The following is a 55,492-nucleotide window of genomic DNA, read 5'->3' as shown; positions in this document are numbered from 1 at the left end:
GCCGGCAAGTCCGTCGCCGATCCGGCCGTGGCCGCGCGGATCGATGCGCTGGAGAAATCGGCGAGCGCGCTACGCAGCGACATCGCCAATCTGCGCGCGCAGTCCGACAAGACCGCGAGCGCGCTGAACGATACCAAATCCGCGCCCCGCACCGCTGCGCCCGATATTGCCGCGCTCACCGACCGCATCACGCAGCTCGAGCGCGCCAGCAAGACCGAACGCGCCGAGCTCGCGCAGCAGGGCGAGAAGATCGCCGATGCAAAAGCGATGGATGACAAGCCGCTGCGCTTTGTGGTGGCGGCGGCCCTGCTCGACGTCGCCGTTCGCCACGGCGATCCCTATCAGTCGCAGCTGTCCGCGGCGCGTTCGCTCGCCGCCAAGCCCGACATGCTGAAGCCGCTCGATGCGTTTGCATCGTCGGGCATCCCGACGCCGGTCGCGCTGAGCCGCGAGCTGCTCAACATCGTGCCGAAATTGTCGCCGCCGGCGGAAGCCCCGGCCGCGGGTGCCGGCATCGTCGAGCGTCTTCAGGCCGGAGCATCGAAACTCGTGCGCATCGAGCGCACCGACGGCGTCGGCAACGATCGCGGCGCCATCGTCGCGCGGGTGACGGCGGCGGCGCTGCGCAACGATTTCGTCGAGGCGCGGCGGGAGCTGAAGACGCTGCCCGAGGCCGATCGGGCGCCGGCGCAGGCCTGGCTCGACAAGGCCGATGCCCGCGATGCCGCGCTCGCCGCGTCCCGCAAATTCGCCGACGATGCCATGGCGGATCTCGCCAAATCTGCTCAATAAGATTCGCGCAACAATCGGCGCGTAATAGGGATCGCCATGCTTCGCATCGTCCTTTTCCTTGTCCTGATTGCCCTGGCGGGGGCCGGCGCGGCCTGGGTTGCCGACCAGCCCGGCGATGTCGTGATGAACTGGGGCGGTCTTCGGGCCTCGCCAAGCATTCCGGTGTTTGTGCTCTTGCTTGGGCTTTTTGCGGCCGCAGTCGTGCTCCTCTGGAGCATCCTGACGATGCTCTGGCGTATGCCGGGCCGCATGCGCCGCCGCCGTCACGAGAAGCGCCATGCGCGCGGCCGCCACGCCATTACCCACGGCCTGCTCGCGATCGGCCATGGCGACACCGCGCTCGCGCGCCGCCACGCCGAAGCGGCGCGGCGTCACGCGCCGAACGATCCGCTCGCGCTGCTTCTGCATGCGCAATCCGCGCAGCTCGAGGGCAACCGCGATGAGGCCCAGCGCGTCTTCCGCGCCATGGCCGAGCGCGAGGATACGCGCCTGCTCGGCCTGCGCGGCCTGTTCATCGAGGCGCAACGCGCCGATGACGCCGTCGGTGCCGTGATGATCGCGGAGGAGGCGATCAAGCTGTCGCCGTCCTCGACCTGGGCTTCGCATGCGGTGCTCGGCTTCCGCTGCGCCCGCGGCGACTGGAGCGGCGCGCTCGCGATCCTCGATTCGAACCTGTCTGCGGGCCTGATCGACAAGCCGGCCTATCGCCGCCAGCGTGGCGTGCTGCTCACGGCGCGCGCGCTGGAACTGGAAAAGATGGACCGCGACGTCGCGCGCGAGAGCGTGATGGAGGCGATCAAGCTCGCGCCGACTTTGGTGCCGGCCGCGGTGCTCGCCGCAAAATTCGAGAGCGAGGCGCATCAGGTGCGCCGAGCCATGAAGCTGGTCGAGGTTGCCTGGCTCTCCAATCCGCATCCTGATCTTGCCGACGCCTATGCGCATGTGAAGCTCGGCGATTCCGCGCGGCAGCGCCTGCAGCGGGTCGAGACGCTGGCGGCCAAGACGTCAGCCGACAAGCCCGGCCATGTCGAGGGCCAGCTCGCGATCGCGCGCGCCGCGATCGACGCCTCCGAGTTCGCCCGCGCACGCCAGGTGCTGGCGCCTTACGTCAACGATCCGACCCAGCGCGTAGCGCTGGTGATGGCCGAGATCGAGCGCACCGAGCACGGCGACGGCGGCCGCGCCCGCGCCTGGACCCTGCGCGCGGTACGCGCCCGCCACGATCCGGCCTGGACCGCGGACGGCTATGTCAGCGACCGCTGGCGCCCGGTCTCGCCGGTCACCGGCCGGCTCGACGCCTTCCAGTGGCAGACGCCGGTCGCGAGCTTGCCTTCCGACAAGGGCACCACGATCGAATCCTCGGCCTTCGAGGAAGCCATGCTGGCGGCCCCCCCGCCCAAGCGGGTGACGGCAAGCCCGAGCGAGAGCCAGGTGGAACCGGTCGTGGCCGCACCAGACCCGGTGCCGGCCGCTCAGGACAATTCTCCCCCTGAGGCCAAGGAAACGGCCCAGGAGGCCGTCAAGGAGGCCGTCAAGGAAACGGTCAAGGATGAGCCGGCGGCACCTGTCGAGCCGGTCAATCCGGCCCCCGAACCCGCCGAATCATCGCCGGTCGCGGCAACCCCCGTGTTCCGGAACCGCGCTGACCTCGGCAAGCCGGCCCCTGCCCCGATCCCCGCCGTCATCCCGATCGTCCGCGCGCCGGATGATCCCGGGATCGATGACGAGGGGCCGAGCGATGAATTTACGGAACAAATCGGCACGCCCAAGGCCCATGCAAAGGCCCAGGCCGGCGGCTGGCGCGGATTCTGGTCCCGGTGGGGCGCGTAAGGCGCATTTCGCGCCCCGCTTGTCCTTGCCAATTCGGGCCATGCCCGATATCAGGGGCGCGCGTATCGGGGCCGGCCTCGCTTTGGCCCCTGCAAGGCTGCCGCAATAGCTCAGTCGGTAGAGCACGTCATTCGTAATGACGGGGTCGGGGGTTCGAATCCCTCTTGCGGCACCAGCCTTCTCATTGAACTGAATGGAACATCTTTGCGTGGCTTGAGCGCCGGCGAAAGGAACCGCCGGGTAGCCGCGCAGATGCTTTGGTCGGCCCTAGCCTGTGTGCTCACCGTAAACGCCAAGCTTATGTTCAGTCTATCGGCGATAGGCGGCATCCACCCGAACCGATATTCGCGAATCTCGATCTTCCCTCAGGATTATTCATCACGTCCGAAACATCAGCGGTGATTCTTGGTTTGTGCTCACCGGCCGCGGACCGCATCTGCGGAAATATCTGACTTTACAGGACCAAAGAGGATTGGCGTAGACGCCAACGCCATTGTTTGAACCAGCTCCGCTAGTTGATGATGGCATTCGCGACATGTTTATGCAGGACATTCCCAAGGTAGCCAAAGTCGCGAAAGGGCTCGCGCTTTATGCGTCCGCGAACGACAAAGCATTGCAGCTCTCTAAGCGAGTTGCCGGAAACATCCCGCGTGCAGGAGACGTGCCTCCCTCCGGTCCGATCATTATCGCATCGGTTTCGACCATCGATGTAAGCGCGATTGGCGACGAACTGTTCGGGCTAAATCATAACGCGTTCGCTACAACGCGAAACGTGTTGAACGACCTTAAGATACTTATCGAAACAGGGGCCAAACCTCCGAGGTTGGCCGAGATTCGGGGTTATCCGGAGCCTCCGCAGAAGCCTATCTACTTCCGTTATAGCCCCTAGATCTCGATCACCGCGCCTGTTGGGGCCGCCCCACTCCTGCCGTGACCACAACAACGACGACCTCAGCGCCGCGCGCCGACCGCGAAGCCAACCTGGACCGAAAGGCGCATCATCAGCGAGCTGCATCGCCACGGCATCTACTGGTAGGCGCCTCCTCCCCATCAAAAAGCAAATGGCCGGGCGAGAGCCCGGCCATGACGTTTTGAGGAAGTGTTTCGATCGGCTTACTGCGAGACCGTCTGCACCACGCTTCCGATCGGACGCGTGTTCGTGCCCGCGGTCGGCACCTTCATGTCCTTCATCAGCGCCTCGTCATATTCCGGCAGCGTCTGGAATGTGGTCTTGGCCTTCATCTGCACGATCTTGTAGCCGCCGGCCTTGAGCCGCGCGAGCAGCGCCGGCATGGCTTCACCGGTGTGCTTCTGGAAGTCGTGCATCAGGATGATGCCCTTGCCGAGCTTGTCGAGCCTGGTCATCACGGTTTCGACGATCTTCTCCGGCGTCGCGCCCTTCCTGAAGTCGAAGGAGTCGATGTCGGTCGAGAACATCGCGACGTTGCGGGTGCCGAAATAGGTCACCATCGCCGGATTGTGCTGAAGCTGCGGGAAGCGGAAGAACGGTGCCGGGTTGGTGCCGAGCGCGAACCGCACTGCGCTAAAACCCTTCTCGACCTCGTCCTTGACTTGGCTCTCCGTCATCTTCTTGCTGTTCAGATTGACATGCGACCAGGTGTGCGTGCCGACCGTGTGGCCCTGGGCCAGCACCTGGCGCAGGATTTCCGGATGGTAGGTCGCGTGCTTGCCGACCGAGAAGAACAGGCCCTTGGTGCATTCATCCGCGAGCGCCTTCAGCACCGCGGGCGTGTTGACCGGCCACGGACCGTCGTCGAAAGTCAGCACGACCTCCTTGTCGGTCAGGAAGTCGAACTGCTTGAAGTGCTCGAAGCCGAAGCCCGGACCACCTGTCGTGTCGATCTCGACCACGCGGGACACACCCAGCGCGTTCGGATTGGCGCAGGCCTGCTTCGGCGGCACCGGCATGGCCGGGGCGGGCGCAGGCGCGGGTGCCTGGGCAACGGCCGTCGGCTTCGCCGCGATCGTCGCGGTGGTCGCGACGTCGTCCTTGGCGGCGATTTTCGCCTGTGCCGGCAACGGGTCGGCGGCACGGGCGGCAACTGTCTTGGGGGCGCCCTGATCGGCGCTCGCGGAATAATAAAACCAACCGCCGGCGGCGATCACGACCGCCGCAACTACACTGGCCAGCATCAGGCCCAACGCATTACGCATCGCTACTCTTTCCAATTACGCAACCAAACCGGCGGAATTTCCCGCGGGAAGAGCCATTAATGCGAAGGAACAGTTAACGTGACACCAACACGACAGCGGATGCGGAGGAATTTCAGCGAGGTGCGCCAAAGTGACCGAGGTCACAGAGGGCGGGCCGCTCGTGACCGTCATCACAGTGGAAACGGTTTTGCTGGAGCATCGTAGTTCCCATTAACAACGGGCCCGCTGCGGCGGCGCCAATGGGAGCTTCAAATGATCACGTCGTTCACTGCCAAATCCCTGAGTAGCAAGATCCGCGACACCGGCCTGGCGCTGGGTTTTGCCGCCATCGTCTCGATCGTCTCGACGACCTCGAGCTTCGCCTTCACGGCCGAAGCGCAGCAGATGTGCACCGGCGATGCCTTCCGCCTGTGCTCGTCGGAGATCCCCAACATCCCCAAGATCACCGCGTGCATGATCAAGCATCGCTCCGATCTGAGCGCCGGCTGCCGCGCGGTGATGGACAAGGACCTCGCCAAGGGCGCCTCACGCAAGGTCGCTGACGCGCAGGACAAACAGTAACGCGCAGCGTCGCAAGAGTTGCGATTTAAGAGCTCCCCTCGCGATGCGCTCCGGCGTCAAGCCGGGGCTACGCGGCGGTGTCATGCAGCCTGCCAATAAAGCCGTTGCGGCTCAGGGATCGTCGCACTAGCTTCGCCCGCACATTCTTCCGGGTAAGAGGCATTACGCGATGACCAGATTTCTTTTTGTTGTTTCCTTGCTCCTGTGCGCATCCGCCGCGTCCGCGCAACAGCAGCCCGGACATGACGCCTGCGCGCGCGATGTCAGCCGCTTCTGCCGCGCCGTGATGAATAATGGCGATGGCGCCGTGCTGGCGTGCCTGAAGCAGAACCGCACGCGCCTCAGCAAGCCCTGCGACAAGGTGCTGACGGATCACGGGCAGTGATTGTCATTCCGGGCGCGCGGATCTCTCCCCAGCGTCGTCCCGGCCTAGTGCGCAATTGCGCACGGGGGCCGGGACCCATACCGCGTGATGTATCGATTGAGCGCGGCTAGCTGTACCGCGCGCTAACACCGCAACTCCGAGTCTTCGCCAAATTTCTGCCTGTGGTTATGGGTCCCGGCCTTCGCCGGGACGACGGTGGAGGCTGACGAGAGGACTAAGTGCTGCTCCCCGCCGCAGTCGCGACCACCGGCAGCACCTCTCCGCCCGCGCGGTCCGGCGTCTCGTCCTTCCAGCGTACCGAGCCGAACGGGCGCTCCAGCATGCGGCGGACGCGCACCGGCTCGGGGCCGATGTGGAAATCGATCGCCTGCTGATGCAGCGCGCGTTCGGACAGGGTCGAGCGGTTGCGCTGGCGCAAGTAATCGAACCAGGTCGGGCAGTGATAGCGCTCGGTCCACAATTCGGGGTCGGCGATGTCGCGCGCGATCGACCAGCCATAGGCGCCGTTGCGCTGCCGTGAGAGCTGTACGTCCTGCATCACATTGTGGAAGGCGCGCGCGTTCTCCTGGGCGACGCGATACTCGATCTCGACCACCAGCGGCCCGCTGCGGCCGGTGAGCGACAGCCGGACCTCGGGATCGGCCAGCACCTCGGCATCCTCGTTGCGGGCGCCGACGCGCGGCATCGTGAGCCAGATTCCGAGCAGCGGCGAGAGCAGCATCAGGCCTGCGGCAACGAGCAGCGCGACCTCGACGCCGGCATAGTCGGTAAGATGGCCCCAGCCCCAGGCGCCGATCGCGATGCCGCCGGAGATCGACGCCTGGAACGCCGCCAGCGAGCGGCCCGCGACCCAGCGCGGCGCCGAGAGCTGCACGCCGATATTGAACAGCGCGACCGCCGCCATCCAGACCGCGCCGGCGAGCACCAGCGCGGTGGCGGTCAGCACCGGCTCCGTGCTCACCGCGAGGGCGGCCATCGCGAACGCCATCGAGATGGTGCAGGCGCGGATCGCGGCCTCGCCGCTCATGCGCTTGCGGAGTTCGTGGATGTTGAGCGCGCCGACCACCGCGCCCATGCCGAAGGCGCCGAGCATGATGCCGTAGGTCTGCGCGCCGCCATGCAGGAGGTCGCGCGCGACCAGCGGCATCAGCGCCATGATGGCGCCGCCGATCAGGCCCATCACCAGCGTGCGCAGCAGCACGATCTTGATCGGCGGCGAATTGGTGATGTAGCGGAAGCCCGAGACCATGGCGCGGTTGAGCTTTTCCCGCGGCAGGCGCGACGGCTCCACCGAGCGGCGCCAGAGCAACAGCACCACCAGCAGCGGCAGATAGAGGATCGCATTGCAGGCGAAGGCGGCGACTGCGCCTAGCGCGGCGACGATGACGCCGCCGACTGCCGGGCCGAAGCTGCGCGCGATGTTGTAGCTGATGCCGTTCAGCGCGACCGCGGACGGCAGGGCTTCCGGCGGCACCTGCTCGCTGACCGAGGATTGCCAGGCCGGCCCAAACAGCGCGTTGCCGCTGCCGACGACGAAGCAGAAGGCAAGCAGCATTTCCGGCGTGATGAGCTTGAGGCCGGCGAGGATCGTCAGCGCGCTCGCGCCGGTCAGCGCGATCGCGAGCGAAACCAGGGTGACGACGCGGCGGTCATACATGTCGGCAATGGCGCCGGCCGGCATCGAGATCAGCATGATCGGCAGCATCAGGGCGGTCTGCACCAGCGCCACCTTGTCCGCCGAAGCCGCCATCTGCGTCATCGCCCAGGCCGCGCCCACGCCCTGGATCAAGAGGCCGAGATTGGAGAGCAGGCTGGCGAGCCAGATGCGCCGGAATACGGTGAACCGCAGGGGGGCGGCGATGCCCTCGCCGGCGAATTTCTGACGGTTCGGCTGCTCGGTCATATCCCCTTCCATATGGGCTGGCAGAAGTGGTCTTTGGGTGATTCCGGCAAGGTCAGTGATGCCCGCGAAAGTCCTTCGCTGTCCAGTGGTTAGGCCGGTATAAGCGGTGCAAAGATGGTTTTGCCGGGGAGGAACAGATGAGGCTGTCGCGACGGACGATCCTGCTGGGGGCGGGCAGCTTGCCTTTCGCGGCTGCGAGCTTGCGGACAGGCGCGCTGGCCCAGACGGCGCCCGCACCGCAAAACGCGGAGGTGCCGCCGATCCTCTTCGTCCACGGCAATGGCGAATACGACGCTCTCTGGATGACGACCTTGTGGCGGATGGAATCCAACGGCATCGCGCGCGATCGCATGATGGCGATCAATTTTACCGATCCGCTGGCGCGCAGCGACGACAAGGTCGAGCAGCCGAACCGCTCCTCGACCGAGGGCCAGCGCCGCGAGCTCACTGCGGCCATCACTGAACTGAAGCGCCGGACCGGTGCGGCGCGCGTGGCGCTGGTCGGCAGCTCGCGCGGCGGCAATGCGATCCGCAACGTCATCAAGAACGGCGGTGCCGGCGATGTCAGCCATGCCGTGCTGTGCGGCACGCCCAATCACGGCTTGTTCGCGACCGACGACCAGCCGAACTACGAATTCAACGGCCGCGGCGCGTTCCTGCGCAGCCTGAACGAGGGCGAGAGCGAGGTGACGCCGGGTGTCGCCTTCCTCACGCTGCGCAGCGACGGCATGGACAAATATGCGCAAGCCGACGGCCGTTTCATCGGCAAGCCGGGAACGCCGACCAATGTCACTGCCGAGGGACCGGAGCTGAAGGGCGCTACAAATCTCGTGCTCGGCGCGCTCGACCATCGCGAGGTGGCGTTTCACCCGCGTGCCTTCCGCGAGATCTACAAGTTCATCGCCGGACGCGAGCCCCAGCGAATTGCGGTCGTGCCGGAGCAGAGTGTCCGCCTCAGCGGCCTCGTCACCGGCACGCCGGGCGGTGTGCAGACCAATCGCCCGGTCACGGGTGCAACCGTCGAGATCTTCCGCGTCGATCCCGATACCGGTGAGCGCAAGGGCGGCGCCGTGCACAGCGCCAAGACCGGCGCCGACGGCCGCTGGGGGCCGGCGCAGGTCGAGCCGTCCTGGTCGCTCGAATTCGTCCTGGCGGCGCCGGATGCGCCGACCACGCACATCTATCGTTCGCCCTTCCCGCGCTCGTCCGACGTCGTGCACCTCCGGCCCGCGCGCCCGCTCGGGCCGGCGGACAAGGACGCCGGTGCGATCGTGATCATGTCGCGTCCGCGCGGCTATTTCGGCCTGCCGCGGGACGTGGTGCTGTTCGACGGCAAGGAGCCGGCCGACGTCAAGCCGGGCGTGCCCACCGATGCGGCAGCAACATTGCGGCTTCCAGCCGCCGAGATCGGGCGTAACATCGTGGCCCAGTTCGGCGAAGAACGGATTGTGGCACGCCTCTGGCAGGCCTCCGAGAACAGGATTGCGATTGCCGAGATGACTTACTAGCTATTGATCTGCGCCAGATCTGCGGGAGCGAGCCATGAATATCGCCAGCGTGCGTCGGCCCATCGTCCCCCCGGCTCCGCCGCGTGCGCCGGACGACATGTCGTTCCTTGGTAAGCTCGCGGTGATCCGGCAGAACATGATCGCGACCTGGGCGCAGCGCGCCTATGAGGAAGACGTCATCAAGGGCCGCTTCTTATTCCGCAACAGTTTCATCCTGAACCAGCCCGATGCGATCCGGCATGTCCTGCTCACCAATTACGAGAATTACACGCGCACGCCGGCCGCCATCCGCATGCTGCGTCCGGTGCTCGGCGAAGGTCTTCTGATCGCAGAGGGTCATTCCTGGACGTTTCAGCGCCGCACGCTCGCGCCGGCCTTCACGCCGCGCGCGACCGCGAACCTCGTCCCGCACATGACCGCGGTGCTCGACGAGACCATCGCCAAGCTCGACGCGCGCACGAGCGAGCCGGTCGATCTGCGCGAGATCATGCAGCGCATGACGCTCGAGATCGCCGGGCGCACGATGTTCTCGTTCGGCATGGACCGGCACGGCGCAACCTTGCGCAATTTCGTGATGGAGTACGGCGAGCGGCTCGGGCGTCCCTACTTCCTCGACATGCTGCTGCCGGTCTCCTGGCCGACCCCGATGGATCGTGCCCGTGCCCGTTTCCGCAAGCGCTGGACCGAATTCGTGTCGATGCTGATCGCCGAACGGCGCCAAATGGGCAAGAAGGACGGCGCGCCGCCGCGCGATTTGTTCGATCTCATGGACGAAGCGCGCGACCCTGAAACCGGCAAAGGCTTTTCCGACGCGCAGCTCATCGACGAGGTCGCGACCATGATTCTCGCCGGTCACGAGACCACGGCGACGACGCTGTTCTGGGCGCTCTATCTGCTCGCGCTCGATCCGGAGACGCAGGAGGAAGTCGCCTCCGAGACGCGTGGCGAGCATCTCGACAGCATCGCCGACATCGATCGCCAGAAATTCACCCGCGCTGTGATCGAGGAGACGATGCGGCTCTACCCGCCCGCGTTCCTGGTCGCGCGTGCCGCGCGCGAGAAGGACAATGCCGCCGGCGTCGAGATCGGCAAGGGCGACGTCATCATGATCGCGCCGTGGCTGCTGCACCGGCACGAGAAGCTGTGGGATCAGCCGAACGCGTTCATTCCCAAACGTTTCATGTCGAAAGAGCCGCCCGACCGCTTCGCTTATTTGCCGTTCGGCGCCGGTCCGCGCGTCTGCATCGGCGCGCCGTTTGCGCAGGCTGAATCCGTGCTGGCGCTGGCCCGGCTGATCGGTGCCTTCCGCGTCGAGTTGGCCGATACGACGAATCCCGTGATCCCGCATGGCGTCGTCACCACCCAGCCGGACCACTCACCCTTGTTCCGCATCACGCGTCGATGACAGGCGCTTGTCCGACCGATGGCGTGATTCAACAGAGATAGAGCCCCGCCATGAGCGACATCCAGGCCCAGTTTTCCGTTCTGAAGCAGACCGCCGATGCGAAGGTGGTCGATGCGATTGCGGATCTCATCGAGCAAGGCGAGGATCACGAGCTCAACCGCGTCAACGTGCTCGATTTCTCCACCCAGCGCGGTCTTGACGAAGAGCGCGTGATCTCCGCCTTCCTGCATTCGGCGCGGCTCGGGCTGTTCGATCTCGGCTGGAACGTGCTGTGTCCGGGCTGCGGCGGCGTGCTCGGGGCGCACTCGACCCTAAAGGCGCTCAAGCCCGATGATTATCACTGCGCACTCTGCGCCTGCGGCTACAAGGCCTCCGTCGACGACCAGGTCGAGGTCTCCTTCACCGTGAACCCGCGCGTGCGGCGCATCGCGGCACACGATCCCGACACGCTTCCAGTGTGGGAATATTTCAAGCAGGTGTTCTGGAGCTCCGGCGTCGACTTCAACAAGGAATCGTTTGCGACTCTGGCCAACGAGGTGACGCTGGACACCATGGAGCTGCCGGGCGGCGAGAAGGCGACCATGTCGCTGCAATTGCCGAGCGACTTCGTCATCATCTTCGAGCCGGTGACGCACGCCGCCCATTTCATCGACGTCCAGGGCGAGCCGACCAAGGACCGCCAGCAACTCGCCATCATGTACAACAAGGTGCAGGCGCCGACGGGGACCACGGTGATGCGGCCGGGCCCGCTCAGGCTGTCGCTGGAGAACCAGGCCGGCGTGCGCGTGCTGCCGTCGGTGTTCATCGCGGCCGAGGCGCTTCACCACTTGATAGGCAAGCGCAAGCCGTTCCTCACCGCCAAGCGGATGCTGTCGAACCAGACGTTTCGCGATGTGTTCAAGGCCGACAATCTCAGTCTCGACCAGCGGCTGCAAATCACGTCGCTGACTTTCCTGTTCACCGACCTGAAGGGCTCGACCGCGCTCTATGAACGCGTCGGCGATCTCGCCGCCTTCGATCTCGTGCGGGCGCATTTCCACGCGCTGCTCGAGATCATCTCCTCCGAGAAGGGCGCGGTGGTGAAGACCATCGGCGATGCCGTGATGGCGACCTTCATCCGTCCCGAGCACGCGATCGTCGCGGGTTTGCGGATGCGCGCGGCCATGGACGAGCTCAACAAGCAGCGCGGCACCACCGATCTCATCGTCAAGATCGGCATCCACGAGGGCCCGTGCCTCGCCGTGATGCTCAACGAGCGGCAGGATTATTTCGGCCAGACCGTCAACATCGCCGCGCGCGTGCAGAGCCTGTCGACCGCGCAGGAGATCCACATCACCGGACCGGTGGCGGATGCGCCGGCGGTCGCCGAACTGCTCCAGCAGCGCGAGATCAAGCCGATCCAGAAACAGGCCGCGCTGCGCGGCATCGCCGACAAGATGGTGGTGTACGAGATACCGTGAGGGACGGGTGATGCAGCCGCATTCTCCGTTATCGTGAACGGAGCGCCATGCGCTCTCCAGCGTCGTCCTGGCGAAAGCCAGGACCCATTACCCCAGGGGGGAGTTTGGCGAAGACTCCTCGTTCGGTACTTCCACCGCGCACACTCTATAGATTCCGCGGTATGGGTCCTGGCTTTCGCCAGGACGACGTCAGTGGAGCCCAGATTGCCGAAACGTAATGCGCGCGCGAAACTGACGCACGTTGCGCCGGTTGAGTTTCCTGCTCATATAATGCCTGTAGCCGCCGCACCCCGCGGCGGCATCGATTTTGGTAGGACCTTATGCTCGACGGCCTGCGCCAATTCATCGCCGACATTGTTGCCCCCCATGCGCAGGACCGCGCATTCGGCGACAACGATTATCGGCTCGCGGCAACTGCGTTGCTGGTCCACGTGGTCTCGCTGGACGGCCAGCCGAGCGCGGCCGAGCAGCGCAAGCTGCACAGCCTGATCGAAAGCCATTTCGGGCTCGATCGCGGCACGGCCGATCGCCTGATCGCCGATGCGACTGATGTCGAGGGCGAGGCCGTCGATCTCTATCATTTCACCAGCGTCATCATGCGCTCGCTCGACGAAGCGGGCCGCAAGCGCATCGTGCAGATGATGTGGGAGCTGGTCTATGCCGACGGCCAGGTCTCTGAGTTCGAGGACAACGTCGTCTGGCGCGCCTCCGACCTGCTCGGGATCTCGCAGCGCGACCGGATCGAGCTCAAGCATGCCGTTGCGGAGCGTGCCGGTGGGCAGGTGCAGGACAGCGCCGTCGGCGGTTGATCCGCGCAAACCGGCCGACGGCCGGTTGTGCTGATCACATGACGAAACTTTAATGTGGGCGATCACCACGCGGATTCGCCCGTAAATTCCCGGGTTTTCTGCTTTCCCCTGATGTCCGCTCAAGCGGCCATGCGGCCGGCGGCGCTTGCCTGCCGCGCACGGCCTATGCTCTCGTTCCGCCATTGCGGGACCAAAAACTTCAATTCAAGAGACATCGATCGTGACTGAGCGGGTAACGTTGATCACCGGCGCCTCGGCGGGCATAGGCACGGAGCTGGCGCGTGTGTTCGCCGCCAACGGACACCGCCTCGCGCTGACGGCGCGGCGGGCAGACCGGCTGGAGGCGCTCGCGAGCGAGCTCGCCGCCAAGGGTGGCAAGAAGCCGATCGTGATTGCCTGCGATCTTCAGGATGCTGGCGCCGGCGATCAGATCGCCGCAGCGCTCAAAGCCGAAGGCGTCGAGGTTGATCATCTCGTCAACAATGCCGGCTTCGGCGTGTTCGGCGATGCCATCGAGTGCGACCGCGCCGAGCAGGTCGGCATCGTCGATGTCAACGTGCGGGCGCTGACGGATCTGTCGCTGCGCTTTGCCGATCAGCTGATCAGGAACAAGGGCGGACTTCTGAATGTCGGATCGGTCGCCGGCTTTCTGCCCGGCCCCGGCATGGCCGTCTACTACGCCTCCAAGGCCTATGTGATTTCCCTCACCGAGGCGCTGCGGGCAGAGCTCGCGCCGCGCGGCGTTCGCGTCACCGTCCTTTGCCCGGGTCCGGTGCCCACCGAATTCCAGGCGCGTGCCGGTGTCGGGTCCGGGCACAATACGGCGCTTCTCAACGTTTCGGCTTCCGACGTTGCCCGGCAGGCCTATCACGGCCTGATGGCCAACAAACGGGCAGTGCTGCCGGGTCTCGGCATCAAGATTGTGCCGTTCGCGCTGCGGTTCTTCCCGCGCGGCTTCATCCTGTCCGCAACCAGCCGGTTCCAGCGGCAGAGGCACTGACAACAGCTTGAAGCGCCCGTAGTGGCCCGGAGCTTGCTTCAATCGTACGGCGTGTGTGCGCAAACTCACACGATTTTAACCATCGCTTAGCTATGCTGGCGGTCTGAACTGATAGCACTCGCAGAGGCCATGTCGTTCCGGACGGACAGGTTTGGTGGCGCAGAGGTGGTGCCCTTCCGAAAGAGGGCGCCGAGCGCCGCCGCCTCCGAAAATCGGTTGCCGGTTCTGATCGTTCTGCACCAGGAATCCTCGACACCCGGCCGCGTCGGCAATGCGCTGCGCGCGCTCGGCCATCGCCTCGACATCCGCCGTCCCCGCTTCGGCGATCCTCTGCCCGAAACTCTCGACCGGCATGCCGGCGCCGTGTTCTTCGGCGGCCCGATGAGCGCCAACGATCCCGACGACTATATTCGTCGCGAGATCGACTGGATCGAAATTCCGCTCCGCGAGCAGCGGCCCTTCCTCGGCATCTGCCTGGGCGCGCAGATGCTGGCGATGCAGTTAGGAGCCCGCGTCGCGCCGCATGCGGAGGCGTTGACCCAGATTGGTTATTACCCGATCCGCCCGACGGCGGCAGGGCACGCGCTCTGCCCGCACTGGCCGGCGCAGGTCTATCACTGGCACCGCGAGGGGTTCACGTTGCCCGTCGGTGCTGAGCTGCTTGCGGAAGGCGATGACTTTCCGATCCAGGCCTATCGCGCCGGCAATGCCTACGGCGTGCAGTTTCACCCTGATGTGACCTACGCGATGATGCATTGCTGGACCACGCGCGGCTATGACGGCCTGAGCGCACCCGGCGCGCGCGAGCGGCATCATCACTTTGCGGACCGCGCCGTGTATGACGCGGCGGAGCGCGCCTGGCTCGATCATTTCATCGACGGCTGGCTGGCGCGGCGGCCGGTGCTGGCACAAGCCGCCGAGTAAGCTGCGCCTTCGCGCAGGCTCTTCGCATAAGGCCTTGGCGCAAGTCCTTGCCTCATCCCTGGATATGCTAGGCTCGTTCCTAACGAGCGCGCGCGAACGCGTGCCGGCAGACAAAGGGAGAGCGTCATGGGCTACGAACACATTCTCTATGAGGTGAGCGACAAGATCGCGACCATCACGCTCAATCGCCCCGATCGCATGAATGCATGGACGCCGATCATGGAGCGCGACGTGCGTCACGCGATGGAAGCGTCAAGCGCCGACGACAATGTCCGCGTCATCGTGCTCACCGGCGCGGGCCGCGCCTTCTGCGCCGGCGCCGACATGGATGCGCTGAAGGGGCTCGATCCCGATGACGTCAGGCGCGCCTCGAACCTGCCGCCATTCGACATGAACCGCCGGCCCGACTGGCAGACGCGCTACGGCTTCTATCCGTCGATCAGAAAGCCCGTCATTGCCATGCTCAACGGCGCGACCGCCGGTATCGGCCTCGTTCATGCGCTTTTTTGCGATCTGCGCTTTGCCGCCGACAACACCGTATTCACGACGGCCTTCGCGCGGCGCGGCCTGATCGCCGAGCACGGCATCAGCTGGATGCTGCCGCGCATCGTCGGCCACGCCAATGCGATGGATTTGTTGCTCTCGGCGCGCCGTGTTTCGAGCGACGAGGCGCTGCGCATCGGACTGGTGAACCGGCTCTGCTCGCCCGAGAAGCTGCGCGAGGAGACCTACGCCTATGCGCGCGATCTCGCCGATTTCGTCTCGCCGAGCGCGATGGCCGTGATCAAGCGCCAGCTCTACGAGGTCCCGTTCCAGACGCTGGCGGAGGCGACGATCGAGGCCAACAGGGAGATGATGGTGGCGCTGGCTGGCAGCGATTTCCGCGAGGGTGTGGCGAGTTTTATGGAGAAGCGGCCGCCGAGGTTTACGGGGAGGTAGGGGGAGTATTCCTCAACCAGTCCGTCTTCGCCCTGCGGGCTTCGCCGGACACCACGCTTCCCCGTTCGGGCTCTTGCGTGGCTGCGCCACGCGTAGCCCGAAGTGGTCTTGGCCAAATGCTGTTTCGATTTGCTGAACCAGTCCGTCTTCGCCCTTTGGGCTTCGCCGGACACCACGCTTCACCCTTCGAGCTCCGCGCGGCTGCGCCACGCGTAGCCCGAAGGGCGAAGCGTGGTGGAGCCAGGCGGGATCGAACCGCCGACCTCGTCATTGCGAACGACGCGCTCTCCCAGCTGAGCTATGGCCCCTTTGCTGGCCGCTCTGGTAAACGCGGCCGACAACCGGGCGCCATTTAAGTCCCTGCCAAGGTCAAGTCAAGGACGGGCGTAACCCGGTTTTAGCCATTTCGGTGCCCGAACTTCCCTTGTTTGGGCCGGGGGGAACCGATATCTAGCAAAAGGCGTCACTCCCGACCGAAGCCAGAATTTTCATAAGCCAGAGGCCTCATAAGCCATGCGTGCCGTTCTCGACATCGTCATCATCGTGCTCGACCTCTACGTCTGGCTGCTGATCGCCTCCGCGATCCTGTCCTGGCTGATCGCCTTCAACGTCGTGAACACGCGCAACCAGTTCGTGTCGGCGGTGGCGGAGTTCCTTTACCGGATCACCGAGCCGCTGCTGGCGCCGATTCGCAATTTCCTGCCGAGCCTCGGTGGTCTCGACATCTCGCCGATCATCCTGATCCTGATCATCATGTTCACCGAGCGGGTGATCCTGTACTACATCTACCCCAACGTGATCTGAGCAGGCTGGAGCGCCTTGGTTGCGAAACAAGCATCTAGGGAACCCTGGCGCTATTCGGCCGCTGGAATCAGCATCGCGCTGCGGGTGACGCCGCGCGGCGGCCGCGACGACATCGACGGGATCGAGCAATTGGCCGACGGCCGCAGCGTGCTCAAGGTGCGCGTGCGCGCCATTGCCGATGGCGGCGAGGCCAACAAAGCCGTTCTGGTGCTGCTGGCGAAGTCGCTCGGCGTGCCCAAGGCCAGCGTCAAGCTCCTGTCGGGGGCGACGTCGCGGCTGAAGCAGATCGCGGTCGACGGCGATCCGGCGCGGCTGGGCGAAGCCCTGCGCCAGCTCGTCCAAGCCAAAGCGGCAGACGCCAAATCGACAGACTGAGGAACTGACATGACCGCCAAGATCATCGATGGAAAAGTCATCGCCGCGGAACTCCGCGCCCGCGTCGCCGACGAGGTCGCCCGGGTCAAGCGCGAGCACAATCTGGTGCCGGGCCTGGCGGTGGTGCTGGTCGGCAACGACCCCGCCAGCGAGGTCTATGTCCGCTCCAAGCACACCCAGACCCAGGCCGCCGGCATGGCCTCGTTCGAGCACAAGCTGCCGGCGGACGTCTCGCAGGCAGATCTTCTGGCGCTCGTCGCAAAGCTCAACCGCGATCCGGCCGTGCACGGCATTTTGGTGCAACTGCCGCTGCCGAAGGGCCTCAACACCGAGGCGGTCATCAACGCCATCGACCCCGCCAAGGATGTCGACGGCCTGCATCCGAACAATGCCGGCCGTCTTGCCGGCGGCTTCGAGGCGCTGTCGCCCTGCACGCCGCTCGGTTGCATCATTTTGACCAAAAGCGTGCATGCCTCACTCGAAGGCATGAACGCCATCGTCATCGGCCGCTCCAACCTGGTGGGTCGCCCGCTGGTGCAATTGCTGCTGAACGAGAACGCCACGGTGACGATCGCGCATTCGCGCTCGCGCGATCTGCCGAGCCTCGTGAAGCGCGCCGACCTCGTCTACGCCGCGGTCGGCAAGCCCGAGATGGTGCGCGGCGACTGGCTGAAGCCGGGCGCGACCGTGATCGATGTCGGCATCAACCGCATCCCGAAGGAGGATGGCAAGACGCGCCTTGTCGGCGACGTCGCCTATCAGGAAGCGCTCGGCGTTGCCGGTGCAATCACGCCGGTGCCGGGCGGCGTCGGCCAGATGACAGTTGCGTGTCTCTTGGTGAATACGCTCCGCGCAGCCTGCGCGATCGCCGGGCTGCCGAAGCCGGCGGTGTAGCCGGTCGTCATTCCGGGGCGATGCGCAGCATCGAACCCGGAATCTCGAGGTTCTCAGGTGCGCAATTGCGCACCATAGTTCGCCTCTTCGAGGCGCCCCGGAACGACGGAAGGGCTCAGCCCTTCTTCTTCTTCTCGCGCTCGATGCCTTCGAGGATCAGCTTGTGCGCATCCTCCGGGCCGCCCCAGCGCAGGATCTTCACCCACTTGCCCTTCTCGAGATCCTTGTAGTGCTCGAAGAAGTGCTGGATCTGCTGCAGCGTGATGTCAGGCAGGTCGGAATACGACTTCACCTTGTCGTAGCGCTGCGTCAGCTTCGACGACGGCACCGCCAGAATCTTCTCGTCGCCGCCGGCTTCGTCTTCCATGAACAGCACGCCGACCGGGCGCACGCTCATGACGGCGCCGGGGATGATGGCGCGGGTGTTGATGATCAACACGTCGCAGGGGTCGCCGTCGTCGGACAGCGTGTGCGGGATGAAGCCGTAGTTACCGGGGTAACGCATCGGCGTGTACAGGAAGCGGTCGACCACCAGCGTGCCGGCCTCCTTGTCCATCTCGTACTTGATCGGTTCGCCGCCCACGGGGACTTCGATGATGACGTTGACGTCGTGGGGGACGTTTTTTCCGATCGAGACCGCATCGATACGCATTCAAGGCTCCGTTGTTGCCGAGGTTAAATCGCGCCCGGCAGCGATTTTGGCGCTGTCATACGCGGGCTTGGCCCGCCAATCCATCGCGTTTTTGTGAAATAATGAATCCAGCGATCACCGGCGCAACAGGCGGGCGGTATCGAAGGAAGGAAAGCGCTGCCGACCGGACTTCAGCAGCTCAATTGGTCCAAGCGAAGGCAACCTTGTCGAGTGACTTCGGCCCAAAGCGCTCCGAGGAGCGCGCCACCATGCGGCCGCCCAGGGCACGGTAGAATTCGGTCGCCGGATCGTTGTCCGAGAGCGCCCACACCACCATGCTCTTCAGGCCGCTCTGCATCAGGTCGCGGCGGGCGGCGGCGAACAGGCGCCGGCCGAAGCCGAGGCCCTGGAATTCCGGACGCAGATAGAGCTCGTAGATCTCGCCGTCGAAGTGCAGGCTGCGCGCGCGGTTGCGGCCGTAATTGGCATAGCCCGCGATCTTGTCGCCGAACACCAACACGCTGACGCGGCTGCCCTTGCGAATCGCGCTGTCCCACCACTGCGGACCGCGGCGATTGATCAGCTTTTCCAGCTCGGCGCCGGGAATGATGCCCTGATAGGCCGAACGCCAAGCTTCGTCATGCGTCGACGCCACCGCAGTTGCATCTGCAGCTTTGGCCGGCCGGACCTCGATCAGGGTTGTGCTCATGGACACGATCAAACCAAGTCGCCGCGCCGGCGGCAAGACCTATCGTTAATTATCGGTTAACCTGTGGACTTTCTGCATCAGTATTTCGGCCATGTTGTACCGAAAGAGGACAAGGCGGCGCCTTGACGGGCAACGGCCTGCTATGGGTCGGTGCAAAACTGTGTTGCGGCAACCAATGAACGGGAATGGCAACGCAGAAAGTCCGCCCAGAATGATTCGTTCCTACTAGTCTGGCGGCCGCTGTCCGTGCTCGCCTTTGGCCATTTATGCGGCTCTTCAACATCCTTGCGCTCCTGCCTCTGCTGGCCCTGCTCACCGCGTCGCCTCTGTGCGCTCAGGTCACGTTCGGTGCATCGGGTGCGGAAGGCGAGCCGTTTCGCCGGCAGGAATGGCGTGTGCCCTCGCCGGATGCCGACATCGCCGCGCATGCGCTGCTGTTTCGCCCCGCTGGTGCCGGTCCATTCCGGCTTGCGATCATCGCTCACGCTTCGACGCAAAACGGCTTGCGTCGTGCGCAAATGCCGCAACCGGAATACCGCGTGCTCGCAGCGTTCCTCGTCGCGCGCGGCTTTGCCGTGCTGGTGCCGGAGCGGCTCGGCCACGGTGCGACCGGTGGCCGCTATGTCGAGGACCAGGGCAGTTGTGATGAGCCTGACTATGAGCGCGCCGGTCGCGCGACGGCTGAAGGAATCTCGCTCGCGCTGGACCATTTGCGAAAGCAGGATTTCATCCGCAAGGATGCCGCGATCGTGATCGGACATTCCGCCGGTGGCTGGGGCGCGCTGGCGCTCGCGAATGCCGATCCAAAGGCGATTTCCGCGATCATCGCGTTTGCGCCCGGGCGCGGCGGCCACGCCAATGACGAGCCGAACCGGATCTGTGCGCCACATGCGCTTCTGGTGGCGGCGACCGAATTCGGCAAGGCGGCGCGCATTCCCGTCACGTGGTTCGTCGCAAACAATGACAGCTATTTTGCGCCGGCATTCTCGAAGTCGCTGGCAGATGCCTTTCGCAGCGGTGGCGGCAAAGTCGATTTCCGCGCGTTGCCTGCGGTCGGCAGCGAGGGGCACTGGATGATCGAGACCGACGCCGGCGCGAAAGCCGCCGGCACCGAACTCGAACGCGCGCTGAACCAGTCGAAGCCAATGGCGACCAAGAAACCATGACGTTGTACTTCCTGGTCAAATTCCTCCATGTGCTCGGTGCCATCGTCATCCTCGGCACCGGGACCGGCATCGCCTTCTTCATGCTGATGGCGCATCGCACACAGGATGCGGAGTTCATCGCGCGCACTGCTTCGGTGGTGGTCATAGCGGACGCGATCTTCACGCTGTCGGCCGTGATCCTCCAGCCGGTCAGTGGCGGCGTGCTGATGATGCTCTCCGCGACGTCGATCAGGGAGGGCTGGATGCTGGCCTCACTCGCGCTCTATGCCATTGCCGGCCTGTTCTGGGTGCCGGTCATATTCATGCAGATCGAGATGCGCGATCTCGCGCGCAAGGCTGCCGATCAGCGCACGGCGCTGCCGGAACGCTACTTTGTGCTGTTCCGCCGCTGGTTCGCGTTCGGCTTTCCCGGCTTCGGTGCGACGATGCTGATCCTCTGGCTGATGGTTGCAAAGCCGTTTTGAGCGACGCGATGAACCCAAAAACCATCCTGGTGCTCGGCGCCTCCGGCCTGATCGGCCGCTTCGTTACCGATGATCTGCGCGCGCGGGGTTTTCGCGTCGTTGGTGTGGCGCGCAGCCTGTCGCCGGCGCAGACGATGAGCGCGCTCGATATCGAGCTGCCGATCCTCTCGCGCGACGCGGCCGAGCTGACGCGCCTCCTCAGCGAGCACTCCGTCGATGTCGTCGTCAACTGCCTCGGCGTGCTCCAGGATGGTCCGGGCAGCAACACGGGCGCCGTGCATCGCGATTTTGTCGCGCGCCTGCTTCAGGCGGTCGCCGACAGCGGCCGCGCGGTCCGGCTGGTGCACATCTCGATTCCCGGCACCGCGGAGGCGGATCGCACTGCCTTTGCGACGACCAAGCGCGAGGCCGAACGGCTGATCGCGGCATCCGGCATTCCCTACGCCATCCTGCGCCCTGGCTTCGTGGTCGCACCGTCAGCCTATGGCGGCAGCGCGATGCTGCGCGCGCTCGCTGCCTTTCCGCTGGATCTCCCCGAAAAGGAGATGGCGACGTCATTTCAGCCTGTTGCCGTCGAGGATATTTCGGCCACCATTGCCTGGCTCGCCGCGCGCGAGATCGACGATGCCTCCGTCAAAGCGGTGAGCTGGGATCTGATGCAGGTTGAGCCGGTTACCATGGCCGGCGTCATCAAGCAGTTTCGCCTCGCATTCGGCACAGCCGGCTGGCCGCGCCTCCCAATGCCGTCCTTCCTGCTCGACCTCAGTGCCAAGATCGGCGATTTCGCCAGCTATCTCGGCTGGATGCCGCCGGTGCGCTCCACCGCCATTGCCGAGCTCCGTCGCGGCGTGACGGGCGATCCGTCGGCCTGGATCGCCGCTACTAGCATCGCGCCGAAGACGCTGGCTGAGACGATCGGGCGCCATCCCGCCACCATCCAGGACAAATGGTTCGCGCGGCTGTTTCTGGTCAAGGCGCTGATTGTCGCGAGCCTGGTCGCGTTCTGGCTCGTCTCCGGCTTCATCGCGCTGTTCGTGTCCTACCGCGCCGCCGCAGGTATCTTGAGCGCGCACAACTTCCCGCCCGCACTGGTCGATCCCATCACCATCGGCACCAGCCTGATGGACATGAGCATTGGCGTGCTGATCGCCTTCCGCCGCACCGCGGCCGTCGGGCTTGTCGCGGGCATTTTGGCGTCGCTCGGCTATATGATCGGCGCCGCGATTCTCACGCCCGACCTCTGGATCGAGCCGCTCGGCGCGCTGGTGAAGACCGGGCCGGCGATCGTGCTGATGGTGGTCGCGCTGCTTATGTTGGATAGCCGATAGCGTTTTCGAGCGAAGTGGATCCCGGTTCGCGTGAAGAAAACGCGTCAAAAAAAGAGAGTCCGATGCCAAGATGGCCCGACGATGACGTCATCCTGTTCGACGGCGTCTGCATCTTCTGCTCACGCTGGGTGCGCTTCGTCGCCAAGCGCGATACGGCGAAGCGCTTTCGTTTCACGCCGATCCAGTCGGACTATGGGGCGCGGCTCGCGCGAACGTTCGGCATCGACCCCGGCGATCCCGACACCAATGCGGTGGTCCATGGCGGCGAAGTGTTCATGAAGTCGGATGCCGCGCTAACGGTGCTGTCACAGCTCCCAGGGTGGGGCTGGGTGCGGGCACTATTCGCTGTGCCGAAGCCGCTGCGGGACCCGATCTACAACCTGATCGCACGCAATCGCTATCGCATTTTTGGGAAGTATGACGTGTGCTTCGTGCCGGATGCCGACTTGCGGGCGCGAGTGATCGAATAATTCGTCATTGCGAGCGCAGCGAAGCAATCCAGACGGTCACCGCGGAAAGATTCTGGATTGCTTCGCAGCGCTCGCAATGACGGAGTGTGCGGTTACGGCCTGCCCAGAGCCGCTAGCCCTTCCTTCGCCGCCCGTTCGCCGCTGTCCCGCGCGCCATGCGCCGTCGTGAAGAAGGTCGGCGACGTCGCTTCTCCGGCGAAGAACAGCCGGCCATCCACCGGCGCGGCCAGCACCGCGCGATCCCCTGCGTGCCCCGGCAACGCATGCGAATAGGAGCCCCGCGCAAAGGGATCGCGGGCCCAGCGCGATTCATACAACGGCTTCAGCTTGCGCCTGACATCGTTGCCGAGGAAACCCGCGATCTCGTCGATGCTGTGCGCGGCGATGGCGCCTTCGCCGGCGTCTTCCAGTTGGCGGGCAAAGCTGCCGCCGAAAAAGCCTTCGATGCAGGGTTGGCCGAACGGGCGGATGTGATAGGTGCCCATCTCCGTGCGCATGGTGGCGCCGCGCAAATTGCCTTCTTTCGGGAAGGCTTCTGCGTCGCCAAGCGCCAGCGTCACCTTGTCGTCGACGCCGAGCGGCAGGCCGGCGGCCGCATCGACCTTGGCGGGGAGCGGCGGCGAGAAGCGGATCGCCTCATCGGCGATCAGGTTGGTCGGGACGGTGACGATCACCTTCTCGGCGGTCAGCGTACCCCGCGACGTCTCGATGCGGATGCGTTTGCCCGAATGGTCGATCAGCGTGACGTTGCAGTTCAGCGCCACCGGGCAGGGCGCGCCATAGGCTGTAACAAGCGCGCCATAGCCGCGGCGGACGCGCCAGTTGAGGTTCGTGTCCTCATAGGCGTTCCAGTCCAGCGTGGACATGTCCTTCGATTCGCAGCCGTTGATATAGGTCGAGATCGCATCGATCATCGGATTCCAGCGATTGCCCACCTCCAGACTCAGGCTCGCGGGCTCGTCCTTGCCGGTCTGCGCGGTCTGCCAGAGGCGCTCATAGAACGCGTCCATCGCGCGCATGAAATCGTCGCGCTCGCTTTGCGGAAAGGCATTGCCATAGGCGCGCTCGCGCCAGGGCGGCAGGTCCTTGTTGAGCTCGAAACCCAGCTGCTGCGCGATTGCGACGAAGGAATTCTTGTCGGCCGAGTGAAGCCAGCCGCAGCCGACGTCGAACGTCACCTCGGGTGAGGCTTGGATGGTCCAGGCACGGCCGCCGAGCCTGTCGCGCGCCTCCAGCACGATCACGGAGAAGCCTGAGCCCGCCAGCGCATGCGCCGCGCCGAGGCCGGCGGCACCGGCGCCGATGATCGCGACGTCGACGGAGGAGGGCAGGGAGATCATGGGCGGGCTCTAGCACGTTCGCTGGAGGGCCAGAAGCCACCACGCGCATAGCCGTCATCACCCGCCCATGTGCGCAATGGCACTTCGGAGCGGGTGAGATCCAGTATTCCAGAGACGGTTTCGTAGGGTGGGCAAAGGCGCTCTTGCGCCGTGCCCACCATTCTCAAGTGGTGGGCACGCTTGCGCTTTGCCCACCCTACGGCACGACGGAGAGCGGTGGCCTTATGCCACCGCTTCCTTGGCCTTTTCCGCGCGCTTGCGCTCGTTCGGGTCGAGGTGCTTCTTGCGCAGGCGGATCGACTTCGGCGTGACCTCGACGAGCTCGTCGTCCTCGATATAGGCGAGCGCCTTTTCCAGGGTCATGCGGATCGGCGGGGTCAGGCGCACCGCTTCGTCCTTCGACGTCGTGCGGATGTTGGTGAGCTGCTTGCCCTTGAGCACGTTGATCTCGAGATCGTTGTCGCGGGTGTGCTCGCCGACGATCATGCCCTTGTAGACCTTCCAGCCCGGCTCGATCATCATCGGGCCGCGGTCTTCCAGCTTGAACATGGCGTAGGCCACCGCTTCGCCCTGGTCATTGGAGATCAGGACGCCGTTGCGGCGGCCCTGGATCTCGCCCTTGTACGGCGCATAGCCGTGGAACAGGCGGTTCATGATCGCGGTGCCGCGGGTGTCGGTGAGCAGCTCGCCCTGGTAACCGATCAGGCCGCGGGTCGGCGCGTAGAACACCAGGCGCTGACGGTTGCCGCCGGACGGCTTCATCTCGATCAGCTCGGACTTGCGCTCGCTCATCTTCTGCACGACGACGCCCGAATGCTCCTCGTCGACGTCGATCACGACTTCCTCGATCGGCTCCATGGTGGCGCCGGTCGCTTCGTCCTTCTGGTAGACGACGCGCGGACGCGACACCGAGAGCTCGAAGCCTTCGCGGCGCATGGTCTCGATCAGGATCGCGAGCTGCAATTCGCCGCGGCCCGAGACTTCCATCGCGTCCTTGTCGGCGGCTTCGACCACGCGCAGCGCGACGTTGCCTTCGGCCTCGCGCAGCAGACGGTCGCGGATCATGCGGCTCGTCACCTTGTCGCCTTCGGTGCCGGCGAGCGGGGAGTTGTTGACGATGAACGACATCGACACGGTCGGCGGATCGATCGGCTGCGCCGGCAGCGGCACCTCGACGGTCGGGTCGCAGAAGGTGTCGGCCACGGTGCCCTTGGTGAGGCCCGCGATGGCGACGATGTCGCCGGCTTCGGCTTCATCGAGCGGCGTGCGCTCGAGACCGCGGAACGCCAGGATCTTGGTAATGCGCCCGGACTCGACCAGCTTGCCGTCGGCATGCAGCACCTTGACCTGCTGGTTCGGCTTGAGCACGCCGGATGAGATGCGGCCGGTGATGATGCGGCCGAGATAGGGGTTGGCCTCGAGGATGGTGCCGATCATGCGGAACGGGCCTTCCTCGACCTTCGGCGGCGCAACGTGGCGCAGGACGAGATCGAACAGCGGCTCCATGCCCTTGTCCTGCGGACCCTCGGGGCTGTCAGCCATCCAGCCCTGCTTGGCCGACCCGTAGAGGATCGGGAAGTCGAGCTGCTCCTCGCTGGCATCGAGCGCCGCGAACAGGTCGAACACCTCGTTGATGACTTCGGTCGGGCGCGCGTCGGGGCGGTCGACCTTGTTGATGACGACGATCGGCTTGAGGCCGACCTTGAGCGCCTTGGAGACCACGAACTTGGTCTGCGGCAGCGGGCCTTCGGCGGCGTCGACCAGCACCAGGGCGCCGTCCACCATGTTGAGGATGCGCTCGACCTCGCCGCCGAAATCGGCGTGGCCGGGGGTGTCGACGATGTTGATGCGGGTGTCCTTCCACTGCACCGAGGCCGCCTTGGCCAGAATGGTGATGCCGCGCTCACGCTCCAGGTCGTTGGAGTCCATGGCGCGATCGGTCACCTTCTGGTTCTCGCGGAACGTGCCGGACTGCTGGAGGAGTTTGTCGACCAGGGTCGTCTTGCCGTGGTCGACGTGGGCGATGATGGCGACGTTGCGAAGGTTCATGTGTGAGCTTCTTTGCGGTCGAACAATGGGTTAAGCGCGATCTCGCCGGTCAGACCGGGACCTCTTCACGGACAACGCTGGAAACGTGGAAAACGGGGCCTGCTTCGCCCAAAAAGGAAGCCCGGTCAGCTCGACCGGGCACCCTACGCGTTTGCGGCGCAATATATGCAAAAACCGCCAAAAAACAATGTGTTCTTTGGCCCTTGGTTGATTGAATTTTGTCCGGGAATTCCCGGGGCTTAGGGCTGGGTTCCGGGATGAGCGGGGGCCTTTCGCCCCTTGATCGCCGCCCAGATCAGGACGACGCCCCCGATGCCGACGACCAGCCCCAGGAAGACCAGCGGCGCGATGTCGGAATCGAGCTTGCCCCCGTCGATCACCGAGGCTCCGCCGAACAGCAGGGCGCAGAGACCCGGAAGCAGCAGGATCACCCCTGAAATCACCATGAACGCGGTGAGGCAGCCGCTGCGTGCCGCGCCGGGCGTCGGGACGGGCGGCAGAACCGGTGGCGGCGTATCGCTCATCGTGGTGCCTCCTCGCTTTGCCTTGCCTCGCGATAAGTCTGTCCTTCGAACTCGGCGCGAATCCTGCCGATCGTACCGTTCCGGTAGAACAGGTTGTAGGTGTCGAACGGAATGATCGCGCCCTGCTCGGTCACGAAATGGATGCAAGAGCGCTTGACGTTGCCGACGCAGAAATTGAAGCGGTCGAGAAACTGCACGATGGTGACGCGGAAAACGTTCTCGTAAGAGAGCCCTTCCGGCACCTGAAAGCTCGGCAGGCAGCACAGGAGTTCGCAGACGCGCTCGGAGGTGTTGAGCGGGCCGGATGACAGCGAGAACAGGTCGATGAATTTCTCCCGCAGCATCGGATATTTCTCCGGGCTGATGGTGTTGGGCATCACCGCAACCAGCTGCTCCTGCGGAATCAGCGAGGTCAGCGGCAGCACCTTCTCGCCATTGCGCAGGCCGTAGCCGATCGAGATGCTTTCGGGGTTGCAGGGCAGCGGGATCATGTCCTTGTCGCCGAATACGCCGGTCTCGACCACGCGCTTGCGAATCTCCGACAGCATGATGCGGTCGGTATTCTTGTCGAAGTTCTCGTTGCGGCCGGCATCCTGCACCGGCTGCAACGTCACGCCGCGCACGCACGTCCAGGTCAGGGCGTGGCGCACGATGTCGCCGATCTCGCCATCGTTGACACCGCGCTTGATGGTCGCGACCAGCGTGGTCGACACACCGTAATGCTCGAGATTCTCCAGCGCCTGCTGGCGGATTTTCCGTAAGTCCGCGCCGCGCAGATTGATCAGCGCATCGCGCTGAAGCGAATCGAACTGGAGATAGACCTCGAGCCCGCGCCTGTTCTCGGCGAGCCGCGCCACAAAATCCTTTTCGCGGGCGATGCGCAGGCCGTTGGTGTTGATCATGACGTGGCGGATCGGGCGGGCGCGCACGGCGTCCAGGATCTCGAAGAAGTCCGGGTGCAGCGTCGGCTCGCCGCCGGAAATCTGCACGAGGTCGGGCTCGCCCTCGCTCGCGACCAGCGCGTCGAGCATCTTCTCCACCGTCGCGAGCGGCGTGAATTTCGTTCGCGCGGGCGAAGATTCGGCGAAGCAGACCGGGCAGGTGAGGTTGCAGTGCTCGGTGATCTCGATCAGCGCCAGGCAGGAATGCTGCTCGTGGTCGGGACACAGGCCGCAATCATAGGGACAGCCGAATTCCGTCCGTTGCTGGAATTGCAGCGGCCGGTCGCCCGGCTTGATGAAATCCTTGCACAGGCGCCAATAGGCGGCATCCGTCGACACCAGTGTCGACTGGACGCCATGCTCCCTGCAGCGCTTTTCGTACCAGACCTCGTTGCCCTGGATCTGGATCTTGGTCGGCACCAGCTTCAGGCAGGTCTCGCAGAGGGATTGGGTCTGGCCCCAGAAGATGTAGGGGCGCGACTTACGCAACGGCGCGTTCATGCACGGATCTCGCTTTGGGCGCCGTCGCCAGCATGATTGCGGCGTAGAGCAGGATGGACAGCGACAGCAGGTGAAACAGGGTGAAAGGGCCGATCAGCGTGCCATAGGGCTTGAGGAATTCCCACAGGAAGCGTTGCGCTCCGTAACAGGCGAGCACCAGGTAGAATCCATTGGTGATCACAAACCCGTTCCGGTTCACGACGGCCAGCACATAGATCAGCGCGAATACGGCCATGGCCGCGCTCTCGTAGAGCTGCACGGGATGGCGGAGAACGCCGTCACCGAAATCATGGGCCCAGGGCAGCGCCGTCGGCGTGCCATAGGTGAAGTCGTCGAGGCCCGCGAAGTAGCAGCCGAGCCGGCCGATCGCGATGCCGAGCGCCAGCGGCAGCGCGAACCGCGCGCCGGTGCGCACTGTGATCCCTGCGGACCATTTGTAGAGCTCGATCGCCACGATGCCGCCGGCAAGCGCGCCCTCCACCGAGCGCGCAATGCCGCTCTGCCCCGACAGCCACAGATTGGCGGACCCGAACAGATAGGCGCCAAGGCCGGCGCCGAACACCAGCGCGGCGATATAGGGCAGCTCGAAGGATTGCGCCGGAAACCGCAAGCCACGCCGCGACAGCCAGGAGAGCGCCGCTGCCGCCGCCAGCCACGCCGCGATGTCGAAGATCGTGTGAAGGAGTGCCCCGCTCATGCGGAGGCAGTATAGCACGATCATGCTCAGAAGAGCGCGCCGCGCATTTTTGTGCCCTCTGCCTTGCCACAAGATATCGCATGGGAAAGGCAGATCCCCTTGGCGCACATCCTTCGAGACGCCCGCTTTGGCGGGCTCCTCAGGATGAGGACGGAGTGCGCGGCGGCAATTTCAACGGCGCCGGTGCCGCTTAGCCTCATCCTGAGGAGACCGCGAGAAGCGGTCGTCTCGAAGGACGAAACGTGCGCAGGCCGCCGCCAAGAAGCGATCGCTCTGCCGCACAAGGGGAGAAGGAAGAAGCAAGACTGGGCCGCTACCCCGCCTCCCGCTCCTCCGTCGGGTACACCCCGCGCAGCACGTCCTCGAAATGCATCTTCACGGCGTCGTTGCACCGGCAGGCGCGCAGGCGCAGGCCGTCGCGGTTGCGGACCAGGATCGATCCGCGCCTTGTGTCGAGCACGCCTTCGGCCCTGAACGACTGGAGCACGCGGCTGGCATAGCTGCGCCCGACCCCGAGCAGCGTCGCGAGCTGCTCATGGGTCAGCGGCACGCTGCTCTCGTCGCCGGTCCGCTCCATCGCCGCCAGAATCCATTTCGCCGTGCGCTGCTCGATCGAGTGGATGGCGTTGCAGGCAGTGGACTGGAAGATCTGCGCCAGCATGCAGTCGGCGTAGCGGACAAAAATGTTGCGCAGCGACGGCGAGCGCAGCTTGGCTGCTTCGAGCTTGGCGACATGAATGCGCGCGAAGGGACCGCCGAACTTCACGCAGATGCGGGTGTAGGCCGGCAGGAATCCTTCGCTGACGATGCCGCCCACCGCGCCTTCGCGGCCGACCAGGATGGTCTCGACATCGCGGCCGTCCTCATTGGGCACCAGAAATGTCGCGAGTGACGGTCCGCAGGGGAAGTGGACGACCTGGACGTCATCGCCGGGATTGTAGAGCAGTTCGCCCGCCGCGGAGTCTTCGACGGTCACGTATGGCGCGAGCAGCGCATAGTCCGCCTGGCTCAAGCGCCGCAGCAGATTGTTGGCCGGTCGGCTGTCGACTTCGCTCGTCTTGTCGATGCGCGCATCCATCGTGAACTCCCTGTCCTCCTCTCCACATTAGCGAGTTCCGTCCATCTCCTGTGTGCACAAGTGGACAGACTGGAGAACGACGATGTGGTGGGTTTCGTTCCGGGAACCCTCCGATGCGCTGCGCGCAGGCATCGGGTCGCGGCAGTCCTGATCCGAAAAACCTCACGCAGAAGATGTGATCATGGCACCCGCATTCTCCGATGGCTCAGCCCGGCCTGCCGATATTCTGATCGTCGAGGACGATCCGATCATTGCGATCGATTTCGAGGATCGCCTCATCGGATTCGGTGTGACGAGCGTGCGGACCGTCGGCGCGGTGACGCAGGCGCTGGAGGCGATCGCGAAGCGCGCTCCCGACTTCGCACTGCTCGATGTCGAGCTGATCCGCGAGACGAGCTTTGCGATCGCCGAGCGGCTGGTCGCACTCAAGATCCCCTTCGTCTTCGTCACCGGCTACGGTGCCGACGCGCGGATACCGCCCGAATTCGCCGGCCAGCCGCGTCTGCAGAAGCCGTGCTCGAGCGACGCGCTGGAAGCGGCGCTCAAGGTGCGAGCCGCTGATTAGCGATCAGGCCTGCCTGGGATCGAGCGTGGTCGACCACAGCGCGACGTCGGCGCGGTCGCGCAAGGTTACCGTCATCTGACCGGACGCGCCGTCGATCTTGACGTGACCGAAGAATTGCATGCCGGCTGACGGCGGCAGGTTCTGGTTGTCCTTGCCCGGCGCCTTCACGAAACGCACTTCGGGCCCGAAGGTGTTGTCGAGCGCGTTGGGTCCGAAAGTGCCGGCGTGCAACGGGCCCGAGACGAACTCCCAGAACGGCTCGAACTCCTGGAATTGCGCCTTGTTCGGATCGTAATAATGCGCGGCGGCGTAGTGCACGTCCGCCGTCAACCACACCGTGTTGCTGATCGGCGCCATCTTGATGAAGCGGAGGATGTCGGCGATCTCGAACTCGCGGCCACGCGCCGGGCCGTCGCCCTGGGCAATGGCTTCCGAGCCGCCCTTCGGCGTGTCCGGGACGATCAGGCTGATCGGCATGTCGGATGCGATCACCTTCCATGTTGCACGCGAATTCAAAAGGCCGCGCTTGAGCCAGGCGATCTGGTCCGGGCCGAGGAAATAGCTGGCGGGGCCGTAGGCGGTCTCGAGATTGGCGCCGTTCGGGCCGCGATAGCTGCGCTCGTCGAGCACGAACACGTCGAGATGCGGGCCGTAGGAGATCTGGCGATAGACGCGGCCGGGCTCGGTGACGCTCTCGCGCATCGGGTACATCTCGTGGAAGGCACGGCCCGCGCGGGCCGCGAGCAGCTCGATGTCGCGCACCTTGTAGGCGGCCGGCAATTCCTTCGACAGCGACCAGTTGTTGGTCACCTCGTGGTCGTCCCACTGCACGAAGATCGGCACCTCGGCATTGAAGGCACGGAGATTGTCGTCGGTGAGATTGTATTTGTGCGCGGCGCGGTACTCGTCCAGCGTCTCGGCAACCTTGGCCTTCTCCGGGATTGTGACGTTCTTCCAGATCTTGCCGTCGGTGAGCTTTACTTCGGATGCAATGGGCCCGTCGGCATAGATCGTGTCGCCGGAATGCAGGAAGAAATCCGGACGGTGCTTGCGCATCGCCGAGAAGGTGAACATGCCGCCGTCGTCGGGGTTGATGCCCCAGCCCTGGCCTGCGACATCGCCGCCCCAGACGAAGCTGACGTCGCGGCGGTCGGCCGGCGCGGTGCGGAAGCGGCCGGTCACCGGCTCGCCTTCGATCGCACTGTGCGAGAGATCGCGGAAGCGGACCCGGTAGAAGATGTCCTGCCCGCTCGGCAGGTTCTCGATCAGCATCTTTGCGGTGAAGTCGCTCTCCGGCAGCGCCGCGATCGGCGGCAGGGTGCGGGCGTCCTTGAAGGACTCGGTCGTTGCCACCTCGACCAGCATCTGCGCTGGACGATCGGCACGCGCCCACACCACGCCGCCGTCGACGGTGACGTCGCCCGACTGTACGCCGTGGGTGACCGCCGGCCGGTCGGCTGCGCGCGACAGATAGGGCATCGCCATGGCGCCGAGCGCGCCGGCGCCGGTGGTGAGGAAACGGCGGCGGGAGAATTTGACGTTCATGGTGGATTCGCCGGTTGTCTTAGGCGCATCTAGCGCCGTCATTCCGGGACGGTCCGAAGGACCGGACCCGGAATCTCGAGATTCCGGATTCGCGCTTCGCGCGCTCCGGAATGACGGTAAGGTCTATATTGAGACAATGTGACGCAGCAATAACGCGGGCAAGCCTTTACGCGTTGCCGGCGGCCCTGAACTGCGCGCCCGCGCGTTGCAGGTTTTGCGGCAGGCTCATCAGCACCGCCTTGCGGTCGGCGACGGCGGCGTGGAACTGGTCGAGCGCGATGTTGAAGGCAGTGAGCCCGCCTTCCTCGATTGCGCCGTGATCGAAGCAGTGCAGCGTGTCGCGCAGGATGTCGTCGGCCTCGGCCTGCATCTGGTCGAGCTCTTCCGTCGTCTCGCTCTTGCGCGCCGCGGCGATCATGTCGAGCAGGCGTTCGCGCAGGTGGCTGTTGTTGTCGCGCTCGTCTTTCTTGAGGTAACCCGCAAACCAGGCACCGATCGAGCCCATGGCGGAGAGCGCCATCAGGCTCCACCAGATGTAATCACTGTATTTGTCGAGAAAGCTCTTCTCCTCGCCGTCGACGAAGGCGGCGGCGCCCGGATGCACCGGGATCACCGCGTCCTTGTCGGTGTCGGGCGTTTCGATCTTGGCCGCCAGCGGGAATTCCGTCACCAGTTGCTGCCGCACGGCGAACAGCTGGCGCGTGAATGCCGCGATGGTGGTCTCCGATACGCCTTTGCGCGCCACGATGTGGTGCGAGAAGCTGATGGTCTTGACCTCGTCCTCGGGACGATCGGGCGAACCGCCATAGGTGCCGGCGGGAATCTCGGAGGCTTCATAGACCGGATGATTCTGCGCGATCGCATCCGCCGAGTCGATCGCGAGGAAGGTCGGCGTGCCGAAATCCTTGGTGGAGGCGGCGATGGCGTCCGCTGTGATCTTGCTGTTGACGGGGCCGGCGGCGAGATAGACATCGGCCTTCTGGGACTTGATCGCCTCGGCGGCTTCGTTGGCCGGAAACTGGATGATCTCGACCTTGGCGGGGTCGACGCCGTATTGCTGCAGGATCACCTTGACCAGATTGACATTGGCCTGGGTGCGGCCCACCACGCCGACGCGATGGCCGGCGAGCTGCGCGATCTTGGTGATCTTGGCGCCCTTCTTCTTGCCCTTGCCCTGGACCGACCACAGCACCACGACGTTCTTGCGCAGGGTCGCGACCGCCTGTGCGTTCTTCGGCACGTCGACGTCACCGCGGACGATGGCGAGATCGACCTTGCCCTCCGCGAGCGCCTCGGCGCTGGCGGTGGCGCCGTCGGTCTGGACCGGGCGCAGCCGCACGTAACTCTTGTTCTGCGAGAAAGCCTGCGTCAGCGTCTGCACGACCCTGACGTCGTCGCTGTTGGCGGGGCCGACCGCAACCTTCAGCGTCACCGGACGCATCGCGAAATAGTAGCCGCCGACGAGCGCGCCGATGATCGCAAGCACCAGCGCGAGCGACACGAGTGCCGTCTTCCGCGCCGCTGATCGCGGCGAAGGCGGAGTGGGCGCTTCGGCCAGGTCCAGACCCCCGGTCATCGATCTCCCAAACAGGCGTTTCAGGCTCAGCTTCATCTCGGCCGGCGATTTAGGCCCGCAATTGTAGCAAATTTCTTGTCCGGCGGGGTTACTTCTCCGTCATGGTTAGCGGATGGAGGAAATCCCCCTCGTGAACCCGGACCGTAAGCACGATGTTAGGGTAAAGTTCCCCTGAAGCATGGAGACGATCATGGCAGAACGGCTGGCGGCGGAAGCACGCAAGCAGGCACTGGGCGGTATCCCGGGCTGGAGCGAGGTCGGGGGTCGCGACGCGATCGCGAAAACCTTTGTCTTCAAGGATTTCAACGAGGCGTTCGGCTTCATGACCCGCGCGGCGCTGGTTGCCGAGAAGATGGACCATCACCCCGAATGGCGTAACGTCTACAAGACCGTGGAGGTGGTGCTGTCGACCCATGACGCCGGCGGCGTCACCGCGCGCGACATCGAGCTCGCCAAGGCGATGAACGCCATCGCCAAGCTGACAGCTTAGCTGACACCGAGCTGACATCTTGCAGCGCCCGGCCGCATCCCCATCTTGTGATCAGCAGGACATGCGGCGATCCGCCGCTCCTGGCTGAACGGGGAGTTTTGGAGCATGGCTGCCGAGCACAGCGTCGGCTTCGAGCCGGCCGATCGGCTCGCGGAAGATCGTGAGAGCGTCCGCCGCCGCTTCTGGCGCAAGCTGAAGCGCGTCGCCGCGCAACTGCCGTTCGCCGAGGATCTCCTTGCGGCCTATTACTGCGCGTTCGACCGGCAGACGCCGCGCCATGTCCAGGCGTCGCTGCTGGGGGCGATCGCGTATTTCATCCTGCCGTTCGACTTCGTCGCCGATGTGATGCCGATCCTCGGCTTCGCCGATGACGCCGCTGTGCTCGCCACCGCCATCCGCATGGTCGCCACCCACATCACGTCCGAGCACCGCGAAGCCGCCCGCGCCGCGCTGAAGCGCGGCGTGGAGGAGGGGGAGGCGGAAGTAGCGTAGCCCGCCGCTCTCAGTCCCACGTCGTCCTGGCGAAAGCCAGGACCCATTACCCCGTTAGGTGATGGCTGCGGGCGGTGCTCACTCCGAGTCTTCGTCAAACTCCTCTCGGTGGTAATCGCGACGAGCGCATAGCGCTCGCGCGGGGGTCCTGGCTTTCGCCAGGACGACGTCAAGAGAGCTACTTCTTCCCCGCCTCCGCCCGCGCTTTCTCCGCGTCCCACGCCTGGAATTGCTTGAACAGCGTTTCCCTGTCCGCGTCGGACACGTTCGCTGCCGAGGGGCTCTGCTTCAGGAACGCCTCGAAGCGCTGGCGTGTCACCGGCTCGACGCCGTGCTTGTCGAGCCATTGCTGCGCCACCGGCAATCTGTTCCAGCCGGACAGCGGTGCCGCGAGCGAGACCTCCTTCCACTTGGGATGGAAGGGCGGGTTCTGCAGCGCGGGGAATTTCGTGAAGAACGCGTCCACGAACAGCGCGAGCTTGCGATAACGCTCGGTGTTGGGCGCCCAGCTATAGGCCGCGAGCACCGCAGGCACCGCGATCGTGTCCACGCTCTCGCCCTCCTTGATCAGGTTCGGATAGTCCTTCGCAGTCAGCGTCGCCGGCAGATAGTCGCTCTGCAGCGGCTTGGCATAGTCCACCTTGGCGAGATGGAAGCGGCCGTCATTGCCGAAGGTCGAGACCGATTTGTACGGCTTGCCCCCGACCACGATGACGGCGTCGATCGCGCCGGCCTTCAGCTTCTCCATCGCGATGCGCTGCTCGACATAGACGAATTTCGCCTTGATCCCGAGCCGCTCGAACACGGTGAGGGCAGTGACGAAGGTGCCGCCGTTCGGCAGGTCGACGCTGACCGTCTTGCCCTCGAGGTCCTTCAGCGTCGCGATCGACTTCGGCGCGATGACCTGCATCTCTTCATTGTAGAGCTTGGTCACGTAAGTGAACTGTTTCTTGATGTCCTTGGCAAAGCCCTTGCGCTCGAGATAGTCGAGCGTGTCGGCGCGCACGATGCCGAGATCGACGCCTTGCAGGAACAGGATGTCGGCGACGCTCTGCACCGAGCCGCGGCCGACGATCGGCAGCACGCGAATCTTGTTGCCGTCGTCGAGCACCGAGGCGAGATCGGCGCCGAACTGCACATAGGTGCCGCCGATCGTGCCCGTGATCAGCGTGACGGTGTTGGCGTTCAGCGACTGCTTGGTCGAGCTCGAGCCGAACTGGAAGATGGCCTTCAGGCTGTCAGAGACCTTGGCCGGATCGTATTCGCCCTGCTCGGCATGGGCCGCGAACGCACAGATGGTCGTGATGGCGGCAAGCGCCATTTTCAAAACGTTGCGCATGATGTCCCCTGAAGTGGTCTAGTTCGAGAGCTGGGCGAGGCGCTTGCGCGCTTCAGCCGATCCGAGGCTGGCGGCGCGCTGGTACCAGTCGCGCGCGGCGGCTGCGTCGGCAATGACGCTCCGCGCGTCGCTGGTGCCGAGCACCGCGGGGTCGTAGGTCTGTGCCAGAAGCAGCGCGGCCGTTGCGTCCTTCGCGTTGGCGGCGCGTTCGAGCAGCAGGCGCGCGGCGGCGATGTCGCCGACGCTGATCAGGCGTCTGGCGCGCGTCATCAGTCCTGCCAGCGTGTCGGCGTCGAGCGTCCTGGCAGGCTCGGGCGGTGCAGGCTGTGCCGCGACGGGCGCCGGAGCTGGCGCTTCGACTTGGCTTTGGACTTGGCCTTGGACTTGGACTTGGACTTGGCTTTGGCTTTGCGCTTGCAGCGCGGTCTGGTAGGCGGTCGCGATCGCTTCGCGGCTTGGCGTCGAAGGCGCCGGAAGCTCTTGCTTGTCGGCGCTCGCCAGCATCGCGTCGGTCACGCGGGCCGGATCCTTGAGCGGGACCTGGCGCGCGACGGGCGGACTGGCCTGGGCTGTTGCGCTGCCGGCATAGTCGGCGATGAGGCTACGCAGGTCGGACTGAAACAACACGGCCGCAATCGCCGCGGCGGATATCGCAAGCCCGGCAGCGACAAGCGGCGCGACCCTGGTTCTGGGGCGCAGTGCCAGCGGCGCATATTCCTGTGGGTCCGGTGCTCCGCGCGGGTCCGCCAGGAACAGTGGGATTGGATCGTCCTGTGGAAGTTCGGCGCGCCTGGCGCGCGCCCGGATGTAGTCCGCCGTGGACGAAGGTGATGCAGATCGATCGGAATCGAGCGCGCGCGACTCCTTCGACGGACGGTAGGCCGTCGTCTCCATGGTGTGATGCTCCCCATTACTGACGCAACGCAGGGGCAGTCCCGGCTTCAGTCTTCTTGTTTTTGTCCAGAAGTGCCCCGCAAACTGGAACCGGTAAATCGCCGTCCGATTCAGCCCAAAAAACGACGGCGGTTTGCGCGAATCTGGAGATATTTGGGTTTGATTGCGGCGGCGCGGCGGAATGCACCGCAATCTTGACGGTCATGGTTGAGGGGGATTTTACTAAGGGTGCGAGGGTACGACGTCGCGCGAGAAGCGATGACACAACGGCACGCTCCAATGTCGTCCTGGCTCCCGTGCGCAATTGCGCACCAGGCCAGGACGACTCGCGGAGGGAGTCTTCGCCGTTACATCCTCACGGATGCAGGATCACCTTGCCCATGGCCTGGCGTCCCGCCAGCACCTTCAGCGCATCGGCGGTTTGCGCCAGCGGGAAGGTGCGGTCGACATGCGATGAGATCTTTCCTTCCGCGGTCCACTTCACGAGCTTCTCGAGATTGGCGCGGTTCTTCGCCGGGTTGAGCCGGGTCCAGGCGCCCCAGAACACGCCGCGGATGTCGCAGCCTTTCAGCAGCGCGAGGTTCAGCGGCATTTTCGGAATGTCGCCGGCGGCAAAGCCGATCACGAGGAAGCGGCCTTCCCAGGCGATCGAGCGCAGCGCCTGCTCGGCATACGCACCACCAACCGGATCGAAGATGATGTCGACGCCCTTGCCGCCCGTCAGCTTGCGCAGGCCTTCCTTCAAATCCTCCTTGCCGTAGTTCAGCGTCAGCTCGGCGCCATGCGCTTTCGCGAACGCAAGCTTCTCGTCCGACGAGGCACAGGCGATCACCTTCAATCCCATCAGCTTGCCGAGCTCGCAGGCGGCAAGGCCGGTGCCGCCTGCGGCGCCGAGCACTGCGAGCGTCTCGCCCGGCTTCGGGCTCGCGCGATCTTCCAGCGCATGCAGCGCGGTGCCGTAGATGATGATGATGCCGGCCGCGCGGTCGTAGTCGAGATTGTCGGGGATCTTGACGATCGAGGCCGCCGGCAGCGCGATCTTCTCGCGCGCGCCGTTGTGGCCGCAGGAGGCGACGACGCGGTCGCCGACTTTGAGATCAGTCACGCCGGGGCCGATGCTCTCGATCACGCCGGCGACTTCCGCGGCCGGCGAGAACGGGAACGGCGGCTTGATCTGGTACTTGCCCTGGATCATCAGGATGTCGAAGAAGTTCAGCGCCGCGGCCTTGATCGCGATCACGGCTTCGCCGGGACCTGCCACCGGATCCGGCACCTCGGCCAGAACGAGATCGTCGGGCTGGCAATATTGCGAGCAGAGGATGGCTTTCATGGCAGCACCTTGGGGCGTTTCGAGTGGAATTATAGTTGGGTCGTTTCTGCCGGATTTAGGCAGTGGCGACAATCCGGATTCTTTGTCGGTTGCGCTCTGGTCTCTCCCCGACGTCGTGCTGGCGAAAGCCAGGACCCATTACCCGTCTCGAAAACGGGGACACGGAAGCTGTCGGCGCATTTGCCACGTGGCGGATTATCTTCGTCAAACTTCTCGTGGTGGTAATGGGTCCTGGCTTTCGCCTGGACGACGAAAGGTGAGAGTCTTTGCCTCGTCTCAGTGACGACGTTCGATGAGAAAGGATTCAAACGATGTTTGAAACGGGTCTGCTCAAGGACGAGCGCATCCTCGTCACCGGCGGCGGCTCGGGCCTTGGCGCGGCGATGGGACGTCGCTTCCTCGCGCTCGGCGCCGAGCTTGTGATCTGCGGCCGCAAGCTCGATCGGCTCGAGGCCACGGCGGGCGAGATGCGCGAAGAGACCGGCGGCAAGGTCACGACGATCGCCTGCGATATCCGCGACGGCGCCGCCGTCGACAGCATGATGGATGCGATCTGGCGCGAGGCGCCGCTCGACATCCTCGTCAACAATGCCGCTGCCACCTTCATCGCGCAGAGCGAGCATCTCTCTTTCCGCGCCGCGGACGCGATCCTGGCGCCGACGCTGCATGGTACGATGTATTGCACGCTTGCCGCCGGCAAGCGCTGGATCGAGGGCAAGCATGGTGGCGTCGTGCTCTCGATCCTCTCGACCTCGACCATCACCGGCCGCGCCTTCACCGTGCCGTCGGCGATGGCGAAATCGGCGGTGCTGGCGATGACCAGGAGCCTTGCGGTCGAGTGGGGCCCGAAGGGCATCCGCACCGTCGCGATCGCACCTGGGCCGTTCCCGACCGCCGGCGCGTCGGGGCAGCTCAGCCCGGAGGGCCGCGACGAAGGCTGGACCGCCCGCAACCCGCTTGGCCGCACCGGGGAGCACAGCGAGCTCGCCGATCTCGCCAGCTTCCTCGTCTCCGACCGTGCCGCTTACATCAATGGCGAGATGGTGGTGATCGACGGCGGCGCGCATTTACGCAGTTCCGGCGCCGAGGACCTGCTCGGCTGGACCGACGCGCAATGGGCCGCCCAGCGTGCCGCGCGATCCAGGACCTGATCGTCGCCACTTCCCCTAACTGCCTTCCCAAATTGAACTTTCCCGGCTATCCCTGCTGCGGGGACAAAGCGCGGCCGGGCCATCTTCCAGTCACAATATTGAGGGAACCACTCCAGCATGTGGCGGGTGCTATCTTTTGTTTTGATGGTCGGCATGACGACGTGCGGGATCGCCGATCTCGCGCGGGCGCAGACGGCTCAACCGGCGCCCAAAACCGCACCCAAAGAGGCTGCCCCGAAGTCGGCCGCGCCCGCGGCCAGTACGGCCGCAAAGACCGCTGCAAAGCCCGAGAGCAAGCCGGCGGGCCCGGCCGCGGCGGTTGCGGGTGGTGCGGAACCGACCCTGATCGGCCAGTTTGGCACCTGGGGTGCCTATTCGGCGACACCGAACGGCAAGAAGGTCTGCTTCGCGCTGGCAAAGCCGTCATCGTCCAAGACCAACCCGCCGAATCGGCCGCGCGATCCCGCCTATGCCTTCGTCTCGACCCGGCCGGCGGAAAAGGTGAACAACGAAGTCTCGGTCATGATCGGCTACGCGCTGAAGCCGGGCTCGGAATCCTCGGTCGAGGTCGGCGGCGCCGCCTTCGCGATGTATACGCAGGGCGACGGCCTCTGGATCAAGAATGCGGCCGAGGAGGAGCGGATGGTCGAAGCTATGCGCAAATCCGCCGATCTCGTGGTCAAGGGCGTCTCGGCCAAGGGCACGGAGACGACCGACACCTTCTCGCTCAAGGGCCTCGCCCAGGCGCTCGACAAGATCGCCCAGGATTGCAGGCGTTAAGGCTGCAGGCGTTAAGATTGCCGGGGCGATAAGGTCGCAATCGGCGGTTCCGGTTGCTATATAGGGGCGGTTCCTAGTTTTTTCCGTCATTCCGGGACGCGCTAAGCGCGAACTATGGTGCCCAGTTGGGCACCTGAGAATCTCGAGGTTCCGGGTTCAGCTCTTCGAGCTGCCCCGGAACGACCAAGCTATCAGGTCCATTCAATGCAAACCTCGACCGAGCCGCACAACGCAACATTGGTGGAGAAGACTCCACTCGAAACCTATGTGCCGCCGGCAAAACCGTCGCTGATCGGCCTGTCGCGCAGCGAGCTTGCCGATCGCCTCGGCGAGATCGGCGTCGCACCGGCGCAGCGCAAGATGCGCGTGCAGCAGCTGTGGCACTGGATCTATTTCCGCGGCGCCCAGAGTTTTGACGACATGACCTCGATCTCGAAGGGCATCCGCGCCGATCTCGCCCAGCATTTCACCGTCGATCGGCCTGAAGTCGTGGCCGAGCAGATCTCCAACGACGGCACCCGCAAATGGCTGCTGCGTCTGCCGAGCGGCGACAATGTCGAGAAGGCGCACGAAGTCGAGTGCGTCTACATCCCCGAAACCGATCGCGGCACGCTCTGCGTCTCCTCGCAGGTCGGCTGCACCTTGAACTGCTCGTTCTGCCACACCGGCACGCAGCGGCTGGTGCGTAATCTCACCGCCGGCGAGATCGTCGGACAGATCATGGTCGCGCGCGACCGCCTGAACGATTGGGCCGATCGCGAGGACGGCACGCGCCGCGTCACCAACATCGTGATGATGGGCATGGGCGAGCCGCTCTACAATTTCGACGCGGTCCGCGATGCGCTGCTCATCGTCGGCGACAACGAGGGCATCGGCATCTCCCGCCGCCGCATCACGCTGTCGACCTCGGGCGTGGTGCCGAACATCGTGCGCGCCGGCGAGGAGATCGGCGTCATGCTCGCGATCTCGCTGCACGCGGTGCGCGACGAGCTGCGCAACGAGCTGGTGCCGCTCAACCGCAAATATCCGATCAAGGAGCTCTTGCAGGCCTGCCGCGACTATCCTGGCGCCTCGAACGCGCGCCGCATCACCTTCGAATATGTGATGCTCAAGGGCGTCAACGATTCGCTCGACGATGCGAAGCTGCTGGTGAAGCTGCTCAAGGGCATTCACGCCAAGATCAATCTGATCCCGTTCAATCCCTGGCCCGGCACGGCCTATGAGTGCTCGGACTGGGACCAGATCGAAAAGTTCTCCGAATACATCTTCAACGCCGGCTATTCCTCCCCGGTGCGCACCCCGCGCGGCCGCGACATCCTCGCCGCCTGCGGCCAGCTTAAGTCGGAGACCGAAAAGCTCTCGGCCCGCGAACGCCAGACGCTGCGCGCCATGGCGATGACGGATTGATGAATGCGTGCCTTGCGCACTCTCGTCATGGCCGGGCTTGACCCGGCCATCTGCGTTTATGAGCCGTCATTCCGGGGCGCGCGTAGCGCGAACCCGGAATCTCGAGATTCTCAGGTGCGCAAGGGCGCACCGGAATTCGGTGCTGCGCACCGCTCCGGAATGACGATGACACTCAACGGGTCCATCAGATGTCCCTGATCGGCCGCCTCATCGTCATCTTCATCGGCTTCCTCGCCGCCTGCTTCGTCGGCGGCATGATCGTGGTCGTCGCGCTGCTGTTTCCGGAGTTCGCCGATCTCGGCGCTGGCCCCGTCGATCAGGGCGCGATCGATATCCTGCTCGGCTTCGGCTTCATCTTCGTCTCGGGCTTCGCGCTGGTGCCGGCTGCGGTGATCGTCGCCATCACCGAAGCGCTCCACATCCGCAGCGCGCTCGCTTATGCCGTCGGCGGCGGCCTCGTCGGGCTCGCCTGCTATCTCGGCCTCGTTCCCTTCCACTCCGACACCTTGCAGTTCGAAGGTATCGTGCGCCGGCACCTGGAAATCATGACGGGTGCGGGCATCGTTGCCGGCGTCGTCTACTGGCTGGTCGCCGGCCGCAATGCCGGCGCCTGGCGCAACCCGCCGCCCCCGCGCCGGCCGCCTCCGCCGTTGCCGTCGCAGTCGCGGCCGGATGCGAGGTGACTTGTGCCGTCATTCCGGGATGGTCCGAAGGACCAGACCTCAGGTGCGCAATTGCGCACCGGGGAATCTCGAGATTCTCAGGTGCGCAAAGGGCGCACCGGAGTTCGGTGCTGCGCACCGCCCCGGAATGACGGTCGCAAGGGTTTCCATCCCCGCCCCACTCCGCTAAACCGCGCGCCATGAACCGGACTGGACTCTTCATCGCCCTGGCGTTGTGGCTCGTGATCGGCGTCGTTTTCGGCCTCTATCCCGAGCTCGATCTCAAGCTGGCATCGCTGTTCTTCGATCCCGAGACGAAGACGTTTCCGCTCAAGCTGAACGACTGGGCCGGCTTCGCGCGTGATGCGGCGATGTGGATCGCCTGGGCGTTCGTGCTGCCCTCGCTGGTGGCGCTGGTGGTCAAGATGATCCGGCCCGACCGGCCGCTGCTGGTGTCGGGGCGCGCGATCGTGTTCCTGCTGGTCACGATCATCCTGTCCGCCGGCATCCTCACCAATCTCACCTTCAAGACCTATTGGGGCCGGCCGCGTCCGGTGGTGGTGACGGAGTTCGCCGGCGACCAGCAGTTCGTGCCGTGGTGGGATCCGCGCGGCGGCTGTGCGCGCAACTGCTCGTTCTTCTCGGGCGAGGGCGCGACCGCGTTCTGGACGCTGGCCCCTGCCGCGCTCGCTCCGCCGGCCTGGCGGCCGCTCGCTTATGCTGGAGCGGTGATCTTCGGGGCGGTCACCAGCGGGCTCCGCATGGCCTTCGGCGGGCATTTCTTTACCGATGTCTCGATCGCCGGCCTCGTCACCTTCGTCGTGATCTGGTTCGCCTACGCGATGATCTACCGCTGGCCGCGGACCCGGTTTTCGGACGAGGCGGTGGATGCCGCCCTGACCCGGCTGAACATGCCCGCCTACCGGCTCCGCCAGCGCCTGTTCGGCCGCAAGATCGGCCCAGCGCCGTCGATTTGAGCCATTAAATGCGTGCCCAGCCCCGCGAAATTTGATATTCGCGCGGTCAAGTTCGCCCCGAAATCAGCCCTTTGAGACCCGATTGGAAGCCCCATGACCACGATCCTGAAAAGCCTGCCCAAGGGTGAGAAAGTCGGCATCGCTTTTTCGGGCGGTCTCGACACCAGCGCGGCGCTGCTCTGGATGAAGCAGAAGGGCGCGCGCTGCTACGCCTACACCGCCAATCTCGGCCAGCCTGATGAGGCCGACTACAACGAGATCCCGCGCAAGGCGATGGAGTTCGGCGCCGAGAAGGCGCGCCTCGTCGATTGCCGCACGCAGCTGGTCCATGAAGGCATCGCCGCGATCCAGTCCGGCGCCTTCCACATCTCGACCGGCGGCATCACCTATTTCAACACCACGCCGCTGGGGCGCGCCGTCACCGGCACGATGCTGGTCGCGGCAATGAAGGAAGACGGTGTCAACATCTGGGGCGACGGCTCGACCTTCAAGGGCAACGACATCGAGCGCTTCTACCGCTACGGCCTGCTCACCAATCCGGGCCTGAAGATCTACAAGCCCTGGCTCGATCAGCAGTTCATCGACGAGCTCGGCGGCCGCGCCGAGATGTCGGCGTTCATGACCGCGCAGGGCTTTGCCTACAAGATGAGCGCCGAGAAGGCGTATTCGACCGACAGCAATCTGCTCGGTGCTACGCACGAAGCAAAAGATCTCGAGAGCCTCGACAGCGGCATCAAGATCGTCAACCCGATCATGGGCGTGCCGTTCTGGCGCGACGATTGCGACGTCAAGGCCGGGAAGGTCGTGGTGCGCTTCGAGGAAGGCCAGCCCACGGCACTGAACGGCCAGACCTTCTCCGATCCCGTCGCGCTGTTCCTCGAAGCCAATGCGATCGGCGGCCGTCATGGTCTCGGCATGAGCGACCAGATCGAGAACCGCATCATCGAGGCCAAGAGTCGCGGCATCTACGAGGCGCCCGGCATGGCGCTCCTCCACATCGCCTATGAGCGCCTCGTCACCGGCATCCACAACGAGGACACCATCGAGCAGTACCGCATCAGCGGCATGCGCCTGGGACGTCTGCTCTATCAGGGCCGCTGGTTCGATTCGCAGGCCTTGATGCTGCGCGAGACCGCGCAGCGCTGGGTCGCGCGCGCCGTCACCGGCGAGGTCACGCTCGAGCTGCGCCGCGGCAACGACTATTCGATCCTCAACACCGAGAGCCCCAACCTCACCTATGCGCCGGAACGGCTCAGCATGGAGAAGGTGGAGGACGCCGCCTTCACGCCGGCCGACCGCATCGGCCAGCTCACCATGCGCAATCTCGACATCGCCGACACGCGGACGAAGCTCGGTCTCTATTCGAAGACCGGCTTGCTGTCGGGCAGCGAAGGCTCGCAGATCTTCAAGCTCGAGAGCGACAAGGGCTGACATTCTCGCTGCCGTAGGGTGGGCAAAGCGAAGCGTGCCCACCGTCTTTCCACGAATGAGATAGTGGTGGGCACGGCGCTCACGCGCTTTGCCCACCCTACGATTGCGCGATGTGCCGCAACGTCGTGCGTAACAACGAAAACAAAAATGGCCGGGATCGCTCCCGGCCATTTGCGTTTGTGCGTGCCGTTACCGCGGCGGCGCGGTGCCGGGCGGGGGCGGCGGCAGCGAGGCCTGGCCGCCGTTGAGCAGCGGCGTGATGCGGCGGACCGTGACGCGCCGGTTGATCAGGCTCGGCCCTTGCGTCTGCTCCTTCAGGTATTGCTCGCCATAGCCCTGCGACGTCAGGTTTTCCGCCGGCACATTGAACTGCTGCGTCAGCAATTCGGCCGCGGACTGCGCACGGCGGTCCGATAGCGACAGATTGTCGACCTCGTTGCCGACCGCGTCGGTATGTCCCTCGATCAGGAACACCTCGCGCGGGTTGCGCTGGATCGCCTGGTTGAGGCCGTCGGCGATCACCTGCAGCCGGGCCGCCTGGTCCGGCGGGATGGTCCACGATCCCGTCTCGAAGTTGATCGTGTTGACGTCGATGCTCGGCATCTGCATGCGAACATTGGGGCTGTAGCGGATCTCGTCGAGCGAGTAGCGCCGATCGATCCGCTGCACCGGCGGTGCCTGCATGGTCGCGTAGATCACGTCCGGCGACGCTTCCTGTGCGTCGACGATGTAGCGATCGTAGGGAATGTTCACGACCGGCGGCGGCACGTCGACATAGAAGCCGCCGACCGACCGGGGATCGCGGTAGCTGTTGTCGATGATGACGATCTCGCGCCCGCCGGGGTCCCTGCGGATTCGTCGCAGCAGCGAACCGTCCGGGCCGACCACGGTGATCACCTCGCTGCCATCGGGACGGATCACGACGGTGCGGGTTTCGCCGCCGACGGTGTCGGTGCGGATGTCGCGGGCGCCGTAGCGGAAGCGATAGAGATCGTTGCCGCGGACATAGGCCTGCCCGCCCGGATCGCGGATGATGATGCGGTCCGGCTCGGTGTAGACGGTGCGGCCGCCTTCGACGACCTCGCGCCGCTGGCTGTGCATGTCGGCGATGGTTGCGCCGATCACGGCGCCGGCCACCACGCCCGCGCCGATCGCCAGCGGCGTCAGGTCACGCTGCGGCGGACGGGGCGGAGGCGGCAAGGGTGCAGCGACCGTCGGCGCGGCGCGGAAAGCGGGCGCGACCGTCGGCTGCGCGTACTGCGGCCTGTTCGGCGGCGGCGCTGCGGCGGCCGAGCCGGGGACGACCGTCGGAGCTGCAGCGCCGGCAGGCGCCGCGGGCCGGGGCGGGAGGGTGCCGGCCTGGGGCGGCGCAGCCGGAGTTCCGGCAGCGGGCGCGCCGGCAGGAGGCGTTCCACCCTGCTGGCCAGGCGTCGGCGTCGCCGTCGGGGCTGGAGCCGCGCCGGGAGCTGGGGGCGCCGCCCCCGGACGTCCGGCCGGTGGCGTCGCGGTTCCACCGGGTGCCGGAGTCGCCGTGGGAGCTGGAGTCGCGCCGGGAGCCGGGGCCGCTGCCCCCGGACGTCCGGGCGGCGTCGTCGGAGCGCCACCGGGGGCCGGCGTTGCCGTTGGAGCAGGCGCAGCACCGGGTGCCGGCGATCCCGCCGGAGGAGGCGAGCCGGGACGTACGCCGGGCGGCGGTGCGCCGGGGCGGCCGGCCGGCGGCGCGCCGGGCGTGCTGCCCGGAGCCGGCGTTGCGGTCGGCGCAGGTGTTGTCGTCGGAGCGGGTGTCGCCGTCGGAGCGGGAGTGGCTGCCGGCGCAGGCGCGCCGGGGCGGGCCGCAGGCGGCGCGGGGGAAGCAGGAGCCGTGGGCGTTGGTGTCGCCGCGGGCGCGGGCCGCCCCGCAGGAGCTGCGGCAGGCGGTGGCGGAGAAGCCGGCCGGGCCGCAGGAGGCGGAGTCGTCGGCGCGTGCTGCGGAGCCGCCGCGGGAGGCGGCGCCGGCGGCGTGGGAGCCGGACGTGCTGCAGGCGGCGGAGGCGGCGGTGTCGGGGCGTGCTGCTGCGGGGCCGCGGCCGGAGGCGGCGAAGGCTGCTTGGGAGCAGCAGGCGGCGGGGGTGGCGGCGGCGGAGCCGGACGGGCTGCGGGAGGCGGCGGAGGTGGAGGTGGTGCTGCCGGTCGCGGCGGCGCGGCGGCCGGCGGAGGCGCAGCAGGCGGGTGGGGCGGTGCAGCTGCGGGTGGCGGTGCGGCCGGGCGCGCGGGCGCGGCAGGCGGCGTGGCCGCAGGCGGGCCCTTTGGCGGCTGCTTCGGTTTTCCGTCAGGGCCCGTCTCTTGCGGCTGGGCCTGCGCGACCACGAGCGGCGAAGCGCTTTGCGCATGCGATGCGGTGTTGGCCAATTGCATCGCGGTGAGAGCCGTCGTCGCAAGCAGCACGAAACGAAGGTTGGTCATGGTGGTGAACTTCCCCGGAAGGTTCTTTGACGAAGTGGTTGGGATGAACAGCTACGCGTTAGGCCGCATTGTGGCGGGCGAAGCGGTCGCGGCCCGATTTATTTCTGCACGCAAATCATCTCACTATGGCGACGTTCATTGCGCATTCAGACGCTCCTTGCAATCGCCTCACATGTGGTGCGTCGCCCCCATGTGCTCCCGCAGTGGCGTTGCGTCCGTCGCAGGATTGGGCGTGAGCGGGCCGCTCGGCCCGCGCGATGGAATCTCTTCAGGGATGTGGCCCGGCAATTCGTCGGGCCGCGGTGATTCGCCGGGCTCGTGCACCGGCGGCGTGATGTCGGGTTGCGGATTGCCGGGCGGAATTCCCGGCGGCGGTTCGGTGGGAGTCCCCGGTGTTGCCGGTGGAATCTCCGGCGGTTCGATCGGCATCGGCGTCATCGAGATCGTTGTCCAGAGAAGGATAACGACGACGCCGTGCCGATGTTCCCTGTCGCATCGATTCGAAGCGCCCTATTCGGGCAGATGGCAGACGGCCTCGATGTTGTGGCCATCGGGATCGAGCACGAATGCGCCGTAATAGTTCGCGTGATAATGCGGGCGGATGCCCGGCGGACCATTGTCGCGGCCGCCGGCCGCGATCGCTGCCTTGTAGAATGCGTCGACCGTGGCGCGGTCCTTGGCCGCGATCGCGACATGCACCGGCTTGTTCATCGCGCCTTCGCCGCCGATCCAGAAGTCCGGCTTGCCGTCGGCGCCGAATCCGGCCGCCGCAGCGTGACCGGTCTGCTCAGCCGTGACCTCCATGATCAGGCCGTAGCCGAGCGGCGCCAGCGCCTTCGCATAAAACGCTTTCGCGCGCTCGTAATCGGAGACCGAGAAACCCAGATGGTCGATCATCGCTAACCTCCCTTGCTCGTCCCTGTCAGCGCGACAGGAACGTATTGCTTCGTGTCTTGCGCGCGACCGCAAAGCCGCACGCGACCATGTCGGCAATACAATCCTGCTGCCATTCGTTTTGTGACAGATGCTCGATCACGACCGCGCGCGGCCACAGCGATTGCGGTGCGTCGCGGAAGAAGCCGATCAGCACGCGGTCCTCGAAACCCTCGACATCGATCTTGAGCGAATCGACTTGGCCGACGCCGGCCTCGTCGAGAATGCGCGTCAAGCGCAGCGATGGCACCTTGATGGCGTCAGCGCTGGCCGTGCCGGTCACGACATGCGTGGCGCCGAGATTGCCGCCGCCGCTCTCGATCATCAGCTCGCCGTCGCTGTCGCCCGCCGCGGCCTGAACCAGGCGCACCTGCGTCGCCTTCGATGCGACATGGTTGAAGGAGAGTCGTCCGAAGGTCAGCGGATGCGGCTCGATCGCGACCACTTTTCCGGTGGGCCCAACCTGCCGCGCCATCACCAGTGCGAACGTGCCGACATTGGCGCCGACATCGACGAACGTGCCGCCCGCTGGGGTGTGCTGGCGCAGGAAGTCGAGCTCGTCGAGATTGTAGTCGGGATTGAACAACGCGCCGCGCTCGGTCGCACTGCCCTGGTGATAGAAGCGGAACGAGGCGCCCTGATACTGCACATCGACCGGGCCGCCGCGCAGCAAATTGACCAGCCGCGACAGCCAGGGCCGGAATGCGCCGCGCTTCAGCCCCGATCGCGTCGCGAGGCTGATAATCGCGGCCTGCGCCGCGTTCGGCGCAAACGCGCCGAACGGCGCGGACGAAGGAGCATTGTCGGGCGTCAAGCAGCAGGTCCTCGTTGCAAGTGGCGCATGCATAGCCGGTTTTGCGGGGGGCCACAATTTCGGTGTCGTCCCGGCGAAGGCCGGGACCCATAACCACAGGAAGGAGTTTGGCGAAGACGAGCAGTTAAGTAGTTTACCGTGTTACGGGCACTGTATTCCACCGACATATCACGCGGTATGGGTCCCGGCCTTCGCCCATGGGCGCTAAAATAGGATTTGCGCATTGGATTGGCTTGTGATTCCAAATTGGGATGGCACACGAATCGCTTGTGAACGAGGACTGGGCGCGTGTTGTCGCCCGGCTTGGCGGCGCCGAAGCGCTCAACGTTAGCGCGCGCGAGACGAAGGCGTTTGTCCGCCCGCGGGAAATCAGCAATGCGGTGGATTTGCTGCGCTTGATCCTGGCGTATTGCCTTGGCGAGCGAGGTCTGCGGTTGACGGCGGCATGGGCCACGTCGGTGGGCCTTGTCGATATCTCCAACGTGGCTCTGTTGTATCGGTTGCGTCAGTGCGGAGATTGGCTGGCGAAGTTGATAGGCCAAGCACTGGCGAGCGGTGCGCCGAAGGCGAGCCACGGCCGCCTGATCCGCATTGTTGACGCCACGACGGTCCCGAAGGCTGGGACGAGCGGCAGGAACAAGAACGCGGTGTGGCGCATACACAGCGCGTTCGATCTTCCGCAGGAGCGCTTTGGTCACTTCGAGCTGACCGATCAGCGAGCGGGCGAGACGCTGGACCGGATACCGGTGATTGCCGGCGAAATCCGTCTTGGCGACCGCGCTTATCTGCAACCGGAGCGCATGGCACGTCTCGTCGATGCCGGCGCGGACTTCGTGATCCGGTCCGGCTGGAAGAGCGCGCGTTGGGTTGATGCCAAAGGTGGTCTGGTCGATCTGACGGCCGAACTGCGCAAGGCTTCGGCATGTGGCCTGATCGATCGACCGATCTGGATAAAACGCAAGTCTGGCGCACCGCTGCTCGCTCTGCGTCTGGTTGCCGTCAAGAAGCCGGCGCAAGCGGCCGCGGTCGCACGACGCAAGGCGCGCCGAACGGCCCAAAAGGGAGGCCACCAGCTCTCCAGGCAAACACTTGACGCTGCAGATTGGGTGATCCTGGTGACCTCGCTCGCACCGGAGGACTTCTCAACGAGCGATGTCCTTGCCCTCTATCGGCTGCGATGGCGCATTGAACTCGGCTTCAAGCGGCTCAAGAGTTTGATTGGCCTGAAGGGCCCTCCCGGAACTGACGAGCGGTCCGCCAGGCCCCACATCCTCGCTCATCTGCTGATCATTCTCCTGCTCGAGCCACTCGTCGACGAACTCGAGGACTCTCCCCGCTTGGCCGAGGCCGCCTGACCCGTCCAGGGACCTGGCGTCTGCTCCGCCAACTCGTCGCCTCCCTCCGACAAGCAATCATGCCCCAACCCGCGATTGCTTGCCTGCGCAGACTTCGCTCCACGCTCGGACGGCATCTACACGAACCACCAAGACGAAAACGTCGCTATCAAGCAATGCAACTATTTTAGCGCCCATGGGCCTTCGCCGGGACGACGGGAGAGTTTCACGCCGCCTGCTTCGCCGCCTTGCGCTGGCGCAGGAATCGGCCGAGCAGCCTGCGCCGGCTGTTGCGCGGGATCAGGTCGACGTCGCTGACAAGCTTGGCGCCGCCCTTGCGGCGCTCCAGCACGATCTTGCGGCTGTGAAAGGCTTCCAGCTCGACGCGATGCGCGACGCTGACGATGGTCGCCTTCGGCAGCTCGTCAGTGACCATCTTCATCATCTTGTCCTGGCTCTTCTCGTCGAGCGCCGAGGTCGCTTCATCGAGCACCACAATGTCGGGCTTGTGTAGCAGCAGCCGCGCGAACGCGAGGCGCTGCTTCTCGCCGCCCGACAGCGTCTGGTCCCAGGGGCCCTCCTCCTCGATCTTCTTCTTGAGATGGTCGAGGCCGACCTTGTGCAGGGCTTCCCCGATCTCCTCGACGGTCCAATCCTCTGCGGCGCCGGGATAGGCGGCGGCGCGGCGCAGCGATCCGGTGGGCACGTAGGGACGCTGCGGCAGCATGAACAGCCGCCGGTCGGGATGGAAGTTGACGCTTCCGTCGCCCCACGGCCATAGCCCGGCAATGGCGCGCACCAGCGTGCTCTTGCCGGTACCGGATTCGCCGGCGACCAGCAGACGCTCGCCCGGTTCGATCACCACCTCGGTCTCGCCGACCACTGCAGTGCCGTCATCGAGCGTGACCGACAGGTCGTGCAGCTCCAGCATCGCCTCATTGTGTGTTTCGCCGCGCTTGATGCGGCCGAGGCCGTCGCCCTGCTCGGCGCGTTCGAGGCCGTCGAGCGACATCATCAGCGAAGCGATGCGGCGGGCGCAGGCGTTCCAGTCGGCGAGCCGCGGATAATTGTCGACCAGCCAGCCGAACGCGCTCTGCACGATCGTGAAAGCGGAGGCCGCCTGCATCACCTGCCCCAGCGTCATGCTGCCGTCGAGGAATTTTGGCGCGCAGAGCAGGAGCGGCACGACCGGTGCGAGGAGGCCCGAGCCCTGCGACACCAGCGTCGTGCGCATGTGCTGACCGGCCAGCCGCGCCCATTGCCGCAGCACGTTGGTGAAATTGCGGTCGAGGCCGTCGCGCTCCTCCTCTTCGCCGCCGAGCAGTGCGATGCTCTCGCCGTTCTCGCGCACGCGCGTCAGCGTGTAGCGGAAATCGGCCTCGGCCTGGTTCTTGTCCTCCGAGACCTGCACGAAGCGCCGGCCGATCACCGTGATCGAGCCGGATGCGATCGCGGCGTAGAGGATGGCGGCGATCACGAGGAAGCCGGGAACGGTCACCGAGGAGCCGCCAAGCGTGACGGTGAGGGCGCCGCCGATGGTCCAGAGCACGACGATGAAGGTCGTGGCCGACAGCAGCGCCGAGGTGACGCCGGCGACGAAATCGACCGGCGCATCGGTCGCGATGCGCAAGTCCTCCCCAATCCGGTATTCCGGATTCTCGTGATCGCCGCCGACGAGGTTGAGCTGGTAGTAGCGTCCGTTGGTGAGCCAGCGCGTCAGCACGCTGCTGGTGAGCCAGGCCCGCCAGCGCCGCTGGATGCCCATGCGCGCGAACACCTGCACCACGCCGAGCACGATGCTGCCGATCGCAAGCGGGAAGAATAGTGCGGTGAGATGGAAGACGCTCGCCGCGTCCCGCTTCTCGAGCGCATCGAAGATGGCGCGATTCCAGACATTGATGCCGTATTGGAAGCAGACGGTGAGGACGATCAGCACGCCGAGGCCGATCGAGAACGGCCAGGCGAGGCGGTCGCCGTTGCGGCCCCAGAAGCCGCGCGCACTGATCCAGAAGCGGGTCAGCAGATAATCCTTGCGGGCCTGCTCGGCCTCTTCGGGAGTGAGCTCGGGATCGGGTTCGAGCACCTCGGGCGGTGGCGGCGCGACCTCATCGCCGTTCTCGCCCTTGATCTCGACAATGGGTGGCGTCTTGCCTTGTTCGCGCTTCCCGGCTGGCTTTTGCATGGCCGGACAACGCGAGACAAATCAGCAGGTTCCCGTTGGTTCCGTAATACCCTACTCGGCGGCGCCGTCGCGCACCCGCCGCAGTCGCGCGGCCCGGTGCAGCACGCGCGACAGCTCCTCGATCGAATAGGGCTTTTGCACGAGATCGAAATCGAGGCTGCCTTCCTGGGACAGGGCCTGGCTGTAGCCGGTGGTCAGCACGACCGGCACGCCGATGCCGCGATCGCGGATCGCCCGCGCCAGATCGAGTCCGGTCATCCCGGGCATCACAATGTCGGAGAACACGACATCGAAACGATCCGCGTCCACGACAAGCTCGGCGAGCGCATCGGCGGCATTGTCGACCAGCGTGATGCTGTAGCCGAGCGCGGTGAGGCCATCGGCGGCGAAATTGGCGAGCTCGATATTGTCCTCGACCAGCAGCACCGACATGCCGCTGCCGGCCACCGCAGGCGCGGTGTTCGGCGCCTGCTGCTGCGGCAAGAGGTCCGCGGGCACGCGCGGGAGATAGAGCGAGAAGGTGCTGCCCCGGCCGACTTCGCTCGTGACCGTCACCTCCCCACCGGATTGCCGGGCGAAACCGAACACCTGGGACAGGCCAAGGCCGGTGCCGTGGCCGACCTGCTTGGTGGTGAAGAACGGCTCGAAGATCCGCCCGAGGCGCGCGGCCGGAATGCCGACGCCGGTGTCGCTGACGATCACACCGACGAAGCCAAGGCTTCCCGGGATATGACTGTACGAGACGTGCGCCAGCGTGTCAGGAATGGTCGTCGCCGCCTCGACGGTGAAGCTGATCCTGCCCTTGCCCTGCATGGCATCGCGCGCATTGGTCGCCATGTTGATCAGCGCGGTCTCGAACTGGCTGGCATCGGCATTGACGAGGCACGGCTCCGCCGGCAGCCGCATCGCGATCTCGATGGCGGGGCCAAGCAGCGTGGCGAGCATATCGTGCAGCGATTGCAACCGCTCGCCGACGTCGAACACTTCCGGTTTCAGGGTCTGGCGCCGCGCGAAGGCGAGCAGCTGCGAGGTCAGCTTGGCTGCGCGCGCCACCGCGTCCGCAATCGCGGTGATGTAGCGCTGCCGTCGCTCCTCGCTCAGCTGCGGGCGGTTCAACAGATCGACCGAAGCGCGGATCACGGTCAGGAGGTTGTTGAAGTCGTGGGCGACGCCGCCGGTGAGCTGGCCGAGCGCCTCCAGGCGCTGGCTGTGCTTGAGCGCCTCCTCGGCCTCGCGCCGCTTTGCGGCTTCCATCTGCAGATGCTGGGTGCGCCGGAAGGCGAATGCGAGCAGCAGGAACAGCAGCGCGGTGGCGGGAACGCCGAACACCAGATGCTGCCCTATGGTGGCGAACCAGCGTGCGCGGATCGCCGAGGTCTCGAAGCCGGCGCTGACATAGATCGGATATTCGGCGACGCGCCTGTAGCCGATGCGGCGCTCGATCCCGTCCGACGGCCAGGCGATGGTCATGAGCCCCTGCGCGGGGTGCGCGGCGATCTCGCGGCCGACCGGTCCGCCCGGATCGAGGCGGAGGTCACGGTCGAGCCGCGGGAAATGCGCCAGCACCACGCCGTCGGTGCGACCCATCGCGAAGAAGCTGCCGGGATCGGAGCCGATCCTGGCATAGAAACTCTCGAAATATTCCGGCAGGACGGAGGCCTGGATCACGCCGATGAAGCGGCCGTCGTCGGAGTCGCGGCGGCGGCTCATGCCGAAGAAGCGCGCGCCCTGATAGGGCGGACGCGGCGTCAGCGGCATGCCGATGATGGTGCCGATGGCCTGGTCGACGTGGACGTAAAAATAGTCGCGGTCCGCAAAGGCGAGCCCCGGCGGCGGCGAGACGAGGCTGTTGACCAGTGCTTTTCCGTCCGCGTCGAAGATCCAGGCCGATTTCAGCTGCGGCAGCGAATCGGCGAGCCGCTTCAGCCGGCGGTGCAGCGCCGCTTCGCGCGCGCGGATGATGTCGTCGGGAAGGCCGCGCACCACCTCGTTGAGCTCGGACAGGCTGCGGTCGATGGTCTCGAACACCTTGAGTGCATGTTCATGCGCCACATCGAGCGTGCGCTCGATCTCGCGGTCGGCGATGTCCCTGGTCGAGGTGTAGGAGATCGTGGAGGCGATCGCGAACAGCGCAATCGGCAGCGCCAGGGATGCAACCATCATCCACTGCAAAAGCCTCAGCGAATTGCGTTGCGCTCCCTGCACGGTCGCTCCGGTCCCAGACCGGAGAGCTTACTTGAATTTCCCGCCAGGAAGGAAGCGGCTTGTCGCGATAATCTTGGGTTGTATTCCGCCGAATCGCCCGCCACGCGCGTTGCGGCAAATTCTACTCAAACTGAGGCCGATCGTGGAATGCCCGGCCGCGGTGGCCGGGGTCCCTAGCATGAACGATGCTAGATCTGCCGCTCGACCATCTTGAGCTTGAGCTCGGCGATGGCTTCCGCCGGGTTGAGGCCCTTCGGGCAGGCCTTGGCGCAGTTCATGATGGTGTGGCAGCGGTAGAGCCGGAACGGATCCTCGAGATTGTCGAGGCGCTCGCCGGTGGCCTCGTCGCGCGAATCGGAGACCCAGCGGTTGGCCTGCAGCAGCGCGGCGGGACCGAGATAGCGCTCGCTGTTCCACCAGTAGCTCGGGCAGGAGGGTCGAGCAACAGGCGCACAGGATGCACTCGTAGAGGCCGTCGAGCTTCTCGCGGTCCTCGTGGCTCTGGCGCCATTCTTTCTGAGGCGTCGGCGAGGTCGTCTTCAGCCACGGCTCGACCGAGGCATACTGCGCGTAGAAATTGGTGAGGTCGGGGACGAGGTCCTTCACCACCGGCTGGTGCGGCAGCGGGTTGATCTTCACCGCGCCGTCCTTGACGTCGTGCATCGAGCGGGTGCAGGCGAGCGTGTTCTGGCCGTCGATGTTCATGGCGCAGGAGCCGCAGACGCCTTCGCGGCAGGAGCGGCGGAAGGTCAGCGACGGGTCGATGTGGTTCTTGATCCAGATCAGGCCGTCCAGCACCATCGGACCGCAATCATTGGTGTCGACGTAATAGGTGTCGACGCTCGGATTCTTGCCGTCATCCGGATTCCAGCGATAGACCTTGAACTCGCGGAGCTCGGTCGCGCCCGCGGGCTTCGGCCAGGTCTTGCCACCTGTGATCTTGGAGTTCTTCGGAAGTGCGAATTCAACCATTGCTCTAACCTTTCGTCATTCCGGGATGGTCCGAAGGACCAGACCCGGAACCTCGAGATTCCGGGTTCGATGCTGCGCATCGCCCCGGAATGACGGCTAACTGTTCGATCAGTACACGCGCGCCTTCGGCGGGATGTACTGCACGTCGTTGGTCATGGTGTAGTTGTGAACCGGGCGGTACTCGATCTTGACCTTGCCGGCATCGTCCAGCCAGGCCAGCGTGTGCTTCATCCAGTTCTTGTCGTCGCGCTCGGAGAAATCCTCGCGGGCGTGCGCGCCGCGGCTCTCGGTGCGGTTGGCGGCCGAGTT

At 65.4% G+C, this 55,492-nt stretch carries 52 protein-coding genes, 2 tRNA genes and 1 pseudogene (2 of these 55 running past the window's edge); 30 read left to right on the top strand and 25 right to left on the bottom strand.

Annotation, left to right across the window (positions count from 1 at the left end; genetic code table 11):
- The 4 genes from ACVJ19_RS12730 to ACVJ19_RS12715 all read left to right on the top strand — a co-directional run.
- Positions 1-792, top strand: partial view of a COG4223 family protein gene (locus ACVJ19_RS12730; RefSeq protein WP_453948835.1) — the 3' portion only. It extends 426 nt beyond the left edge of the window; only the last 792 of its 1,218 coding nucleotides appear in the window; its start codon lies beyond the left edge, outside the window; the stop codon is at positions 790-792.
- Between the two features lie 36 nt (positions 793-828).
- Positions 829-2,622, top strand: coding sequence for a heme biosynthesis HemY N-terminal domain-containing protein (locus ACVJ19_RS12725; RefSeq protein ID WP_456739382.1), 1,794 nt, complete (start codon positions 829-831; stop codon positions 2,620-2,622).
- Positions 2,623-2,721: 99 nt separating this feature from the next.
- Positions 2,722-2,797, top strand: a tRNA-Thr gene (locus tag ACVJ19_RS12720).
- Between the two features lie 360 nt (positions 2,798-3,157).
- Positions 3,158-3,511, top strand: coding sequence for an alpha/beta hydrolase (locus tag ACVJ19_RS12715; protein ID WP_453948836.1), 354 nt, complete (start codon positions 3,158-3,160; stop codon positions 3,509-3,511).
- Between the two features lie 224 nt (positions 3,512-3,735).
- On the opposite strand, the gene ACVJ19_RS12710 is transcribed toward ACVJ19_RS12715, so the two are convergent.
- Positions 3,736-4,797: a polysaccharide deacetylase family protein gene (locus ACVJ19_RS12710; RefSeq protein ID WP_453948837.1), complete on the bottom strand. Its 1,062-nt coding sequence runs from the start codon at positions 4,795-4,797 to the stop codon at positions 3,736-3,738.
- Positions 4,798-5,049: 252 nt separating this feature from the next.
- Here ACVJ19_RS12710 and ACVJ19_RS12705 point away from each other — a divergent pair, with 252 nt between their 5' ends.
- Both ACVJ19_RS12705 and ACVJ19_RS12700 read left to right on the top strand, forming a co-directional pair.
- Complete coding sequence (locus ACVJ19_RS12705; RefSeq protein WP_453948838.1) at positions 5,050-5,358, top strand: hypothetical protein; 309 nt, start codon at positions 5,050-5,052, stop codon at positions 5,356-5,358.
- A 169-nt stretch (positions 5,359-5,527) separates the two neighbouring features.
- A complete protein-coding gene (locus tag ACVJ19_RS12700; protein WP_453948839.1) occupies positions 5,528-5,743 on the top strand; it encodes a hypothetical protein in 216 nt (71 codons plus the stop codon).
- 214 nt (positions 5,744-5,957) lie between these two features.
- Here the strand turns inward: ACVJ19_RS12700 and ACVJ19_RS12695 are convergent, their stop codons facing one another.
- Entirely contained in the window at positions 5,958-7,646 is a 1,689-nt protein-coding gene (locus ACVJ19_RS12695; protein ID WP_453948840.1) for an MFS transporter, read from the bottom strand.
- A 137-nt stretch (positions 7,647-7,783) separates the two neighbouring features.
- Between ACVJ19_RS12695 and ACVJ19_RS12690 the strand changes: the two genes are divergently transcribed.
- The 7 genes from ACVJ19_RS12690 to ACVJ19_RS12660 all read left to right on the top strand — a co-directional run bounded on the left by ACVJ19_RS12690 (position 7,784) and on the right by ACVJ19_RS12660 (position 15,691).
- A complete protein-coding gene (locus ACVJ19_RS12690; RefSeq protein ID WP_453948841.1) occupies positions 7,784-9,154 on the top strand; it encodes a hydrolase in 1,371 nt (456 codons plus the stop codon).
- Positions 9,155-9,188: 34 nt separating this feature from the next.
- Positions 9,189-10,559: a cytochrome P450 gene (locus ACVJ19_RS12685; protein ID WP_453948842.1), complete on the top strand. Its 1,371-nt coding sequence runs from the start codon at positions 9,189-9,191 to the stop codon at positions 10,557-10,559.
- A 50-nt stretch (positions 10,560-10,609) separates the two neighbouring features.
- Positions 10,610-12,019, top strand: coding sequence for a DUF5939 domain-containing protein (locus ACVJ19_RS12680; protein ID WP_453948843.1), 1,410 nt, complete (start codon positions 10,610-10,612; stop codon positions 12,017-12,019).
- A gap of 320 nt (positions 12,020-12,339) precedes the next feature.
- Positions 12,340-12,828, top strand: coding sequence for a tellurite resistance TerB family protein (locus ACVJ19_RS12675; RefSeq protein ID WP_453948844.1), 489 nt, complete (start codon positions 12,340-12,342; stop codon positions 12,826-12,828).
- A 220-nt stretch (positions 12,829-13,048) separates the two neighbouring features.
- Positions 13,049-13,828, top strand: a complete 780-nt coding sequence (locus ACVJ19_RS12670; RefSeq protein ID WP_453948845.1) for an SDR family NAD(P)-dependent oxidoreductase — start codon at positions 13,049-13,051, stop codon at positions 13,826-13,828.
- Between the two features lie 129 nt (positions 13,829-13,957).
- Positions 13,958-14,752 (top strand): glutamine amidotransferase, encoded by a 795-nt coding sequence (locus tag ACVJ19_RS12665; RefSeq protein ID WP_453948846.1) that lies wholly within the window; start codon positions 13,958-13,960, stop codon positions 14,750-14,752.
- Between the two features lie 126 nt (positions 14,753-14,878).
- A complete protein-coding gene (locus tag ACVJ19_RS12660; RefSeq protein ID WP_453948847.1) occupies positions 14,879-15,691 on the top strand; it encodes an enoyl-CoA hydratase in 813 nt (270 codons plus the stop codon).
- A 232-nt stretch (positions 15,692-15,923) separates the two neighbouring features.
- Here ACVJ19_RS12660 and ACVJ19_RS12655 read toward each other — a convergent pair.
- Positions 15,924-15,999: transfer RNA gene (locus ACVJ19_RS12655), tRNA-Ala, on the bottom strand.
- Between the two features lie 205 nt (positions 16,000-16,204).
- On the opposite strand from ACVJ19_RS12655, the gene ACVJ19_RS12650 reads away from it, so the two are divergent.
- The 3 genes from ACVJ19_RS12650 to folD are packed head-to-tail and all read left to right on the top strand — an operon-like array spanning position 16,205 to position 17,764.
- The gene (locus ACVJ19_RS12650; RefSeq protein WP_453948848.1) at positions 16,205-16,495 is read left to right on the top strand and encodes a YggT family protein; all 291 of its coding nucleotides are present in this window, start codon (positions 16,205-16,207) and stop codon (positions 16,493-16,495) included.
- Positions 16,496-16,510: 15 nt separating this feature from the next.
- The gene (locus ACVJ19_RS12645; protein ID WP_453948849.1) at positions 16,511-16,870 is read left to right on the top strand and encodes a DUF167 domain-containing protein; all 360 of its coding nucleotides are present in this window, start codon (positions 16,511-16,513) and stop codon (positions 16,868-16,870) included.
- A gap of 9 nt (positions 16,871-16,879) precedes the next feature.
- On the top strand, positions 16,880-17,764 hold the full coding sequence (gene folD, locus ACVJ19_RS12640) for a bifunctional methylenetetrahydrofolate dehydrogenase/methenyltetrahydrofolate cyclohydrolase FolD (RefSeq protein ID WP_453948850.1): 885 nt from the start codon (positions 16,880-16,882) through the stop codon (positions 17,762-17,764).
- 115 nt (positions 17,765-17,879) lie between these two features.
- On the opposite strand, the gene ppa is transcribed toward folD, so the two are convergent.
- Positions 17,880-18,416: an inorganic diphosphatase gene (gene ppa, locus ACVJ19_RS12635; protein ID WP_247299836.1), complete on the bottom strand. Its 537-nt coding sequence runs from the start codon at positions 18,414-18,416 to the stop codon at positions 17,880-17,882.
- A gap of 178 nt (positions 18,417-18,594) precedes the next feature.
- On the bottom strand, positions 18,595-19,104 hold the full coding sequence (locus tag ACVJ19_RS12630; protein WP_008136728.1) for a GNAT family N-acetyltransferase: 510 nt from the start codon (positions 19,102-19,104) through the stop codon (positions 18,595-18,597).
- A 266-nt stretch (positions 19,105-19,370) separates the two neighbouring features.
- On the opposite strand from ACVJ19_RS12630, the gene ACVJ19_RS12625 reads away from it, so the two are divergent.
- The 4 genes from ACVJ19_RS12625 to ACVJ19_RS12610 all read left to right on the top strand — a co-directional run bounded on the left by ACVJ19_RS12625 (position 19,371) and on the right by ACVJ19_RS12610 (position 22,532).
- A complete protein-coding gene (locus ACVJ19_RS12625; RefSeq protein WP_453948851.1) occupies positions 19,371-20,270 on the top strand; it encodes an alpha/beta hydrolase family protein in 900 nt (299 codons plus the stop codon).
- Entirely contained in the window at positions 20,267-20,734 is a 468-nt protein-coding gene (locus ACVJ19_RS12620) for a DUF2269 family protein (protein WP_453948852.1), read from the top strand. Before ACVJ19_RS12625 ends, ACVJ19_RS12620 begins: the two co-directional genes overlap by 4 nt.
- A gap of 8 nt (positions 20,735-20,742) precedes the next feature.
- Positions 20,743-22,062 carry an SDR family oxidoreductase gene (locus tag ACVJ19_RS12615; RefSeq protein ID WP_453948853.1) on the top strand — a complete coding sequence of 440 codons (1,320 nt, stop codon included), beginning with the start codon at positions 20,743-20,745 and terminating at the stop codon, positions 22,060-22,062.
- A gap of 62 nt (positions 22,063-22,124) precedes the next feature.
- Complete coding sequence (locus ACVJ19_RS12610; protein WP_453948854.1) at positions 22,125-22,532, top strand: thiol-disulfide oxidoreductase DCC family protein; 408 nt, start codon at positions 22,125-22,127, stop codon at positions 22,530-22,532.
- 92 nt (positions 22,533-22,624) lie between these two features.
- On the opposite strand, the gene ACVJ19_RS12605 is transcribed toward ACVJ19_RS12610, so the two are convergent.
- The 6 genes from ACVJ19_RS12605 to ACVJ19_RS12580 form a co-directional block, all read right to left on the bottom strand.
- Positions 22,625-23,872: a flavin monoamine oxidase family protein gene (locus ACVJ19_RS12605; protein WP_453948855.1), complete on the bottom strand. Its 1,248-nt coding sequence runs from the start codon at positions 23,870-23,872 to the stop codon at positions 22,625-22,627.
- 222 nt (positions 23,873-24,094) lie between these two features.
- Positions 24,095-25,921 (bottom strand): translational GTPase TypA, encoded by a 1,827-nt coding sequence (gene typA / locus ACVJ19_RS12600; protein ID WP_453948856.1) that lies wholly within the window; start codon positions 25,919-25,921, stop codon positions 24,095-24,097.
- 239 nt (positions 25,922-26,160) lie between these two features.
- Positions 26,161-26,445 (bottom strand): hypothetical protein, encoded by a 285-nt coding sequence (locus ACVJ19_RS12595; protein ID WP_453948857.1) that lies wholly within the window; start codon positions 26,443-26,445, stop codon positions 26,161-26,163.
- Positions 26,442-27,887: a radical SAM protein gene (locus tag ACVJ19_RS12590; RefSeq protein WP_453948858.1), complete on the bottom strand. Its 1,446-nt coding sequence runs from the start codon at positions 27,885-27,887 to the stop codon at positions 26,442-26,444. The genes ACVJ19_RS12595 and ACVJ19_RS12590 overlap by 4 nt, the downstream gene beginning before the upstream one ends.
- Positions 27,868-28,584: a prolipoprotein diacylglyceryl transferase gene (locus ACVJ19_RS12585; protein ID WP_453948859.1), complete on the bottom strand. Its 717-nt coding sequence runs from the start codon at positions 28,582-28,584 to the stop codon at positions 27,868-27,870. Before ACVJ19_RS12585 ends, ACVJ19_RS12590 begins: the two co-directional genes overlap by 20 nt.
- 313 nt (positions 28,585-28,897) lie before the next feature.
- Positions 28,898-29,662, bottom strand: a complete 765-nt coding sequence (locus ACVJ19_RS12580; protein ID WP_453948860.1) for a Crp/Fnr family transcriptional regulator — start codon at positions 29,660-29,662, stop codon at positions 28,898-28,900.
- 181 nt (positions 29,663-29,843) lie between these two features.
- Between ACVJ19_RS12580 and ACVJ19_RS12575 the strand changes: the two genes are divergently transcribed.
- A complete protein-coding gene (locus ACVJ19_RS12575; protein ID WP_453948861.1) occupies positions 29,844-30,227 on the top strand; it encodes a response regulator in 384 nt (127 codons plus the stop codon).
- 3 nt (positions 30,228-30,230) lie between these two features.
- Here ACVJ19_RS12575 and ACVJ19_RS12570 read toward each other — a convergent pair whose 3' ends face one another.
- Entirely contained in the window at positions 30,231-31,772 is a 1,542-nt protein-coding gene (locus ACVJ19_RS12570; protein ID WP_453948862.1) for an alkaline phosphatase D family protein, read from the bottom strand.
- Positions 31,773-31,938: 166 nt separating this feature from the next.
- Complete coding sequence (locus ACVJ19_RS12565) at positions 31,939-33,384, bottom strand: TAXI family TRAP transporter solute-binding subunit (RefSeq protein WP_453948863.1); 1,446 nt, start codon at positions 33,382-33,384, stop codon at positions 31,939-31,941.
- 154 nt (positions 33,385-33,538) lie between these two features.
- Between ACVJ19_RS12565 and ACVJ19_RS12560 the strand changes: the two genes are divergently transcribed.
- A complete protein-coding gene (locus ACVJ19_RS12560) occupies positions 33,539-33,838 on the top strand; it encodes a 4a-hydroxytetrahydrobiopterin dehydratase (protein ID WP_453948864.1) in 300 nt (99 codons plus the stop codon).
- A 105-nt stretch (positions 33,839-33,943) separates the two neighbouring features.
- Positions 33,944-34,330 carry a YkvA family protein gene (locus ACVJ19_RS12555; protein ID WP_453948865.1) on the top strand — a complete coding sequence of 129 codons (387 nt, stop codon included), beginning with the start codon at positions 33,944-33,946 and terminating at the stop codon, positions 34,328-34,330.
- Positions 34,331-34,508: 178 nt separating this feature from the next.
- On the opposite strand, the gene ACVJ19_RS12550 is transcribed toward ACVJ19_RS12555, so the two are convergent.
- The 4 genes from ACVJ19_RS12550 to ACVJ19_RS12535 all read right to left on the bottom strand — a co-directional run bounded on the left by ACVJ19_RS12550 (position 34,509) and on the right by ACVJ19_RS12535 (position 37,893).
- Complete coding sequence (locus ACVJ19_RS12550) at positions 34,509-35,669, bottom strand: TAXI family TRAP transporter solute-binding subunit (protein ID WP_453948866.1); 1,161 nt, start codon at positions 35,667-35,669, stop codon at positions 34,509-34,511.
- Between the two features lie 18 nt (positions 35,670-35,687).
- The gene (locus ACVJ19_RS12545; RefSeq protein ID WP_453948867.1) at positions 35,688-36,563 is read right to left on the bottom strand and encodes a hypothetical protein; all 876 of its coding nucleotides are present in this window, start codon (positions 36,561-36,563) and stop codon (positions 35,688-35,690) included.
- 16 nt (positions 36,564-36,579) lie between these two features.
- The gene (locus ACVJ19_RS12540) at positions 36,580-36,768 is read right to left on the bottom strand and encodes a hypothetical protein (RefSeq protein WP_453948868.1); all 189 of its coding nucleotides are present in this window, start codon (positions 36,766-36,768) and stop codon (positions 36,580-36,582) included.
- 150 nt (positions 36,769-36,918) lie between these two features.
- The gene (locus ACVJ19_RS12535; protein ID WP_212346294.1) at positions 36,919-37,893 is read right to left on the bottom strand and encodes an NADPH:quinone oxidoreductase family protein; all 975 of its coding nucleotides are present in this window, start codon (positions 37,891-37,893) and stop codon (positions 36,919-36,921) included.
- A 311-nt stretch (positions 37,894-38,204) separates the two neighbouring features.
- Between ACVJ19_RS12535 and ACVJ19_RS12530 the strand changes: the two genes are divergently transcribed.
- The 6 genes from ACVJ19_RS12530 to argG all read left to right on the top strand — a co-directional run bounded on the left by ACVJ19_RS12530 (position 38,205) and on the right by argG (position 44,301).
- On the top strand, positions 38,205-39,044 hold the full coding sequence (locus ACVJ19_RS12530) for an SDR family oxidoreductase (RefSeq protein ID WP_453948869.1): 840 nt from the start codon (positions 38,205-38,207) through the stop codon (positions 39,042-39,044).
- Between the two features lie 117 nt (positions 39,045-39,161).
- Positions 39,162-39,824 carry an invasion associated locus B family protein gene (locus ACVJ19_RS12525; protein WP_453948870.1) on the top strand — a complete coding sequence of 221 codons (663 nt, stop codon included), beginning with the start codon at positions 39,162-39,164 and terminating at the stop codon, positions 39,822-39,824.
- A gap of 204 nt (positions 39,825-40,028) precedes the next feature.
- Positions 40,029-41,231, top strand: coding sequence for a 23S rRNA (adenine(2503)-C(2))-methyltransferase RlmN (rlmN, locus tag ACVJ19_RS12520; RefSeq protein ID WP_453948871.1), 1,203 nt, complete (start codon positions 40,029-40,031; stop codon positions 41,229-41,231).
- A 188-nt stretch (positions 41,232-41,419) separates the two neighbouring features.
- Entirely contained in the window at positions 41,420-41,914 is a 495-nt protein-coding gene (locus tag ACVJ19_RS12515) for a hypothetical protein (protein ID WP_453948872.1), read from the top strand.
- 179 nt (positions 41,915-42,093) lie between these two features.
- Positions 42,094-42,870: a phosphatase PAP2 family protein gene (locus ACVJ19_RS12510; RefSeq protein WP_453948873.1), complete on the top strand. Its 777-nt coding sequence runs from the start codon at positions 42,094-42,096 to the stop codon at positions 42,868-42,870.
- Positions 42,871-42,963: 93 nt separating this feature from the next.
- A complete protein-coding gene (gene argG, locus ACVJ19_RS12505; RefSeq protein ID WP_453948874.1) occupies positions 42,964-44,301 on the top strand; it encodes an argininosuccinate synthase in 1,338 nt (445 codons plus the stop codon).
- Between the two features lie 189 nt (positions 44,302-44,490).
- On the opposite strand, the gene ACVJ19_RS12500 is transcribed toward argG, so the two are convergent.
- The 4 genes from ACVJ19_RS12500 to ACVJ19_RS12485 form a co-directional block, all read right to left on the bottom strand.
- A complete protein-coding gene (locus tag ACVJ19_RS12500; protein WP_453948875.1) occupies positions 44,491-46,743 on the bottom strand; it encodes an OmpA family protein in 2,253 nt (750 codons plus the stop codon).
- A 168-nt stretch (positions 46,744-46,911) separates the two neighbouring features.
- A complete protein-coding gene (locus ACVJ19_RS12495; protein WP_453948876.1) occupies positions 46,912-47,172 on the bottom strand; it encodes a hypothetical protein in 261 nt (86 codons plus the stop codon).
- A gap of 81 nt (positions 47,173-47,253) precedes the next feature.
- The gene (locus ACVJ19_RS12490) at positions 47,254-47,640 is read right to left on the bottom strand and encodes a VOC family protein (protein ID WP_453948877.1); all 387 of its coding nucleotides are present in this window, start codon (positions 47,638-47,640) and stop codon (positions 47,254-47,256) included.
- A gap of 25 nt (positions 47,641-47,665) precedes the next feature.
- Positions 47,666-48,490: an FkbM family methyltransferase gene (locus tag ACVJ19_RS12485; protein WP_453948878.1), complete on the bottom strand. Its 825-nt coding sequence runs from the start codon at positions 48,488-48,490 to the stop codon at positions 47,666-47,668.
- Between the two features lie 251 nt (positions 48,491-48,741).
- Here ACVJ19_RS12485 and ACVJ19_RS12480 point away from each other — a divergent pair, with 251 nt between their 5' ends.
- Positions 48,742-49,845 carry an IS4 family transposase gene (locus tag ACVJ19_RS12480; protein WP_453947895.1) on the top strand — a complete coding sequence of 368 codons (1,104 nt, stop codon included), beginning with the start codon at positions 48,742-48,744 and terminating at the stop codon, positions 49,843-49,845.
- Positions 49,846-50,050: 205 nt separating this feature from the next.
- Here ACVJ19_RS12480 and ACVJ19_RS12475 read toward each other — a convergent pair whose 3' ends face one another.
- From ACVJ19_RS12475 to sdhA, 4 genes and pseudogenes are all read right to left on the bottom strand, one after another.
- Positions 50,051-52,006 carry an ABC transporter ATP-binding protein/permease gene (locus tag ACVJ19_RS12475; protein ID WP_453948879.1) on the bottom strand — a complete coding sequence of 652 codons (1,956 nt, stop codon included), beginning with the start codon at positions 52,004-52,006 and terminating at the stop codon, positions 50,051-50,053.
- Positions 52,007-52,057: 51 nt separating this feature from the next.
- On the bottom strand, positions 52,058-54,211 hold the full coding sequence (locus tag ACVJ19_RS12470) for an ATP-binding protein (protein ID WP_453948880.1): 2,154 nt from the start codon (positions 54,209-54,211) through the stop codon (positions 52,058-52,060).
- A 188-nt stretch (positions 54,212-54,399) separates the two neighbouring features.
- Positions 54,400-55,183 (bottom strand): annotated as a pseudogene (locus ACVJ19_RS12465) (succinate dehydrogenase iron-sulfur subunit).
- Positions 55,184-55,291: 108 nt separating this feature from the next.
- Positions 55,292-55,492, bottom strand: the 3' end of a protein-coding gene (sdhA, locus tag ACVJ19_RS12460) for a succinate dehydrogenase flavoprotein subunit (RefSeq protein ID WP_453948881.1). 1,635 nt of this gene lie beyond the right edge of the window; 201 of the gene's 1,836 nt are visible here — the last part of the coding sequence; the start codon falls outside the window, past its right edge; it ends in the stop codon at positions 55,292-55,294.

The sequence above is a fragment of the Bradyrhizobium sp. USDA 376 genome (genome assembly GCF_054063675.1).
This window is presented reverse-complemented; position numbering and strand designations above follow the sequence as displayed.

Excerpts from the sequence above, each read along its gene's own strand:
- ACVJ19_RS12725 (WP_456739382.1), top strand. The coding sequence starts at position 829 with ATGCTTCGCATCGTCCTTTTCCTTGTCCTGATTGCCCTGGCGGGGGCC.
- ACVJ19_RS12715 (WP_453948836.1), top strand. The coding sequence starts at position 3,158 with ATGTTTATGCAGGACATTCCCAAGGTAGCCAAAGTCGCGAAAGGGCTC.
- ACVJ19_RS12710 (WP_453948837.1), bottom strand. The coding sequence starts at position 4,797 with ATGCGTAATGCGTTGGGCCTGATGCTGGCCAGTGTAGTTGCGGCGGTC.
- ACVJ19_RS12705 (WP_453948838.1), top strand. The coding sequence starts at position 5,050 with ATGATCACGTCGTTCACTGCCAAATCCCTGAGTAGCAAGATCCGCGAC.
- ACVJ19_RS12700 (WP_453948839.1), top strand. The coding sequence starts at position 5,528 with ATGACCAGATTTCTTTTTGTTGTTTCCTTGCTCCTGTGCGCATCCGCC.
- ACVJ19_RS12695 (WP_453948840.1), bottom strand. The coding sequence starts at position 7,646 with ATGACCGAGCAGCCGAACCGTCAGAAATTCGCCGGCGAGGGCATCGCC.
- ACVJ19_RS12690 (WP_453948841.1), top strand. The coding sequence starts at position 7,784 with ATGAGGCTGTCGCGACGGACGATCCTGCTGGGGGCGGGCAGCTTGCCT.
- ACVJ19_RS12685 (WP_453948842.1), top strand. The coding sequence starts at position 9,189 with ATGAATATCGCCAGCGTGCGTCGGCCCATCGTCCCCCCGGCTCCGCCG.
- ACVJ19_RS12680 (WP_453948843.1), top strand. The coding sequence starts at position 10,610 with ATGAGCGACATCCAGGCCCAGTTTTCCGTTCTGAAGCAGACCGCCGAT.
- ACVJ19_RS12675 (WP_453948844.1), top strand. The coding sequence starts at position 12,340 with ATGCTCGACGGCCTGCGCCAATTCATCGCCGACATTGTTGCCCCCCAT.
- ACVJ19_RS12665 (WP_453948846.1), top strand. The coding sequence starts at position 13,958 with ATGTCGTTCCGGACGGACAGGTTTGGTGGCGCAGAGGTGGTGCCCTTC.
- ACVJ19_RS12660 (WP_453948847.1), top strand. The coding sequence starts at position 14,879 with ATGGGCTACGAACACATTCTCTATGAGGTGAGCGACAAGATCGCGACC.
- ACVJ19_RS12650 (WP_453948848.1), top strand. The coding sequence starts at position 16,205 with ATGCGTGCCGTTCTCGACATCGTCATCATCGTGCTCGACCTCTACGTC.
- folD (WP_453948850.1), top strand. The coding sequence starts at position 16,880 with ATGACCGCCAAGATCATCGATGGAAAAGTCATCGCCGCGGAACTCCGC.
- ppa (WP_247299836.1), bottom strand. The coding sequence starts at position 18,416 with ATGCGTATCGATGCGGTCTCGATCGGAAAAAACGTCCCCCACGACGTC.
- ACVJ19_RS12630 (WP_008136728.1), bottom strand. The coding sequence starts at position 19,104 with ATGAGCACAACCCTGATCGAGGTCCGGCCGGCCAAAGCTGCAGATGCA.
- ACVJ19_RS12625 (WP_453948851.1), top strand. The coding sequence starts at position 19,371 with ATGCGGCTCTTCAACATCCTTGCGCTCCTGCCTCTGCTGGCCCTGCTC.
- ACVJ19_RS12620 (WP_453948852.1), top strand. The coding sequence starts at position 20,267 with ATGACGTTGTACTTCCTGGTCAAATTCCTCCATGTGCTCGGTGCCATC.
- ACVJ19_RS12615 (WP_453948853.1), top strand. The coding sequence starts at position 20,743 with ATGAACCCAAAAACCATCCTGGTGCTCGGCGCCTCCGGCCTGATCGGC.
- ACVJ19_RS12610 (WP_453948854.1), top strand. The coding sequence starts at position 22,125 with ATGCCAAGATGGCCCGACGATGACGTCATCCTGTTCGACGGCGTCTGC.
- ACVJ19_RS12605 (WP_453948855.1), bottom strand. The coding sequence starts at position 23,872 with ATGATCTCCCTGCCCTCCTCCGTCGACGTCGCGATCATCGGCGCCGGT.
- typA (WP_453948856.1), bottom strand. The coding sequence starts at position 25,921 with ATGAACCTTCGCAACGTCGCCATCATCGCCCACGTCGACCACGGCAAG.
- ACVJ19_RS12595 (WP_453948857.1), bottom strand. The coding sequence starts at position 26,445 with ATGAGCGATACGCCGCCACCGGTTCTGCCGCCCGTCCCGACGCCCGGC.
- ACVJ19_RS12590 (WP_453948858.1), bottom strand. The coding sequence starts at position 27,887 with ATGAACGCGCCGTTGCGTAAGTCGCGCCCCTACATCTTCTGGGGCCAG.
- ACVJ19_RS12585 (WP_453948859.1), bottom strand. The coding sequence starts at position 28,584 with ATGAGCGGGGCACTCCTTCACACGATCTTCGACATCGCGGCGTGGCTG.
- ACVJ19_RS12580 (WP_453948860.1), bottom strand. The coding sequence starts at position 29,662 with ATGGATGCGCGCATCGACAAGACGAGCGAAGTCGACAGCCGACCGGCC.
- ACVJ19_RS12575 (WP_453948861.1), top strand. The coding sequence starts at position 29,844 with ATGGCACCCGCATTCTCCGATGGCTCAGCCCGGCCTGCCGATATTCTG.
- ACVJ19_RS12570 (WP_453948862.1), bottom strand. The coding sequence starts at position 31,772 with ATGAACGTCAAATTCTCCCGCCGCCGTTTCCTCACCACCGGCGCCGGC.
- ACVJ19_RS12565 (WP_453948863.1), bottom strand. The coding sequence starts at position 33,384 with ATGAAGCTGAGCCTGAAACGCCTGTTTGGGAGATCGATGACCGGGGGT.
- ACVJ19_RS12560 (WP_453948864.1), top strand. The coding sequence starts at position 33,539 with ATGGCAGAACGGCTGGCGGCGGAAGCACGCAAGCAGGCACTGGGCGGT.
- ACVJ19_RS12555 (WP_453948865.1), top strand. The coding sequence starts at position 33,944 with ATGGCTGCCGAGCACAGCGTCGGCTTCGAGCCGGCCGATCGGCTCGCG.
- ACVJ19_RS12550 (WP_453948866.1), bottom strand. The coding sequence starts at position 35,669 with ATGCGCAACGTTTTGAAAATGGCGCTTGCCGCCATCACGACCATCTGT.
- ACVJ19_RS12545 (WP_453948867.1), bottom strand. The coding sequence starts at position 36,563 with ATGGAGACGACGGCCTACCGTCCGTCGAAGGAGTCGCGCGCGCTCGAT.
- ACVJ19_RS12540 (WP_453948868.1), bottom strand. The coding sequence starts at position 36,768 with ATGACCGTCAAGATTGCGGTGCATTCCGCCGCGCCGCCGCAATCAAAC.
- ACVJ19_RS12535 (WP_212346294.1), bottom strand. The coding sequence starts at position 37,893 with ATGAAAGCCATCCTCTGCTCGCAATATTGCCAGCCCGACGATCTCGTT.
- ACVJ19_RS12530 (WP_453948869.1), top strand. The coding sequence starts at position 38,205 with ATGTTTGAAACGGGTCTGCTCAAGGACGAGCGCATCCTCGTCACCGGC.
- ACVJ19_RS12525 (WP_453948870.1), top strand. The coding sequence starts at position 39,162 with ATGTGGCGGGTGCTATCTTTTGTTTTGATGGTCGGCATGACGACGTGC.
- rlmN (WP_453948871.1), top strand. The coding sequence starts at position 40,029 with ATGCAAACCTCGACCGAGCCGCACAACGCAACATTGGTGGAGAAGACT.
- ACVJ19_RS12515 (WP_453948872.1), top strand. The coding sequence starts at position 41,420 with ATGTCCCTGATCGGCCGCCTCATCGTCATCTTCATCGGCTTCCTCGCC.
- ACVJ19_RS12510 (WP_453948873.1), top strand. The coding sequence starts at position 42,094 with ATGAACCGGACTGGACTCTTCATCGCCCTGGCGTTGTGGCTCGTGATC.
- argG (WP_453948874.1), top strand. The coding sequence starts at position 42,964 with ATGACCACGATCCTGAAAAGCCTGCCCAAGGGTGAGAAAGTCGGCATC.
- ACVJ19_RS12500 (WP_453948875.1), bottom strand. The coding sequence starts at position 46,743 with ATGACCAACCTTCGTTTCGTGCTGCTTGCGACGACGGCTCTCACCGCG.
- ACVJ19_RS12495 (WP_453948876.1), bottom strand. The coding sequence starts at position 47,172 with ATGCCGATCGAACCGCCGGAGATTCCACCGGCAACACCGGGGACTCCC.
- ACVJ19_RS12490 (WP_453948877.1), bottom strand. The coding sequence starts at position 47,640 with ATGATCGACCATCTGGGTTTCTCGGTCTCCGATTACGAGCGCGCGAAA.
- ACVJ19_RS12480 (WP_453947895.1), top strand. The coding sequence starts at position 48,742 with ATGGCACACGAATCGCTTGTGAACGAGGACTGGGCGCGTGTTGTCGCC.
- ACVJ19_RS12475 (WP_453948879.1), bottom strand. The coding sequence starts at position 52,006 with ATGCAAAAGCCAGCCGGGAAGCGCGAACAAGGCAAGACGCCACCCATT.